Raw genomic sequence first — 57,063 nt, forward strand, 5'->3', positions numbered from 1 at the left:
GCGGCTGAAGATGTCCACCGCCAGCGAGCCCACGCCGCCGGTGGCGCCGGTGACCGCGATCGGGCCCAGCGCAGGCGTCTGCCGGTTGTCGTGCATGCGGTACAGCGCCAGCGCGGCGGTGAAGCCGGCGGTGCCCAGGATCATGGCCTCGCGCAGGGACAGGCCGCCGGGCAGCGGGATCGCCCACTGCGCCTCCAGCCGCGCGTATTCCGCGTAGCCGCCGTCGCGGGTCTCGCTGAGGCCGCAGCCGGTGACCAGCACCGCATCGCCCTCGCGGAACCTGTCGTCGCTGGAGGCGACCACGTGGCCGGCCACGTCGATGCCGCCCACCAGCGGAAAGCGGCGCAGGATCTTGCCTTCTCCGGTGCCGGCCAGCGCGTCCTTGAAGTTGATCGACGAGTACGCGGTCTTGATCACGATCTCGCCCGGCGACAGGTCGTCCACGCCGATGCGCTCGACCCCGCTGCGGTAGCCGTCGGCGTCGTTGTGGATGCGGAAGGCGTTGAAGTCGCGGGGCAGGGTCATGGGGGTGCTTCCGACGATTTGGGGCGCACGGATCAGGGAAATCGTGCTTCAGCGCCGATGATAGCGGAGTACAGATCGCGCCATTGCGGATTGTGGGTTTCGATCAGTTCCAGCTTCCACGCGCGCCTCCAGGATTTGATGCGCTTTTCGCGCAGGATGGCCGCATCCATTGTGTCGTGGGTTTCGTGCCAGACCAGTAAATGGGTGAGGTAACGGCATGAGAAGCCCGGGACTTGGCCGTGCTTGTGTTGCCAGACGCGCTGGATGAGGTCGGAGGTCACGCCCAGGTAAAGCGTGCCGCGCATGGAGCTGGCCAGCAGGTAGACGCAGGGGAGGCGGCTGCGCATTGAGAGCGGTTCCGGATTGTGGAGTCCGAAGGTAGCCGCGAATTCGCTTGACTCGACGGCGACTACACACGGTCGCGGCCTTTTCCTACAAACCCCCAACGCCGTCATTCCGGCGGAAGCCGGCACCCATTCTGCGGTTACTTTGGTTCTTGCTGCTTGAGGTAGGAGCAAGATCAAAATGGGTTCCGGCGTTCGCCGGAATGACGGGTGGTGGAGTGTTGCGGAACCCCGGCGGAGCGCTTCTCCATTCGATCCGGTTCGTCATTCCGGCGCAAGCCGGAACCCATTTTGCGGTTGCTTTGGTTCTTGCTGCTTGAGGTAGGAGCAAGATCAAAATGGGTTCCGGCGTTCGCCGGAATGACGGTGATGGAGTGTTGCGGAACCCCGGTGGAGCGCATCTCCATTCGATCCGGATCGTCATTCCGGCGGAAGCCGGAACCCATTTTGCGGTTGCTTTGGTTCTTGCTGCTTGAGGTACGAGCAAGATCAAAATGGGTTTCGGCTTTCGCCGGAATGACGGGTGGTGTAGTGGCGCGGAGCCTCGGTGGGATGCTTGCTCTATCCGGTCCAAATCGTCGTTGACTGGCCGGAGGGTGAAGCGGTGCTGGGATGCGACGCGCTGGTCTCAGCGCATAGCCTTGCGCCGCTTCTCGTCCATCCACTTGCTGGCCTCGGCCGGCTTATAGGCGCGCATCCAGTTCAACAGCGCGTCCAGGTCGTCGCCGTGCCACAGGTCGCGGCGCTGGTCGGGGTGCAGGAAGCGCTCTTCGACCATGCGGTCGAGCATGCCCATCAGCGGGGTGTAGAAGCCGTCCACGTCGAAGAAGGCGCAGGGTTTGTCGCCGATGCCGAGCTGGCGCCAGGTCAGCATCTCGAACATCTCGTCCAGGGTGCCGAAGCCCCCGGGCAGGGCGACGAAGCCGTCGGACAGGTCGAACATGCGCTGCTTGCGTTCGTGCATGGAGCCGACGATCTGCAGTTCGGTCAGGCCGCGGTGGGCGACTTCCCAGTTGACCAGCTGTTCGGGGATCACGCCGATCACCTTGCCGCCGGCCTCGAGCACCGCGTCGGCGACCACGCCCATCAGGCCGACGTTGCCGCCGCCGTAGGCCAGGGCGATGCCGTCCTGGGCCAGGCGGTGGCCCAGCGCCATCGCGCGGTCGGTGTAGATCGGCTTGGAGCCGGAGTTGGAACCGCAGTACACGCAGATCGTCTTCATGTTCATTGCCTTGGTTTTTGTTGTTGTTGTGGGTGTTGCGGGTATTGCCATTGCCGAAACGAAGAACGGCGCACCAGGTGCGCCGTTCTCGTGATTGCCTGGCCGATCAGTTGGCCTTGTGGATGGCGCGCTTGTCGACCGCCATCGCCGCGTCGTGGATCGCCTCCGACAGGGTCGGGTGGGCGTGGCAGATGCGGGCCAGGTCGTCGGCCGAGCCGTTGAACTCCATGGTCAGCACGCCTTCGTGGACCAGCTCGGAGACGCCGACGCCGACCAGGTGCAGGCCCAGCACGCGGTCGCTCTCGGCATGGGCGATGACCTTGACGAAGCCGGCCGGCTCGCCCATGGCCACCGCGCGGCCGATCGCCGCGAACGGGAAGCTGCCGGTCTTGTACGGCACGCCTTCGGCCTTGAGCTGCTGTTCGGTCTTGCCGACCCAGGCGATCTCCGGCTCGGTGTAGATCACCCACGGAATGGTGTCGAAGTTGACGTGGCCCGGCAGGCCGGCGATGAGCTCGGCCACGGCGATGCCTTCCTCGAAACCCTTGTGCGCGAGCATGGGGCCGCGCACGCAGTCGCCGATCGCCCAGACGCCGTCGACGCCGGTGTGGCAGTGGTCGTCGACCTCGATCTGGCCGCGTTCGTTGAGCTTGACGCCGGTGCCCTCGGCCAGCAGGCCCTTGGACGCGGCGCGGCGGCCCACGGCGACGAGCAGCTTGTCGACCACCAGTGCCTGGTCGGCCTTGCCGTCGTTGTAGGTCAGGTGCACGCCGTCCTTCTTGATCTCGGCCTTGCTGACCTTGGCGCCGAGCTTGATGTCCAGGCCTTGCTTCTTGAATTCCTTGGCCGCGGTCTTGGCGACCTCGGCGTCGGCGGCGGCCAGGAAGTCCGGCAGCGCCTCCAGGATGGTGACTTCCGAGCCCAGGCGCTTCCACACGCTGCCCAGCTCCAGGCCGATCACGCCGGCGCCGATCACGCCCAAACGCTTGGGCACTTCGGTGAAGTCCAGCGCGCCGACGTTGTCGACGATCTTGTCGCCGTCGAACTTGGCGAACGGCAGTTCGATCGAATCCGAACCGGCGGCGATGATGACGTTGGTGCCCTTGAGTTCGACTTCGCTGCCGTCGTGCTGCTTGACCTTGACGATGTTGCCCGGGTGCAGGGTGCCGAAGCCGTAGTACGGCGTGACCTTGTTCGCCTTGAACAGCATCGCGATGCCGCCGGTGAACTGCTTCACGATCTTGTCCTTGCGGCCGACCATGGTGGCGACGTCGATCTTGGCGTTGTCGGCGCTGATGCCGTGCTCGCCGAACAGGTGCTGCAGGTTCCAGAACTGGCGCGAGCTGTCGAGCAGGGCCTTGGACGGGATGCAGCCCACGCGCAGGCAGGTGCCGCCCAGGGCCGGCTTGCCGTCCTTGCCCAGCGCCGCGTCGATGCAGGCGGTCTTGAGGCCGAGCTGGGCCGCGCGGATCGCGGCGTGGTAGCCGGCCGGGCCGGCGCCGATGACGACTACGTCGAATTGCTCAGACATTGCGGAGTTCCTTTGCCTTTCCCTTCTCCCGCTGGCGGGAGAAGGTGCCCGGAGGGCGGATGAGGGGAGGCTTGAGGCAGGGGCTGGCGTGATCGCGGCGGCCCTCACCCCAACCCCTCTCCCGCGAGCGGGAGAGGGGCTCAGAGCGCATCACATGCCGAGCAGCATGCGGTGCGGATTCTCGAGCTGGTTCTTGATGTCGACCAGGAACAGCACCGCGTCCTTGCCGTCGATGATGCGGTGGTCGTAGGACAGGGCGATGTACATCATCGGCGCGGCCACGACCTGGCCGTTCTCGACGATGGCGCGCTCCTTGATCGCGTGCATGCCCAGGATCGCCGACTGCGGCGGGTTCACGATCGGGGTCGACATCAGCGAGCCGAAGGTGCCGCCGTTGGTGATGGTGAAGGTGCCGCCCTGCAGGTCTTCCAGCGCCAGCTTGCCGTCGCGGGCCTTCTTGGCGTAGTCGCCGATGGCCTTTTCGATGTCGGCGAAGCCCATGCGCTCGACGCTGCGCAGCACCGGGGTCACCAGACCCTTGTCGGTGGACACGGCGATCGAGATGTCGGCGTAGCCGTGGTAGATCACGTCGTTGCCGTCGACCGAGGCGTTGACGATCGGGTGGCGCTGCAGCGCGTTGGCGGCGGCCTTGGCGAAGAAGCTCATGAAGCCCAGCTTGACGCCGTTGGCCTTCTCGAAGGTCTCGCCCAGCTCCTTGCGCATGGCCATGACCTTGCCCAGGTTGACTTCGTTGAACGAGGTCAGCATGGCGATGGAGTTCTTCGACTGCATCAGGCGCTCGGCGATGCGGGCGCGCATGCGGGTCATCGGCACGCGCTCTTCCGGGCGAGCGCCCGCGGCGTTGCCGACGCCGCCGGACTTGGCGTAGTTGAGGATGTCTTCCTTGGTGACCGCGCCGCGGCGGCCGGTGCCTTCGACCTGGGAGGCGTCGATGCCTTCCTTGTTCGCGGTGAAGCGCGCGCCCGGGGGCAGCTGGTCGTTGCCGGCCGGCGCCTTGGCGGCCTCGGCCTTGGGCGTGATCGGCTGCGCGCCGGCGGCCGGCAGTTCGGCGGCCTTGGCGGCGGCCGGTGCGGCAGCGGCGGCGGGCTTGGCCTCGGCGGCGGCAGCGGCGCCGGCTTCGACGATCGCGATCAGCTGCTGGCTGGTCACGGTGGCGCCTTCCTCGAACTTGATCTCCTTGAGCACGCCGTCGACGGGCGAGGGGACCTCGAGCACGACCTTGTCGGTTTCGAGGTCGACCAGGTTCTCGTCGCGCTTGACCGCGTCGCCCGGCTTCTTGTGCCACGTGGCGATGGTGGCGTCGGAGACGGACTCGGGCAGGACGGGGACTTTGATCTCGGTGCTCATGGGGTGGGCATCCTGGCTTGCTTGATTGTTATGTGGCGGACTAGCGGAAAGGGGGGGCGGGACCGGCGCCGGTTACTCGGCGCTGGCCTCGCCGTGCAGCGAATTGACCAGCGCGTCGGCGACCAGACGGGTCTGCTCGGCGACGTGGTCGGCCAGGTGGCCGGCGGCCGGCGAGGGCGAACGCGCGCGACCGGTGTAGTGCAGGGCCTGCTTCGGCGCCAGGCAGGCGGTCAGGTGGTGGCGGATCTGGTACCAGGCGCCCTGGTTCTGCGGCTCTTCCTGGCACCACACCACGTCCTTGGCCGCGCCGTAGCGCTTGAGCTCGTCGGCCAGGGCCTGGCGCGGGAACGGATACAGCTGTTCCACGCGCAGCAGGGCCACGTCTTCCAGGCCCTGCTTCTGCGCTTCTTCGAGCAGGTCGTAATAGACCTTGCCCGAGCAGACCACCACGCGCTTGACCTTCTTGGGGTTGGCCGCGGCGTCGGGGATCAGGTGCTGGAAGCTGCCGCCGGCCAGCTCGTCCAGGCTGGACACGGCCAGCTTGTGGCGCAGCAGCGACTTGGGCGTCATCACCACCAGCGGCTTGCGCGTGCTCATGTGCATCTGCCGGCGGATCATGTGGTAGGCCTGCGCCGGGGTGGTCGGCGCGCACACCAGCATGTTCTCCAGCGCGCACAGCTGCAGGAAGCGCTCCAGGCGCGCGGAGCTGTGCTCCGGGCCCTGGCCTTCGTAGCCGTGCGGCAGGAACAGGGCCAGGCCGCACAGGCGGCCCCACTTGGCCTCGCCCGAGGACAGGAACTGGTCGATCACCACCTGGGCGCCGTTGGCGAAGTCGCCGAACTGCGCTTCCCAGATGTCCAGGGTCATGGGATCGGCGGTGGAGTAGCCGTACTCGAACGCCATCACCGCTTCCTCGCTGAGCAGCGAGTCGATGATGGTCACGTCCGACGGCGTCTTCACCAGCTCGCGCAGCGGCAGCACGTAGTCGTCGGTAGTCTGCTCGTGCAGGATCGCGTGGCGGTGGAAGAAGGTGCCGCGGCCGCAGTCCTGGCCGACCAGGCGCAGCTTGTAGCCCTCGCTGAGCAGGGTGGCGTAGGCCAGGTTCTCGGCGAAGCCCCAGTCGCCGGCCTGCTCGCCGGCGGCCATCTTGCGGCGGTCCTCGTAGATCTTGGCCACGCGCGGGTGCAGCTTGACGCTGTCGGCCACGGTGTTGATCTGCGCGGCCAGGCCGTCGAGCTTGGCGCGGTCGAAGGTGGTGTCGACCGGGTCGGACAGCTTGCCCGAGAGGTACTTGGACCAGTCGATGGTGAACTCGTCGGGCTTGACCTCGACCAGCTCGGTGGTGACCGCACCGGCGTCGAGCTTTTCGCGGTAGCCGTCGACCAGGGCCTGGGCCTCGTCGGCCGAGACCGCGCCTTCGCCGATCAGCTGCTGCGCGTACAGCTCGCGCGGGGTCTTGTGCTTGCGGATCACCTGGTACATCAGCGGCTGGGTCGCCGCCGGCTCGTCGGCCTCGTTATGGCCGTGGCGGCGGTAGCAGACCAGGTCGATGACCACGTCCTTGCCGAAGCGGTTGCGGAAGTCCAGCGCCAGTTCGGCGCAGAAGGTCACGGCCTCCGGGTTGTCGCCGTTCACGTGCAGGATCGGCGCGCCGACCATCTTGGCCACGTCGGTGCAGTACAGGGTCGAGCGCGCGTCTTCGCGGGCGCTGGTGGTGAAGCCGACCTGGTTGTTGATGACGATGTGCAGGGTGCCGCCGACGGCGAAACCGCGCGCCTGCGACATCTGGAACAGTTCCATGCCCACGCCCTGGCCGGCGAACGCGGCGTCGCCGTGCAGCAGGATCGGCAGCACCTGGGCGCGGCCCTGGTCGCCGCGGCGGGTCTGGCGCGAACGCACGCTGCCGGCCACCACCGGGTTGACGATTTCCAGGTGCGAGGGGTTGAACGCCAGCGCCAGGTGGACCGGGCCGCCGGGGGTGGCGACATCGGCGCTGAAGCCCATGTGGTACTTCACGTCGCCGCTGTGGGCGTGCTCGTCGTGGTCGAACTTGCCTTCGAACTCGTCGAACAGCTTGCGCGGCGGCTTGCCCAGGGTGTTGACCAGCACGTTGAGGCGGCCGCGGTGGGCCATGCCGATCACCACGTCCTGCGCGCCGTGCTCGCCGGCGCGGCGGATGGTGGTGTCCATGAGCGGGATCAGGGCGTCGCCGCCTTCCAGCGAGAAGCGCTTCTGGCCGACGTACTTGGTGCCCAGGTAGCGCTCCAGGCCGTCGGACGCGGTCAGGCGCTCGAGGATGCGCTTCTTGTCGGCGGCGCTGCGGCCGTAGTTGCCGGCGGCCGATTCCAGGCGCTCGTACATCCAGCGGCGCTGTTCGGCGTCGGCGATGTGCATGAACTCCGCGCCGATCGGGCCGGTGTAGGTGGCCTTGAGCAGGGCGACCAGGTCGCCGAGCTTCATGCGCTCCTTGCCGGCCACGCCGCCGGTGCTGAACTCACCGGACAGGTCGCTCTCGGACAGGCGGTGGAAGCCCAGCATCAGGTCCGGCGCGTCGGGCTTTTCCAGCAGGCCCAGCGGATCGATGTCGGCGGCCAGGTGGCCGCGCGAACGGTAGGCGGTGATGAGCTTGCCCACGCCGCGCTCGCGCTCGTCGCTGGCGCCGGCCGCGGGGGCGGCGCCGTTGAGCTGGCCGCGGGCGGCGGCCCGGCTGGCGCGGGCGATGCTGTCGATGGCGGCCGAATGCGGCAGGTCGCCGGCCTGGCGGCCCTGGAAGCCGTCGAAATAGGCTTTCCATTTGGCCCCGACGCTGTCGGGATCGACCAGGTACTGCTCGTACAGGTCTTCGATGAAGGCGGCGTTGGCGCCGAGTTGCGAGGACTGCGAAAACTGCTTGAGGAGACTGTCCACGATGGCGATCGGGAAACTCTTGGGGGCGGGATTGGGGGTCGGCGTACGCCGGCGCACGCGTTTGGCGCAGGCAAGGCTCGGAATTATAGCGGACCTGTTAAGCCAAGCGGCATAACTACTTACGTCTATGTGACCGATTCGGATGGATTTCCTGCCGCGGCCCGATCCGGCCCCCCCGCCGGGCGGCGAACCGACCGATCCGGCAAGCCTCCCGAAGTCTTGGGTTGGCCGCGGGCCTTTCAAGCCGAAGCCGGGCGCGCAGGCTATGGGTCGGCCCCGGCGGGGCCGGCGGGGCCGGCGGGGCCGCGCCGGTTGTGCCCGCGTTCGCGGCGGTCGGCGGCGTGCCAGCCGCTGCTCAGATGCCCAGCGCGCGGTACTCGCTGCAGGGCCGCGCGCGTTCCCAGACCGGGTCGAACAGGGCGCGCAGCTGGCGCGCGCGGGCCGGCGCGTCCAGGCGGGTTTCGCCCTCGAAACGATGGCCCAGGGCGCGGAAGTACCAGCCGCCGAGGTCGTTGACGATGTAGGCCGAGGGGTAGCCGCGGTCCACCGGCTCCTCGATCGCGCGGAACTCGAAGGCCGTGGTCAGCCGTTGTCCCAGGTTCAGCAGCGGGGCGATGGCACGCTGCGGCGCGGCCGGGTCCTGCAGCAGCACGCGCACCTGGCCGCCGCCGGTGGCGAAGCGGCGCAGCGCGGCGACCGCTTCGGGCCGGTCGAGCAGGCCCGGGTCCAGTTCGCGGCTGTAGAGGGCCAGCTGCCGGCGCGCGCCGGCGACCACGCCCTGCAGCGCGGCCACGGCCGCTTCGCGGCTTTCCACCGGATTGACCGCGTCCAGCAGCCGGCGCATGGGCTGGTGGTCGATGCCGGCGACGACGAAGCCGTCGCCGAACGGCAGGAAGCCTTCGCGGGCGTAGAAACCCGTGGTCTGGGTCTGGGCATTGAGCGTCAGCTCGCGCCAGCCCAGTTCGGCGGCCAGGGTCACCAAGGCGCGCAGCAGGGCCTCGCCTACGCCACGGCCGCGCCACTCGGCGTGCACCGCCAACCGGCCCAGGCTGCGCTCGGGCGTGAGCCGGCCGGTGCCGATCACGCGGCCTTGTTCGTCGCGGGCCAGGGCGTGGCGGCACAGCGGGTCCTGGGCGTCGAGTTCGAGCTCCGCCGGCACCTGCTGCTCGCGCACGAACACCGCCTCGCGCACCGCGCGCAGTTCGGGCAGGGCGGCGGCGTAGCCGTCGGCGGGAGCGATCTCGATGCGGAAGCCCGTGGCCATGTTCATTCCTCCTCGCCGTCGTCCAGCAACAGGCGGTAATGACCGCCCTGGTAAAGCTCGATCACCGCGTCGCGGCCGGCCTCGGACAGGGCGCCGTAGGCGGCGCCGTCGAATACGGCGGCGTTGGCGATGGCCTGGGCGTCGCGCGCGGGCAGGCTGCGTTCCTGGCCGCTCACGTACAGGCGCGCGCCGCGGCCGGCGCGGCGCCAGGCCATGCGCGACCAGGGGTGGCGCAGCAGCTGCGCGCCGCCCTGCAGGTCCCATTCGACCTCGATGCGCGAACGGGCGTCGTCGCCGGGCAACACTTCGCCGGCGGCGCGGTAGACGGTGATGAAACGGCCGAACCAGTCGCCCAGGCGGTCGGGATCGTTGAAGCGCAGGGTGTTCAGCGCTTCGACCACGCGCGCCATGGCGGCGGCGTCGATCTCGGCCGCGTCGGCCGGCGGCGCCAGGTCGGGATCGCGGTAACGCAGCGATTCGTCGGCGTCGGCGGCCAGGGTGTCGATGTAGTCGCCCATGAGCTCGGCCGCGGACGGCGCGCGCATGCCCACCGAGAAGGTCAGGCAGGCGTCCTCGGCCACGCCGTGGTGCGGCACGCCGGGCGGCAGGTAGAGCATGTCGCCGGGGCCCAGCACCCAGTCGTGGCTGGGGTCGAAACTTTGCAGCAGCTTGAGTTCGGCGTCGTCGCGGAACGCTTGCGGCGCTTCGGGGCGGGCGTCGATCTGCCAGCGGCGGTGGCCCTGGGCCTGCAGCAGGAACACGTCGTACTGATCGACATGGGCGCCGACCGAACCGCCGGGCGCGGCGAAGGACACCATCACGTCGTCGATGCGCCAGCGCGGCAGGAAGTCGAACGCGTCCAGCACCGCGGCCACGTCGGCGTCCCACTTGTCCACGTCCTGCACCAGCAGGGTCCAGTCCTGCTGCGGCAGGTCGGGGAATTCGGCTTCCTCGAACGGGCCGTGGCGCAGGCTGTAGCGGTCGCTGGCACGGTCGTGGCGGATCAGCCGCGACAGCGCGGCCTCCTCGCAGGCCAGGCCGGCCAGGTCTTCGGGCTGGATCGGCGAGACGTAGCCGGGGAAGGCGTTGCGGATCAGCAGCGGGCGCTTCTGCCAGTACCGCTGCAGGAACTGCGCCGCGGGCATGCCCAGCGGCGGGTGGGCGGCGGCATCGACCTCGATGGGCAGGTCGGCGGAAGGCTTGCGCGGGCGCGATGGGGCCATGGGGGCGCGACGTCGGGATTCGGTGGGCAGGCATTGTCGCCGATTGGGGCGTGCTCGTTCCGTTTGCTGTTCCCCCCTTTGAAAAAGGGGGGCTAGGGGGGATTTGCTTTTGCTCGCGAGTGCAAGCAAATCCCCCGGCGCAGCCGGATCGTCGGCAGTTGCATATCGTCGGCGCCAGCCCCCTTTTTCAAAGTGGGCATCGCTTTCACGCGCGCTCGCCTAGTCCGCGATCTCGTCGTAACCGCGCCCCAGGAACTGCAGCAGGCACCAGCCGTGGCCGAACGGGTCGGCGAGTTGGACGATGCGGCCCCAGTTGGCCTCGCGGATCGGGCCTTCCTGGGCTGCGCCCGCCGCCAGCGCCTGCACCAGGGCGGCGTCCAGATCGTCCACCACCACGTCCACGTGCAGCGGCGACCAATGCCGGGTGTAGTCGCGCACGCTGCCGTCCGCGCCGATGCTGCCGGCGGATTTGCCCAGCAAATAAATCGGCACCGAGGCGCCTATCAGTTCCAGCACCTGGGGTCCCAGGCGCCGCGCCGGGCGCAGGCCGAAGGCGGCGGTGTAGAAGGCCTGGGCCGCGGCCAGGTCGGGTACGTCGATGTTGAGCAGCAGCTGCATCGTGGCCTCCGCTGGGGGCGGTTCAGAGCCCGATCGCCTCGGCGAAGGAACGGTAGAACTCGCCGTTGGGATCGCTCTCGTGGTCGATCTCGATGGGGTAGGGGTGCGCTTCCTGCGGCATCGCGTTGAGCACGCCGACGAAAGCGTTCACGTCGCGGCTGAGGAACACGTACTCGCGGTGGTCGGGCTCGGTGAACACGATCGCCAGCACGCTGTGGCCGGCGGCCTCGATGCGCTCGCACACGCGGTCCTCGAAGCGCTGCATGGCCTGCAGTTCGTCCGGCGAGGCGGTGCCCACGCTGCGGTCGTCCTGGTAGGCCCAGATCAGGTTCAGGCGTTCGGGGTAGGCGCGGAAATCGAAATCGCGCTCCAGCCGCTTGATCCGCATCAGCGACAAACCGTCCTCGGCGCGGTGTTCGGCCAGGGTCCAGCCGCGGGTGTCTTCCATGGCGTGCGCTCCCGGGCCCGGTTCAGATCTCGCGCGCCAGGCGCTCGGCCAGGCCGGTGTAGCTGCCGGGCGTCATCGCCAGCAGGCGCTGCTTGTCGGCGTCGGGCAGGTCCAGGCCGGCGATGAATTCGCGCATCGAGGCCTGGGTGATGCCCTGGCCGCGGGTCAGCGCCTTGAGCTGCTCGTAGGGGCTGGGCAGGCCGTAGCGGCGCATCACCGTCTGCACGGCCTCGGCCAGCACTTCCCAGGACGCGTCCAGGTCGGCGGCCAGGCGCTCGGGGTTGGCGCTGAGCTTGCCCAGACCGCGCATCAGCGCGTCGATGCCGATCAGGGCGTGGCCGAAGGCGGTGCCCAGCGCGCGCAGCACGGTGGAGTCGGTGAGGTCGCGCTGCCAGCGGCTGATCGGCAGCTTGGCGGCGAAATGCTCGAACAGCGCGTTGGCGATGCCGAAGTTACCCTCGGCGTTCTCGAAGTCGATCGGGTTGACCTTGTGCGGCATGGTCGAGCTGCCGACTTCGCCGGCCTTGACCGCCTGCTTGAAGTAGCCCAGCGAGATGTAGCCCCAGACGTCGCGGCACAGGTCGATGCAGACGGTGTCGATGCGGCGCTGGGCGTCGCAGATCTCGGCCACGCCGTCGTGCGGCTCGATTTGGGTGGTGTAGGGCTGCCAGTCCAGGCCCAGCGAGGCGACGAAGCGCTGGGCGAACGCCGGCCAGTCGACGTCCGGGTAGGCGGCGACGTGGGCGTTGTAGTTGCCGACCGCGCCGTTGATCTTGCCCGGCATCTGCGCGCCGGCCAGGGTTTCGCCCTGGCGCAGCAGGCGCGCGGCCACGTTGGCGATTTCCTTGCCCACCGTGGTCGGCGAGGCGGTCTGGCCGTGGGTGCGCGAGAGCATGGGCAGGGCGGCGTAGTCGTGCGCCATCGCGCGCAGCTTCTGGATCAGCTCGTCCAGCTTGGGCAGCAGCACCTCCTGGCGCGCCTGGCTCAGCATCAGCGCGTAGCTGAGGTTGTTGATGTCCTCGCTGGTGCAGGCGAAATGCACGAACTCCAGGGCCGGACCGAGCTCGGCATCGTCCTTCAGGCGTTCCTTGATCAGGTACTCCACCGCCTTGACGTCGTGGTTGGTGGTGCGCTCGATCTCCTTGACCCGCGCCGCGTCCTCCACGCTCAGTTCGTCGGCCAGCGCGCGCAGGCGCGCGGCGGCGGCGTCGGAGAACGGCGCCAGTTCGGCGATGCCGGGCTCGGCGGCCAGCGCCAGCAGCCATTCCACTTCTACCTTGACCCGCGCCTTGATCAGGCCGAACTCGGAGAAGATCGGGCGCAGCGCGTCGACCTTGCCGGCATAGCGGCCATCGAGCGGGGACAGGGCGAGCAACTGGGCGGAGACGTCGGCGGGCATGGCGGGCGGAGGCGGGAAACAGTCGAACATTCTAACAGTGCCCCAACCGGGCCCGTCCGGACTCCCGGGTACGGCCCTCGACGGCGGCACGCGCCGCGGCGATCATGGCCGGCGCCAGCACCCTGCCAGCCCGCCGTGCCGCCCTTGCGATCCGCCGCGGCAGGCCCGATCCGATCGATGTGGCCGGCCGCATCCGCGCCCGCCACGGTCCGCACCCCCCCATACGCAATGGAGTAGGCAATGGCGACCCGACGCAAGACCGCAGCCTCGGCAGACCGCAAGACCCCGGCCTTCCGCCTGGAACACGACAGCATGGGCGAGCTGCAGGTGCCCGCGGCGGCGCTGTGGGGCGCGCAGACCCAGCGCGCGGTGCAGAACTTTCCGATTTCCGGTGTGCCCATGCCGCGCGAGTTCGTGCGCGCGCTGGCCTACGTCAAGGCCGCCGCGGCGCAGGTCAACGGCGAACTGGGCCTGCTCGACGCGGGCCGGGCCCAGGCCATCCAAGCCGCCGCGCTGGAGGTGGCCGATGGCCGCCACGACGCCCAGTTCCCGATCGACGTCTACCAGACCGGTTCGGGCACTTCGAGCAACATGAACGCCAACGAGGTGATCGCGACCCTGGCCAGCCGCACCGGCCGCGATGCTGTCCACCCCAACGACCACGTCAACCTGGGCCAGAGCTCCAACGACACCATCCCCACCGCGATCCGGGTCTCGGCCCTGTTGGCCACGCACGAATCCCTGCTGCCCGCGCTCAAGCACCTGCGCAAGACCATCGAGCGCCAGGCCAAGGCGCTGGATAAGGTGATCAAGACCGGCCGCACTCATCTGATGGATGCGATGCCGCTGAGTTTCGGCCAGGAATTCTGCGCCTGGGCCGCGCAGTTGGCCTCGGCGCAGGCGCGCATCGAGGACAGCCTCAAGCGCCTGCGCCGGCTGCCCATCGGCGGCACCGCTATCGGCACCGGCATCAACGCCCACCCGCGTTTCGGCAAGGGGATGGCGCGCGCGCTGTCGGCGCTGGGCGGGCACAAGTTCGAATCGGCCGCGGACAAGTTCGAAGGCCTGGCGGCGCAGGACGACGCGGTGGAACTGTCGGGCCAGCTGTCGGCGCTGGCGGTGGCGCTGACCAAGATCGCCAACGACCTGCGCTGGATGAATTCCGGCCCGCTGGCCGGCCTGGGCGAGATCGAACTGCCGGCGCTGCAGCCCGGCAGCTCGATCATGCCGGGCAAGGTCAACCCGGTGATCCCCGAGGCCACGGCCATGGTCTGCGCCCAGGTCATGGGCCACCACACCGCGATCACGGTGGCCGGGCAGAGCGGCAACTTCCAGCTCAACGTGATGCTGCCGCTGATCGCCTACGACCTGCTGGATTCGATCCGTTTGTTGGCCAACGCCATGCGCCTGCTCGCCGACAGCGCCATCGCCGGGCTCAAGGTGCGCCAGGAGCGCGTGCGCGAGGCCTTGGACCGCAATCCGATCCTGGTCACGGCGCTCAATCCGATCATCGGCTACGAGAAGGCCGCGGCGATCGCCAAGCAGGCCTACAAGGAAGGGCGGCCGGTGCAGGAGGTGGCACGCGAAGCCACCGGCCTGCCGGAGAAACAACTGCGCAAGCTGCTGGATCCGGCGGCGCTGACGCGCGGCGGCATCCAGGCCGGCGGTGGTGGGGGCGGCTGAGCGGCGTCCACGCCCTCATACGTCTCCGTCATTCCGGCGCAAGCCGGAACCCATTTTGCTGTTGCCGTTCGGCGAGGGCGTCGAGGTGAGCGGCCAAGATCAACATGGGTTCCGGCTTGCGCCGGAATGACGGGCGTAGGGTTCGCGAACTCAGGGCCGCGACATCGGAGCGCAGGGCGGATGCGGTTGCCGGCGCGCTTCGGGCTGGCGCCATTCGGGGTGGTCGTAAGGCACGTAGCCGCCCCAGAACCAGGGCAGGCAGGTCGGGCCCAGCGTCGCGTCGGCCAGGTACTTGAACAACCCCTCGCCGTTGGAGCTGTTGCTCAGGATCACCAGGCAGCGGCGGCCGTCGGCCACGCACAGGGTGAGGTTGTTGGTGCCGTCGTCGTGGCCGCCCTTGCTCCAGGCCAGGCCCTGCGGCTCGCGGTAGGTGAGCCAGCCTAGCGCGTAGGACAGTTCGATGCCGCGGTTGTCCGCGGTGGCCTCCTGCGACAGGGTCGGGAACTGCTGGATCGAATCGATCGCCACCTGCGGGCGCAACAGTTCGGCCTTGCCCGCCGCGCTCAGGCCTTCGCCGCGCGACAGCGCCGCCAGGAACGCGGCCTGGTCGGCGATGGTGGTGTCCATGGAGCCGGCCGCGCGCACCGCGCCGCGCTGCTTGTGGCCCAGGGGCTTGTTGTCCGGGTCGTAGCCGATGGCCAGGTCGGCGGCGAAGTCCTCGCGCCAGACCAGGGCCGTGCGGCGCATGCCGTAGCGGTCGAACACCCGCTGTTGCATCAGTTCGCCCACGTCCACGCCCAGGCCGGCCTCGATCACGAACTGCAGCAGGTTGATGCCTCCGCCGGAGTAGGCGTAGCGCTGGCCCGGATCGAAATGGAACTTGAGCTTGCCGTTCGGGTCGTAGCCGCCTTGCGGGGGGAAGAAGCGGAAGTTGGCGAAGCCGGGCGAGTGGGTGAGCAGGATGCGCGCGGTGAGCTTGCGCCAGCGCTCGTCGCCGGCCAGGTCGGCGTACTTGGTGTATTCGGGCAGGGGCTTGGGTAGGTACTCGGCGATGGAGCGGTCCAGGTCCAACCGGCCGTCCTCGACCAGCGTCATCACCGCATAGGCGAACTCGGCCTTGGTGATCGAGGCGCCGTACATCACCGTGTCGGTGGTCAGCGGCAGCTGGCGTTCGACGTCGCGCAAACCGTAGGCCTTCAGGTGCACGACGCGGCCGTCCTCGATCACCGCCAGGGCCAGGCCGGGCACGCGCGCGGCCTGCATCAGGCGTTGGACTTCCTCATCCAGCGCCTGGCCGCGCAGCGGCGCCGGTTCGCGCACGCCGTGGCCGGCGCAGCCGGACAGCAGGATCAAGGCGAAACCCAACGACAGCAGCGATCGCACGGACATGGCTGGACCTCCGACGGATTCGGAACGCGGCCCGCGGCGCGGGACAGGTCAGGGGCTGTGAAGCGGATGAGATAGTCGAGCGGGTGCCCGCCGCGGCACCGGGTTGCGGCGGGCACCGGCGCCCGACTAAGCCTTGCAGTCTTCTTCGGCGTCTTGCTTGAACTGGGCGAAGGGCTGGAACGCGGGCAGGGTGGCGACCAGGCTGTCCTGGGCGCGGCGCATTTCGGTCAGGCGGTTGCACATCTTCTGCGCCTGCTCCTCCAGCTTCGCGGTCTCGGCTTCGACCTTCTTCTCGATGTCGTTGCCGTCGTGATCGCCGCTGAGCACGCCCTGGACCGCGGCGCCCACCGCCTTGCCGGCGATCGCGGCGCCGGCCTTGCCCATGGCCAGGCCGTCGTCGCGGATGCCGATGGCGTTGGCGTACAGCAGTTGGGTTTGCACGCGCTGCTGCGGGGTAAGCGCCACCGCCTTGCCGTCGATGCTGAGCTCGCCCTTGGCGTCGATCACGGCCTTGCTCTTGCCGTTGTGCAGGGTGATGCGGCCGTCGCCGAGCTGCAGGTGGCCCAGCGAGTTGATCTGCACGGTGTTGTCGTCGCTGTCGGTCTGGATGATGCAGGCGCTCAGACTCACGCAAAGCGCGGCGGCGGTGGCGAAGGCGGTGAAGGCTTTCATGGCGGGGTCCTGCGGCGCACGGCCGCGCTGGGGTTTAGTCGGCGTTGCGCGGCACCGACACGGTACCGGACACGCTGCGATGGTTGACCGAGCCGCTGCCGACCTCGCGCACGCGCAGGTTGCCGCGCACGCCGTCGGCCTCGAAGCTGCCGGAGTTGATGTCGTCGACTTCTACATTGCCGGTGACTCGGCGCAGGTCGAAGTCGCCCGAGCCGATCTGGCCGACCTTTACATGGCCGCCGACGCCGTCGATCTCGATGTCGCCCGAACCCAGGTCGTCGACGCTGGCATCGCGGGCCACGCGGCGCACCTTGAGGTCGCCCGAGCCCACCGACACCACGTGCAGGGAGCCGATGTCGTCCAGATCGATGTCGCCCGAGCCCAGGTCCACGGTGACCTGGCCGCGCACGCTGCGCGCTTCCACGTCGCCGGAGCCCACGTCGGCGCTGAGCGCGGCCACGCCGGTGGCGACGGCGTCGCCGGAGCCGACGTTGAGCTGCACCATCAGGTCGGCCGGCACGGTGGCCTGCAGGCGCAGGTAGGCGTAGTGATTGCCGAAGTGGAACAGGTCGCGGGCGTTGCGCCGCGCCACCACCACCAGCTTGTCGCCGACACGGTGCTGGCTGAGGCTGAGTTCGGACAGGTACTTGGCGTCGGAGGCGCAGGCGCGGCCGGTGACCGCGGCCGGGCCGGTGCCGGCGTTGACTTCCAATTCGTGCTGGCCGAGGTCGAACACCACCGCCTTGGCGCCGGCCAGATCCAGCTTCAGGTCGCGGGCCTGCGAGTGCTGGCAGTGGCGGTCCTGGGCGAAGCCGGCCAGCGGCAGCAGGGCGAGGGCGGCGATAAGGGACTTGCGCATTACGGAACTCCTGTTCTTCTCGGGCCCGCCGGCGGCGGGCGTCGCCTACGCAGATGCAGCGGGGGCGGGCAGGGTTGCGGCCCGCCCCGCGATTTCACCTGCGGTGTCAGCCGTCGTCGCGCCAGCGGCGCAGGCGCACCGCGCCGTAGATCATGGCCGCGCCGGCCAGGGCGCCGATCCACAGCTTGGCGCTGCCCAGCACCGAGTACATCGTGGCCAGGTTCAGCACTTCGTGCAGCGCGGCCGGTCCGTCGCCGTGCACGGTGCCGACCTGGATGGTCTGGATCCAACCCGGGGCGCCGCTGAACAAGGCGCGGGCGCTGATGTTCTGCAGGACCCACACGAAGCTGTCGGTGTCGACGATGCCCATCAGGGTGATCCAGCCCAGCAGCAGGGTCGCGATCACCGGGATCAGCAGCGCCCAGAGGAAGGGCATGCTGCGGGCCCAGGCCGAGCACAGCATCAGCCAGCCTACGGTGGGCAGCATCCACAGCGCCTGGATCGGCACGGTCGCGATCAGGTGGAACGCCACGGTCAGCGGGCTGCCCGGACCCCACAGCACCTCGATCGGGTTGCCGCCGTGCAGCAGCACGAAGCCGCTCATCACCAGCAGGTAGCCGAACATGGTGACGATGGCGGCGGCCGTGGCCAGCAGCGGCGCGACCAGGGTGGCGCTGACGGCCTTGGACAGCACGGTCTGGCCGTCCGACACCGGCAGCGACTTCCAGAACAGCACGCTGCGGTCCTTGCGCTCGTCGTACAGGCTGCCCAGACAGTAGAAGAACACCACGAAGGCCACCACCACGTAGGGCCACAGCGCCGCGCCGTACAGCGACAGGTCGATCGCGCCGCCCATCTGGCGCAGGTCCTCGGCGCTCATCTTGCCGATCAGCGCGCTCAGGTTCACGCCGTTGACCATGAAGTGGTCGCCGCCCATTTCCATCGCGTGCTGGCCCAGCTTGGGCAGCACCACGGTTTCGAAGAACACGATGGCCAGGAACAGCAGCAGCAGCGAGATCGCGCCGGCGATGGCCGGGGCCCACAGGAAGCCGCCGCGGTGTTCCCAGAATTCGCGGCGCAGCAGCAGGCGGAAGGTGTGGGTGGGGTGCACGGCGGCCACGGCGCGCGGGGCGGGGCGGTCGTCGTTCAGTTCGGCATTGAGGTTGGTCGCATTCATGCGTAGGTCCCCTTCATGGTGGCGACGAACAGGTCGGCCAGGCCCGGCGTGCGGGTTTCGCCCAGGCCGGCGATGCGTTCGGGCGGCACGCCGTCGAACAGCATCACGGTCTTGCCGAACGGCAGCGCGCGTTCGTCCAGCGGTTGCAGCGCGCGCGCCTCCTCGGCGCGGTCGGCGTTGACCAGCACTTCGACGAAGCGCTCGCCCAGCGTTTCCATGTCGCTGTTGAGCACGACCTTGCCGTCGCGGATGAACATCACGTCGGTGAGGATGTGTTCGATCTCCTCGACCTGGTGGGTGGTGACGATGATGGTCTTCTCCTCGTCGAAGTAGTCCTCCAGCAGGCGCTGGTAGAACTGCTTGCGGTAGAGGATGTCCAGGCCCAGGGTGGGCTCGTCCAGCACCAGCAGGCGGGCGTCGATGGCCATCACCAGGGCCAGGTGCAGCTGCACGATCATGCCCTTGGACAGTTCGCGCACGCGCAGATTGGGCTTGAGCTGGGTGTTGGCCAGGAAGCGCTCGCACTTGGCGCGGTCGAAGCGCGGGTGCACGCCGGCCACGAACTCGATCGCCTCGCCGACCCGGATCCAGCGCGGCAGCACCGCCACGTCGGCGATGAAGCACACGTCGCGCATCAGGTCGTTGCGCTGGGTGCGCGGGTCGCGGCCCAGCACCTTGAGGTCGCCCTCGAACGGGATCAGGCCGAGGATGGCCTTGAGCGCGGTGGTCTTGCCGGCGCCGTTGGGGCCGATCAGGCCGACGATGCGGCCGGTGGGGATGTCGAAGGCGGTGTTGTCCAGCGCCAGCTTGTTCTTGTAGGCCTTGCGCAGGCCGCGGGCGGTGACGACGTTGGCGGCGGCGTTCATTGCGCGCCTGCCTTGTCGCCGGAGGCCGACAGCAGTTCTTCCGTGCTCAGGCCCAGGCGCAGGATGCGCTCCAGCACCAGCGGCCACTCTTCGCGCAGGAACCGCTCGCGTTCGTTCAGCAGCAGCTTCTTGGCAGCCTCTTCGGTGACGTACATGCCCAGTCCTCGGCGTTTTTCGACTAGTGCCTCGTCCGCCAGTTCCTGATAGGCGCGCGAGACGGTGATGGGGTTGAGCTGATACTCGGCCGCCACCTGCCGCACGGAGGGCAGGGCGTCGCCGGGCTTGAGCACGCCGTCGAGCATCATCGCCACGACGCGCTCCTTCAGCTGGCGGTAGATCGGAGCGCCGTCGCTCCATTGGATAGCGGTCATGGTTCAGCCCCGCGGTGCGAATGAGAAATAAGGCATGACTAAGGCCTGGCGAGAGCGTTGCTTGGCCTTCCGGACCTTGCGCTGCGGTACTGCGTTGTCGGCCGACTCCGCGGCGGCAGGGGTGCCCAACGCGTCGGCCAAGGCAGCGGCGGTGACGAGTTCGGCGGTGAGGGCGGCGGCTTCGGCCAGGCTGTCGGCCTGTTCGACCCGGGCCTCCAGGCGCTGCGCCTGCAGGCGGGCGCTGCGGACCAGGGCGTCGGCTTCGACCGGCATGGGCGCGGCGGCGACCTGTGCGGCCAGGGTGGGGACCGCCGAGGCCTCCGGCAGGGCCGGATTGGCGGCGACCAGGGCCAGCACCAGGGTGCCGCCTGTGGCCAAGAGGGCCGAGATCGAGTTATGGAGCTTGCGGTTCATGGCGAACGTCCTGCTCGTTGGTAGACCGGTGTTGTATGCAACTATAACACCAAAACACGCCCGGTCAAGCGGGCCGGACCCAACTGAAGTCATACATACTGGTGTCCACCGGCCGCCCGGCCCCCGCGAGCCCGCCCCCATGCGCCTTAGCTCTCCCCAAGTCCGTCGTAGCGCCGCCGTAGCGGCCCTGTCCCTGCTGCTGGTCGCCGGCCTGGCCTCGGCCGCCGGCGCCTTGCTGGACCGCAGTTTCCGCCCGCTGGCCGGCAAGGCGCCGGTCAACCTGCAGCGCCAGTACGGCGGCGACGTGCTGCTGGTGGTCAACACCGCCAGCAAATGCGGTTTCACCCCGCAGTTCGAAGCCCTGGAAGGCCTGCAGGCCAAGTACAAGGCGCAGGGCTTCGCCGTGCTCGGCTTCCCCTCGGGCGATTTCAAGGCCCAGGAATTCGACGACGAGAAGCAGATCCAGGAGTTCTGCACGCTCACCTACGGGGTGAAATTCCCGATGTTCGAGAAGGTGCACGTGATCGGCGATCAGGCCACGCCGCTGTACCGCGACCTGGCCCAGGCCGCCGGCGAGGCGCCGAAGTGGAACTTCCACAAGTACCTGATCGGCCGCGACGGCCGCCTGATCGCCAGTTACGGCAGCAAGACCAAGCCCGACGATCCGGCCGTGGTCGCGGCGATCGAGGCGGCGCTGAAAACGCCGCGCGGCAAGCGAGGCTGAGACGGCGGCCACGGAATGCATGCGTGGCGGCGCGATTGCCGAATGCCGGCCGCGCCCGCGACAATGGCAGGCTTGCGCCCGTACCCCGGGCGTCATAACAGAACCACAGGAGTAGGGACCCGATGAAGGCTTTCGTGCGCGGCGCCGCCGTGCTCCTCACCACCGCGACCGCGCTGATCGGCAGCACGGCGCTCGCTCAGGACAAGACCGTGCTCAATGGCGAACGCGAGAAACTCAGCTATGCCATCGGCATGGACGTCGGCAATTCGATCAAGCCGGTGGGCCCCGATCTGGACATGGCCGCCTTCGAGAAGGCCGTGCGCAACGCCTTCGACGGCGGCAAGCCGCTGCTGAGCGAAGACGAAGCGCGCGCCACCGACCAGGCCCTGCGCGCGCGCGTGATGGCGCGCGACGGCAAGGCCGTGCCGGGCGCCGCGCCGGGCGCGGCCCCGCCGGCGGTGGCCAAGGACAAGGTGGGCCAGCTGGTCGGCGCCTACATGGTCGGCCCTTCGCTGACCCCGATTAAGGCCGAGATCGAAACCCCGGTGCTGATCCAGGCCGTGCGCACCGTGATCGACGGCGGCAAGCCGCTGCTGACCGAGAACGAGCAGAAGACCGTGCTGGAGTCCTTCAGCCAGCGCATGCGCGGCAAGATGGAAGCCGACGCCAAGGCCGCCGGCGACAAGAACCTGGCCGAAGGCGCCGCCTTCCTGGCCAAGAACAAGGCGGTCAAGGGTGTGTTCTCCACCGCTTCGGGCCTGCAGTACATGGTGCTGCGCCAGGGCTCGGGCGCGCGTCCGAAGCCGGGCGACCGCGTGCGCGTGCACTACAAGGGCACCCTGCTCGACGGCACCGTGTTCGACAGCTCCTACGACCGCGGCCAGCCGGCCGATTTCGGCCTCAACCAGGTCATCCAGGGCTGGTCCGAGGGCGTGGCGATGATGCCGGTGGGCGGCAAGTTCCGCTTCTGGATCCCGGCCGAGCTGGCCTATGGCGCCAAGGGCGCGCCGCCGAGCATCGGCCCGAACGCGACCCTGACCTTCGACGTGGAACTGGTCGAGATCCTCTGAGGTCCTAGCGTATCCGGCGCGTTCGCGCCGGATACGCCGTGCCTGCGTTACCCGAAACGTTCAGCTGGCCGCTGGCACCTTGGCGGCTCCCCCGATTCCAGCCTGGCCGCCCAGCGCGCCCGGCCTCCCAGGAGTTCCGTTCCGATGAAGCCTTACCTGCGTCATTCCGCCCTCGCGCTCGCCCTGGGCTCCGTGGTCCTGTTCGCCGCCGGCTGCGACAAGAAGCCCGGCGAGGGCGACGCGGCCAAGCCCGCCGCCGAAGCCGGCAAGGAAGCAGGCAAGGCCGACGTCAAGGCCATCCCGGGCCTGGCCACCGAGAAGGAGCAGGTCAGCTACATGATCGGCATGGACATCGCCAAGTCGCTGGAGATGGCCAAGGACGAGATCGACCTGGAGACCATCAACAAGGCGATGAAGACCGTCCTGGCCGGCGAGAAGCCGCTGATGGACGAGAAGCAGGCCGGCGAAGTGCGCGATGCGTTCGCGCAGAAGATCCAGGCCAAGCAGATCGCCAAGATGATGGCCGAGGCCAAGAAGAACCTGACCGACGGCGAGGCCTTCCTGGCCGCCAACGGCAAGAAGGCGGGCGTGGTCACCACCGCCTCGGGCCTGCAGTACCAGGTCCTCACCGAAGGCAAGGGCCCCAAGCCCAAGCCCACCGACATGGTCCGCGTGCACTACAAGGGCACCCTGATCGACGGCAAGCAATTCGACAGCTCCTACGAGCGCAACCAGCCGGTGGAATTCCCGCTGCCGCAGGTGGTGCCGGGCTGGCAGGAAGGCATCGCGCTGATGCCGGTGGGCAGCAAGTTCAAGCTGTGGATTCCCAGCAAGCTGGGTTACGGCGAAAAGCCGACCGGCCCGATCCCGCCGAACTCGGTGCTGGTGTTCGACGTGGAGCTGCTGGATATCGTCGGCGGCAAGAAGTAAGCGCGAAGGCCATGCGGGCGTCCGGCGGGGCCGGGCGCCTGCGTAGCGTAGAGCGAGCAACACCCCGGCAAGACAGAGAGAGCTGAGCATGCGCGTCACCATCTTCGGCACCGGCTACGTCGGTCTGGTCACCGGCACCTGCCTGGCCGATGTCGGCCACGACGTGGTCTGCGTCGACATCGACGCGGCCAAGGTCGAGGGCCTGGCCCGCGGCGTGATTCCGATCTACGAGCCCGGCCTGGAACCGATGGTCAAGGCCAACCACGCCGCCGGCCGCCTGCATTTCACCACCGATGCGCCCGCGGGCATCGCCCATGGCGACCTGATCTTCATCGCCGTGGGCACGCCGCCGGACGAGGACGGCAGCGCCGACCTGCAGTACGTGCTGGCGGTGGCGCGCACCATCGGCCGCCACATCGAGCGGCCGGTGATCGTGGTCAACAAGTCCACCGTGCCGGTGGGCACCGCCGACAAGGTCCACGCCGCGATCGCCGCGGAACTGGCCCAGCGCGGCGTCGAGGTCGCGTTCGACGTGGCCTCCAATCCCGAATTCCTCAAGGAAGGCGATGCGGTCAACGACTGCATGCGTCCGGACCGCATCGTGGTCGGCTCGTCCAACCCGGTGGCGGTGGAAAAGCTCAAGCGTCTGTACGCGCCGTTCAACCGCAACCACGAGCGCATCGTGGTCATGGACGTGCGCTCGGCCGAGCTGACCAAGTACGCGGCCAACGCGATGCTGGCGACCAAGATTTCGTTCATGAACGAAATCGCCAACATCGCCGAGCAGGTCGGCGCCGACATCGAGATGGTGCGCCAGGGCATCGGTTCGGACCCGCGCATCGGCTGGCACTTCATCTATCCCGGCGCCGGCTACGGCGGCTCCTGCTTTCCCAAGGACGTGCAGGCGCTGGCGCGCACCGCGCAGCACAGCGGCTACCGCGCGCGCTTGCTGGAAGCGGTGGAGTCGGTCAACGACAGCCAGAAGGGCCATCTGTTCGAACTGATCCAGCGCCACTACGGCGACGACGTGCGCGGCAAGACCTTCGCGGTCTGGGGCCTGGCGTTCAAGCCCAACACCGACGACATGCGCGAGGCCTCGAGCCGGCGCCTGCTGGCGCAGCTGTGGGAGGCCGGTGCCAAGGTCCGCGCCTACGATCCGGAAGCGGCCGAAGAGGCGCACCGCATCTTCGGCGAGCGCGACGACCTGGTGCTGTGCGATTCCGCGCGCGCGGCCCTGGCCGACGCCGACGCCCTGGTCGTGGTCACCGAGTGGAAGCAGTTCCGCAGCCCGGATTTCGCCCGCGTGCGCCAGGCCTTGGCCGACGGGGTGATCTTCGACGGCCGCAACCTCTACCACCCCGACGAGGTCGAGTCGGCGGGGCTGGCGTATTACGGCATCGGCCGCGGCCGTTCGCTGCGCAGCGACGCGCCATGAGTACCGGCGCGACCGACAGCGGCCTGGAGCAGCGCGTGGTCGAGCTGGAAAACCGGCTCGCGTTCCAGGAGCACGCGCTGAGCGAGCTCAGCGACGCGCTCGCCGCGGCTCGCAGCGAAGAGGCGCGCAACGCGCTGCTCATGCACCGCGCACTGGAGGAACTGCGCCAGCTGCGCCTGGCCGTGTCCTCCGGCGGGCCGGGCCTGGGCGACGCCACCAGCGAACCGCCGCCGCCGCATTACTGAGCCCTCACGTTTTTCCTCTTTCACCGTTGCATGCAACGACAGCCGCACAGAACGCACCGATGAGCGACAGCCTCCGCGACCAGTTGTTGGGACTGGGCTTCAAGCCCGCGCCCAAGCCCGAACGCCCCGAGCGCAACGAAGCGCGCGGCGGCGGCCGCCGCGACGGCAAGCCCGGCCCGGGCGGCAAGCCCGCGCACGGCGCCCGCCCCGCGCAGGGCAAGCCCGCCGGCGGCAAGCCCGGCGCGCCGCGCCAGGACGAGCGCCGCGGCGCCCGCCCGGGGCAGGGCCGGCCCGGCGGCAAGCCCGGTGCCGGGCAGCCGCGCACGCGCGAGGACATCGACCTGGCCAAGGCCTACGCCATCCGCGCCCAGCGCGAGAAGGACGAGCGCATCGCCGCCGAGCAGGCCAAGCAGGAAGAAGCGCGCCAGCGCCGCGAGGCGCGCGCCAAGCTCGCCGAACTGGTCAAGGGCCAGGGCCTGAATCAGGCCGACGCCGAGATCGCGCGCCACTTCCCCTACGGCGGCAAGATCAAGCGCGTCTACGTGACCCCGGACCAACTCAAGGCGCTCAATGCCGGCGAACTGGGCGTGCTGCAGATGGACGGCCGCTACGTGCTGGTGACCGCGGCGCTGTTGGCCGAAGCCGAGGCGCTGTTCGCACCGGCGGTGGCGCTGAAGGTCGACCCCAATGCGCCGGTCGAGGACGACCCCTACGCCGATCCGCAGTACCAGGTGCCGGACGACCTGGTCTGGTGAACCACGATGCGGCGGCCCTGCGGCCGCCGTGAGTTTCCCCGCGCCCCAGGCGCCATGCGGCCCGGCCGCGACGGATTGCGATGCGCGACGAGACTGCAGGCCAGGCCGGCTACCTTCCTTACGTCGACGGCCTGCGCGCCGTGGCCGTGCTGGCGGTGGTGTTCTACCACCTCGACGCCGCCTGGCTGCCGGGCGGCTTCACCGGAGTCGACATCTTCTTCGTGATCTCCGGTTTCGTGGTCAGCGCCTCGGTGGCGCGGCTGCCGCGGGTCGGGTTTTTCGAATCGCTGCTGCGCTTCTACGCGCGCCGCCTGCGCCGGATCGCGCCGGCGCTGGTGGTCTGCCTGCTGCTGACCGGCTTGGCCGCGACTTTGTTCATCCCCGAAGCCTGGCTCAGCGAGACCAGCCGCAATACCGGGCGCTGGGCCTTCTTCGGCCTGAGCAACTTCGTCCTGGCCGCCACCGGCAACGACTATTTCTCGCCCAAGGTCGAATTCAATCCCTACACCCACACCTGGTCGCTGGGCGTGGAGGAGCAGTTCTATCTGGTGTTCCCGCTGCTGTTCCTGGCCTGGAGCTTTGGTGCGCGCAAGCGCTGGCTGTCGGTGGCATTGTTCGCCGCCGGCGTGCTGGCCTCGCTTTGGTACGCGCGCATGCTCGATGCGGCGGGCAACCGCACGGTCGAGGCCTTCTATCTGAGCACCAGCCGCTTCTGGCAGCTGGGCGCGGGCGTGCTGCTGTATCAGGGCCTGACCCTGGCTGGCTACACCGGTGCGACGGGCAACACAGACGCGTCCGCGGCCAAGGGGTGGCGCTCGGCCGGCCTGGCGCTGTCGGTGCTGGCCATCGCCGCCGGCTTCGCCTACGCGCGTCCAGGCCATTCGCCTTGGCCCGACGGCCTGTGGCCGGTGGTCGGCAGCCTGGGCCTGCTCGGTTTGCTGTATGCCGGCGGCGCAGGCGGCTGGCTGGGGCGTCTGCTCTCGACCACGCCCGCGGTGGCGGTGGGCAAGGTCTCGTATTCGCTGTACCTGTGGCATTGGCCGGTGTTCGTGCTGTTCCGCTGGACCGTGGGCCTGGAATCGGCGGGCACGCGCGCGCTGGCGTTCGTGCTGGCCTGCGCGCTGGCGGCGGCCTCGTACCGCTGGGTGGAGCGGCCGCTGCGCCATGCCGGTCCGCTGGTGCGCATGCGCAACTGGCGCTTCGTGACCGCCGCGGTGCTGGTGGTGTTCGCCTCCAGCGCGGTCTACCGCCACGTCGCCCGCCACCACGACGATTACTCGCTCAGCGTGGTCGCGCGCGACGCCCGCGACTGGTACCCCTACGGCGACGAGACCGATCCGGCGCGGCCGGGTTGCAAGCTGGCCTCGCGCACCGACAACATCGAAGGCGGGGCCGCCTGGGTCTACGAGCGCGGCGGCTGCGGCGATGCGCCGGCCGATGCGCGCCGGGTGTTCGTGGCCGGCGACTCGCACGCCAGCGGCTATTCGGAACTGCTGCAGCGCTCGACCCTGCTCAGCGGGCGCAGCACCACGCTGTACTTCGCCGGCGGCTGCCCGCTGGTGGGCCTGCTCAACCGGCGCGAGTTCGACGACCCGGCCTGCCGCGCCTACGCCGACGCGGCGCTGGCCGACGTGGCGCGCAAGGCCCGCGCGGGCGACGTGCTGTTCCTGCCCACGCTGCGTTTGCCGCGGCTGTCGGAGCAATGGGAATTGTTCGACGAAGCCCAGGCCGAGCAGGCCATGTTCGGGCCGCAAGCGCAGGCCGCGCGCAGCCAGGGCGAGGCCGCCGCGGTGCAGCGCCTGCTGCCGCTGGCGCAGCGCGGCGTACGCATCGTGTTCGAGGCGCCCAAGCCTTTGTTCCGCGCTCCGCCGTACCGCTGCTCGGACTGGTTCAACCGCGGCAATCCGATCTGCGCGCGCGGCCTGAGCGTGGACCGCGCTTTCCTGCAGCGTTACCGCGCGCCGGCCGTGGCCGGCTTGCGGCGCGTGGCCGCGCAACTGCCCGGCGCCAGCGTCTGGGACCCGTTCCCGGTGCTTTGCCCGGGCGCGACCTGCGCCGCGGTGCCCGGCGGCAAACCGCTGTTCTTCGACGGCGACCACCTCAGCGGTCATGGCAACCGTTTGCTGGAGCCCAGCTTCGACGCGCACCTGCAGACGCTGGGCACGCCGGCGACGGCCGCCGCTGCGCCCTGAGCCGGACTAGGCGGCCTGCATGGCCGCGTCGGCCACGGCCGGCAGCGGCGCGCGCATGCGTTCGATCAGCTCGGCGATCGCCTGCGCGGTCTGCAGCGGCCGTTCCATCGGGAACAGATGGCTGCCGTCGACCCAGGTCCAGCGCGTACCGACCAGGCGCTGCGTGGCGGCGTGGCCGGCGTGGCGCAGTTCGCGCGAGCGGCGGCCGGCGACGAAGCTCACCGGCACGCGCAGCTGCGGCGCCAGGTCGCTGAGCGCGGTGGTGGGCAGGCTGCGGTAGATGTGGAATTCGGTCTCGCGTTCGAACGCGAGTTCGCGCGAGCCGTCGTCGCGCGCGCGGGTGCCGTGTTCGACGTAGTCCTCCAGCACCCGCCGGTCCCAGCGCGCGAACGCGGGCTTGGCCAGGAAGTGCTCGCGCACCGCTTGCGTATCGGGCCAGTGCTTGCGCCGTTGCAGGGTGGCGCGCATCGGCATCAGCAGATTGTCCAGGCCCGTACGGCGGCCCAGGCTCACCAACTGCGCGCGCCAGCCGGCGATCAGCGGCGAGTCCAGCATGACCACGCCGGCCACGCGCGCGCCCAGCGCATCGTCGCGCAGCGCGTGCGCGGCCAGCAGGCTGAGATAGCCGCCCAGCGAATGCCCGACCAGCCAGATCCGCGGCGCGTCGCCGGCGGCGGCGCGGATGCGCGCGACCAGTTCATCGACCAGGTGCGGCCAGTCGGCGCTGACCGGATAGCGCGGATCGTGGCCGATGCGCTCGGGACCGACGACGCGGTGCTGCCCCGCCAACGCGTCCAGCAGCACGCGGTACACCGGCGCCGGAAAACCGTTGGCGTGGGAGAACAGCAGTAGCTCGTGCATGGCGGCGGGCAGGGGAGGCAGAAGCCAACCATACCATTACGTATGGTTCGGCGGTAGCCGGGTTCGGAACGGCGCAGCGAGGCCACGTTTCGGCGCAGTGCGTCGCGTCCGTCGCCGGTTTTGAGATGCGCCTTGCCTAGGATGGATTCGGGCCGATGAGCGGCCCCGCACCGACCGGTGCGACATCGTTTCGAGAGGGAATTCATGCGCTTCGTTCCGACCCTGGGCCTGGCTCTGTCCGGCCTGCTCTGCGCCCACGCCGCCCTGGCCTGCGACACCGTGCTGGCCGCCACCGACTCCGTCATCGACGTGCCGGGCAAGTACTGCCTCAACGCCAACCGCGACCATGCGGTGGTGATCCGTTCGTCCAACGTCGAACTGGATTGCAAGACCCGGACCATCTCGCGCACCGATTCCTACGACGGCCATATCGGCATCGAGGTGGAAGAGGCCAGCAACGTCGTCGTGCGCAACTGCCGTATCGACGGCTACCCGGTGGGCATCCAGATGCAGGTTCAGCTCGATGGCCAGCTGATCAACAACACCGTGATCAACGCCGGCCGGCCGATCACCGTCAACGGCAACCGCGACCCGCAGAACCTGGGCACGCGCCTGACCGGCAATCGCATCGTTGGCTACCTACAGAACGACCACGACATGCCGGCCTGGACGCCGGCGATCGAGGTCGCGAACCTGCCCAAGGTGCAGCTGATCAACAACGTGGTGGTGGGCTACCGCGGCACCCGCGGCGCGCTGCTGGAGAACTCGCCCGAAGCCCAGCTCACCGGCAACCAGTTCCTGGATTTCCTGGCCGAGGGCGACGACGTGATCTACCTGCGCGACTCGCCGCGTGGCCGTCTGGTGCACAACACCGTGGCCATGGACTACGTGCGCGCGCGTGCGGCGATCGGCAGCAACACCGCGGACCACACCTGCGTGGAGAACATCGTCATCAACGCGATGGGCGGCGGTTTCGAGGCCTGCTCGGTGGCGCGCTACAACGTGGTCCAGCCGTGGCTGGAGCGGCCCTGAGCTCGCAACCCTCGCTCCCCAGCTTCCGCCTCTGCTTGTCTTCCCCCTTTGGAAAAGGGGGGGTGAGGGGGATTTGCTCTTAGAAGCAACAGCAACAGCTTCCGCCCGCAAGCGGCCGGGTCACTTTCTCTTGCTCGCCCAAGAGAAAGTAACCAAAGAGAAGGGCAGACTTATTTCGACGCCGTACGGCGCGAGGTCGGAGCAGGCGCGGTGATTTTTCGATAGGCCATCCCTGGCCTAGCGAAAAACGGCGCACATCCTGTGCGCCGCCCGTCGGGTCCGACGATTGGGACCGCGAGGGCGGTAACGGCGTTTGAAGTCAACGGCATTCGCGCGTTGCGCTCACCCCCTCACCCTAGCCCTCTCCCGCAAGCGGGAGAGGGGACGCATTCGACGCCGCTTTGCTTTAGCCACTCTCCCGCTTGCGGGGTGAGGGGCAGCGCTTGCGAGCCATTGGCTCGCGCTGCACCGAACGCCCGACCGCTACGCGGTCGGGCCGGGGTGCGGGTTGGGGTGAGGGCACGCGGGGTGGCAGATCGCGGCGCGAGTTCGCGATGAGCTTCAATCGAGAGCGGCAGATTTCAGCCGCTCAGCCAAACCGCTCGCTCCACTCATGCCCCAGTTCCCGCACCGTCGACACCCCCAGATCGCGCAGGATCCGGTGCGTGCGGTGCGGCAGGGCCGACTCGTCGATATCGTGCGGCGCGATGTTCTTGCCCTGCACCCCGGGCAAGAACTCGATGCCGGCCGCCGCGTAGCAATGCTGCACCAGCGCCGAGCAATACAGCGCGCCCTCCTTGGCCAGCAGGTTGCTGCGGCGGCGCAGGCGGCGGCTGTGCATGGCCATCAGGGTGCCGACCAGTTCGCTGATCGAGTAGCTGGACAGGCCGGCCAGCAGGTCCAGCCCGGCCACCTGCACCTGCCGGAGCTGGCTCTCGTCCAGGCCGAAGTCGAGGATGGCGATGTTGGGGAAGGCGTCGGCGTCGTAATAGCGATCGACGCGGTTTTCCTGCACGCCCAGGCGGATCTGCCGGTAGCGCAGGTCCAGGTCGGACTCGATCACCCACCAGTGGCCGTCGACGCGGCGCTCGCTGAACAGGAATGCGTGCGACCACAGGCTGCGGTGGCCGTCGGCGGTCAGCGGCGCCTGCGCCTTGCGGATCAGTTTGTTGATGAAGTCGCGGCCGCCGCACAGGCCGATGCGGCCGGGTCCGGCGTATTTCTCGATGAACGCGGCATTGCCCAAGGCGCCGGCGCTGTCATCTTCGTCGGGCAGCAGCAGGGGCTCGCTCATCGCAGGAACTCGGTCGGGTGGGGCACGGGCGGGTATCGCCTGGATCGTACTCCAGCCGGCCGGGACGGCGCAGCGGTGCGGTTCGCCTGCGGCTCACCGCGCCCTGCAACGGTCTTATTCGGGGTCGTAGTCCAGGTTCGAGGCCAGCCAGCGCTCGGCCTGGGCCAGGCTCGCGCCCTTGCGCCGGGCGTAGTCCTCGACCTGTTCCTTGGACACCCGGCCGACCACGAAGTACTGGCTGCCCGGATGGCTGAAGTAGTAGCCCGACACCGCCGCCGCCGGATACATGGCGAAACTCTCGGTCAGCTGCAGACCCGCGTTGGTCTCGGCATCGAGCAGGCGGAAGATGGTCGCCTTCTCGCTGTGCTCGGGGCAGGCGGGGTAGCCCGGCGCCGGGCGGATGCCGCGGTAGCCTTCGTCGATCAGGGCGTCGTTGCTCAGGGTCTCGTCGCCCGCGTAGCCCCAGTACTCCTTGCGCACGCGCTCGTGCAGGCGCTCGGCCAGGGCCTCGGCGAAGCGGTCGGCGAGTGCCTTGAGCAGGATCGCGTTGTAGTCGTCGTGATCGGCCTCGAAGCGCGCCACGTGCGGCTCGATGCCCAGGCCGGCGGTGCAGGCGAAGGCACCGATCCAGTCCTGGCGGCCGCTGTCCTGCGGGGCGATGAAGTCGGCCAGGCAGAAGTCGGGGCGGTCGGCGGGCTTGTCGGCCTGCTGGCGCAGGAAATGCAGCACCGTGCCCGCGGCTTCGCCGCCCAGCACCACGTCGTCGCCGGTGCTGTTGGCCGGCCACAGGCCGAACACGGCCTTGGCCGAGATCCACTTCTCTTCGACGATCTTGGCCAGCATGGCGCGCGCATCGCGGTAGAGCTCGCTGGCCTGGGCGCCGACGACCTCGTCGGTGAGGATCGCCGGGTAGCGGCCGGCCAGTTCCCAGGTGTTGAAGAACGGCGTCCAGTCGATGTAGTCGACCAGCTCGGCCAGCGGGTAGTCGTCGAACACGTGCAGGCCCGGGCGCAGCGGCGCCGGCGGCGCGTAGTCGCTCCAGCCGCCGTCGTAGCGCTGGCCGCGCGCCTTGTCCAGCGACACCAGGCGCTTGCCGTCGCCGCGGTTGCGGTGGCGCTCGCGGATTTCGGCGTAGTCGGAGGCGTTGGCGGCGACGAAGGGCTCGCGCAGCTCGATCGAGATCAGCGACTGGGCCACGCCGACCGCGCGCGAGGCGTCCTTCACCCACACCGTGGGCGACTTGTAGTGCGGGTCGATCTTCAGCGCGGTGTGCGCGCGCGAGGTGGTGGCGCCGCCGATCAGCAGCGGCATGGTGAAGCCCTGGCGCTGCATCTCGCGCGCCACGTGGCTCATTTCCTCCAGCGAGGGCGTGATCAGGCCCGACAGGCCGATCAGGTCGGCGTTCTCGGCGCGGGCCCGGTCCAGGATGGTCTGTGCCGGCACCATCACGCCCAGGTCGACGACTTCGAAGTTGTTGCAGGCCAGGACCACGCCGACGATGTTCTTGCCGATGTCGTGCACGTCGCCTTTGACCGTGGCCATGACGATCTTGCCGTTGGACTTGCCGGCATCGCCGGTGCGCAGCTTTTCGGCCTCGATGTAGGGCAGCAGGTAGGCCACCGCCTTCTTCATCACGCGTGCCGACTTCACCACCTGCGGCAGGAACATCTTGCCGGCGCCGAACAGGTCGCCGACCACGTTCATGCCGGCCATCAGCGGGCCTTCGATCACGTCCAGCGGGCGCGTGGATTCGATCCGGGCCGCTTCGGTGTCTTCCTCGATCCATTGATCGATGCCGTGCACCAGCGAATGGCTGAGGCGGTCGCGCACCGGGCGCTCGCGCCAGGCCAGGTCCTCGACCTTCTTTTCGCCCTTCTTGCCCTTGTAACGGTCGGCGATCTCCAGCAGGCGTTCGGTACCGTCCGGACGGCGGTTGAGCACCACGTCCTCGACCCGCTCGCGCAGTTCGGCGTCTAGGTCGTCGTACAGCGGCAGCGCGCCGGCGTTGACGATGCCCATGTCCATGCCGGCGCGGATGGCGTGGTACAGGAACACTACGTGGATGGCCTGGCGCACCACCTCGTTGCCGCGGAACGAGAACGAGACGTTGGAGACGCCGCCGGAGATGTGGCTGTAGGGGAAGCGGCGCTTGAGCTCGCGGGTGGCTTCGATGAAGTCGACCGCGTAGTTGTTGTGCTCCTCGATGCCGGTGGCGATCGCGAACACGTTGGGATCGAAGATGATGTCCTCGGGCGGGAAGCCGATGCGCTGGGTCAGCAGCTCGTAGGCGCGCGAGCAGATCTCGACCTTGCGCTCGATCGAATCGGCCTGGCCGACCTCGTCGAAGGCCATCACCACCACCGCCGCGCCGTAGCGGCGCACCAGCTGCGCCTGGCGCAGGAACTCGGTCTCGCCTTCCTTCATCGAGATCGAATTGACGATGCCCTTGCCCTGCAGGCACTTCAGGCCGGCCTCGATCACGCTCCACTTGGAGCTGTCCACCATCACCGGCACGCGCGCGATATCCGGCTCGGCCGCGATCAGGTTGAGGTAATCGACCATCGCCCGCTCGGAGTCCAGCAGGCCTTCGTCCATGTTGACGTCGATGACCTGGGCGCCGTTCTCGACCTGTTGGCGCGCGACCGCCACCGCCTCGTCCAGGCGGCCTTCCAGGATCAGCTTCTTGAACTGCGCGCTGCCGGTGACGTTGGTGCGTTCGCCGACGTTGACGAAGTTGCTTTCGGGCGTGATCTGCAGCGGCTCCAGGCCGCTGAGGCGGGTTTGGCGGGGGAGGGCGTGAGTCATTGGGGGCTTGGATTCGGTATCGGTTTTTGCTCGTCATTCCCGCGAAGGCGGGAATCCAGAGACTTCAGAGTCATGTCGCGATAAAGCCCTGGATGTTCGGCTCCGCCGAAGTAAAGCGGAGCCCGCGTTCGCGGGAATGACGTCCGCAGGGCATGCAAGTCACGCCGCCGCTTCCAGGCGCGGCAGCGCGCGCGGCGGCAGGCCCTGCACGGTCTGTGCGATCGCGGCGATGTGCGCCGGCGTGGTGCCGCAGCAGCCGCCGACCAGGTTGAGCAGGCCGGCGTCGGCGAACTCGCGCAGCACCGCGGCCATGTCCTCGGGGGTCTCGTCGTAACCGCCGAAGGCGTTGGGCAGGCCGGCGTTGGGATGGGCGCTGACGTAGGCGTCGGCGACCTGCGACAGCACGTCCACGTGCACGCGCAGGTCCTTGGCGCCGAGCGCGCAGTTCAGGCCGATGGCCAGCGGCTGGACGTGGCGCAGCGAGTACCAGAAGGCCTCGGCGGTCTGCCCCGACAGGGTGCGACCGGAGGCGTCGGTGATGGTGCCGGAGATCATCAGCGGCAGACGCACGCCGCGCGCTTCGAAGGCCTCTTCGATCGCGAACACCGCGGCCTTGGCGTTGAGGGTGTCGAAGATCGTCTCGACCATGATCACGTCGGCGCCGCCGTCGATCAGCCCGTCGGTGGCCTCGCGGTAGGCGATGCGCAACTCGTCGAAGGTGACCGCGCGGTAACCGGGGCGGTTCACGTCCGGGCTCAGCGAGGCGGTGCGGCTGGTCGGGCCGAGCACGCCGATGACGAAACGCGGCTTGGACGGGTCGCGCGCCTCGGCTTCGTCGCAGGCCTGGCGGGCCAGGCGCGCGCCGGCGGCGTTGAGCTCGTAGGCCAGGTGCTCCAGGCCGTAGTCGGCCAGCGAGATCGTGGTCGAGTTGAAGGTGTTGGTCTCGATCAGGTCGGCCCCGGCGGCCAGATACTCGGCGTGGATGCCGTAGATCACCTCGGGCCGGGTCAGGCTGAGCAGGTCGTTGTTGCCGCGCTGGTCGCGCGAGCAGCCGCAGGCCTCGCCGTGGGCGTGGCCGTCGGGTACGTGCTGGGCGTCGTAGCCGGCGGCGAAGCGTTCGCCGCGGTAGGCACTCTCGTCCAGCTCGTGGCGCTGGATCATGGTGCCCATGGCGCCGTCCATGACCAGGATGCGCGCGGCTATCGCGTCTTGCAGCGCTTGCGCGCGGGCGGGGTTGAGCCAGGGCAGGGTCTTCATGGTCAGGCCTTCTTGGAGGGCTTGCGCGCGTCGCTATCGCTGTCCACCGGCTTGCGCGCGGTCATATCCTTTTCGATCGGCTTGCGCGCGATCAGGGCGATCACTTCGAAGTGCGGCGGCCGGCGCTCGCGGGTCACGGTTTCGCAGCTGACCAGCTCCATGCCGGCCTTGGCCACGAACTTCTGCAGTTCCTTCTCGCTGAAACCCAGGTTGACGTGGCCGTAGGCGGCGACCGCGCCGCGGTGCTCATGCCGGGCCAGGCTGGTCAGCAGCAGGCGGCCGCCGGGGCGCAGCACGCGGCCGGCCTCGACCACGGCCTGGGCCGGGTGCTCGGCGTAGGTCAGCGCATGCATCAGCACCACCAGGTCGAAGCTGCGGTCGGCGAAGGGCAGGGCGTGCATGTCGCCCTCGCGCACTTCCACGTTGTCCAGCCGGCGCAGGCGCTCGGAGGCGGCGGCCACGACCTTGGTGCTGGCGTCCAGGCACAGGTAGCGGCGGCTGTGCGGGGCCAGCAGCTCGGCCAGCACGCCGTCGCCGGAGGCGATGTCGAGCACGTCGCCGGGCTGCAGCAGCGGCACCGCCGAGCGCGCCAGCGCTTCCCAGGTGCGGCCGGGGGAGTAGTGGCGTTCCATGTCGCCGGCCACCGAGTCGGCCCAGTTCTGGTCGGCGGCGCGCATCGACAGCACCCCGGCCACGCGCTCGGCGTCCTGGCGCAGCAGCGGGTCGTCGCTGCCGGTGCTCAGGGTCTGCCACAGCGCGCGTTGGGCCTGGTCCAGCGCGCCCTCGTCGAAACGGTAGTACGCCGACACGCCGGCGCGGCGGTCGCGCACCAGCCCGGCTTCCTTGAGCTTGGACAGATGGGTGGACACGCGCGGCTGGGCCAGCCGGGTGATCGCCGACAGCTCGGCCACGGTCAGCTCCTCGCGCTCCAGCAGGGCGAGCAGGCGCACGCGGGTGGCGTCGGCGAATACCTTGAGTCGGGACGACCAGCCTTCCAGGTCCATAGCGGTTCTTGCGTCGTAAGTTGGGGCGGGGCGCGAGCGGCGCGGGTGGCGAACCGGGATGCGGTGCGCAAACCAGCTTTCATCAACCTATCGCGATATAGCGATAAGTGTCCTCCCTGCGCCCCGCAGGGTCAAGTCTCGCGCCGCCTGCGGTATCGGTACCGCGGCCGCCGGAGGTGGGGTTATTCGGCCCGCGCGGCTACAATTCGCGGCGCGGCCGTACGGAAGGGCCGCGGCCGGTTCCGCACGCCGCCCCATCGGGCGCGGCGGACAGCGCGAAAACCGTTCCGAACCCGAACCAGCAGAGGTGGCGACGTGGATTTTGGCTTTACCGAAGAGCAGTTGATGATCCAGGACGTGGCGCGCCGTATCGCCCAGGAAAAGATTGCTCCCAGCGCCGAGCACCACGACCAGACCGGCGAGTTCCCGCTCGAGAACATCCGTACCCTGGGCGAGAACGGCCTGATGGGCATCGAGGTGCCGGCCGAATACGGCGGCGCCGGCATGGACCCGGTGTCCTACGTGCTGGCCATGGTCGAGATCGCCGCCGGCGACGCCGCCCATTCCACCATCGTCTCGGTCAACAACTCGCTGTTCTGCAACGGCATCCTCAAGTTCGGCACCGAGGAGCAGAAGCAGCTCTACGTGCGCGCCATCGCCGAGGGCCGTGAGATCGGCGCCTTCGCCCTGACCGAGCCGCAGTCGGGCTCCGACGCCACGGCCATGCGCTGCAAGGCGGTCAAGCAGGCCGACGGCAGCTTCGTCATCAACGGCAAGAAGAGCTGGATCACCTCCGGCCCGGTGGCCAAGTACATCGTGCTGTTCGCGATGACCGACCCGGACAAGGGCGCGCGCGGCATCACCGCCTTCATGATCGACACCGCCCGCCCGGGCTTCCACCGCGGCAAGACCGAGCCCAAGCTCGGCATCCGCGCCTCGGCCACCTGCGAGATCGAGTTCGCCGACTACGTCGCCCGCCCCGAGGACGTGCTGGGCGAGGAAGGCCACGGCTTCAAGATCGCCATGGGCGTGCTCGACGCCGGCCGCATCGGCATCGCCAGCCAGGCCATCGGCATCGCCCGCGCCGCCTACGAGAAGACCCTGGAATACGTGCGCGAGCGCAAGGCCTTCGGCCAGCCCATCGGCGCGTTCCAGATGACCCAGGCCAAGATCGCCGACATGAAGTGCAAGCTCGACGCGGCCCTGCTGCTGACCTTGCGCGCGGCCTGGCAGAAGGGTCAGGCCGACAAGAACGGCGGCCGTTTCAGCAACGAGGCCGCGATCGCCAAGCTCACCGCCTCGGAAGCGGCGATGTGGATCGCCCACCAGGCCGTGCAGATCCATGGCGGCATGGGCTATTCCAAGGAAATGCCGCTGGAGCGCTATTTCCGCGACGCCAAGATCACCGAAATCTACGAAGGCACCAGCGAGATCCAGCGCCTGGTGATCGCGCGCAACGAAACCGGCCTGCGCTGACCGCCACGACATGAAGCGCACGGGCTCGTACCGAGTCACCGCCTCACCTGGGGACCGCGGCCGCGGTCTCCGGGTTGCAAAGACCGCAAAACGCGACGTGGGCCGCAGCGCCCGCGGGCGCCACGCCTCGCTCCACGTCGCCGCACCGAACTGAATCTTCACGGCCCGCGCGCAAGCGTGGGCCTCATTCCATCGGACCTACGAAAGTTCCCATGAGCAGCAAACCCAAAGCCGCGAAACCGACCGTCCAGGCCACCCAGAAACCGGCTGCCAAGCCGGCGTCCGCGAAGTCCGCCGGCAAGCGTGCCGCCAAGACCGACGCGGTGTCCCTGGACCCGATCATCGAAGCGATGCGCAAGCGCCTGCCCAAGACGCGCCATGCCGAGGCCGAGGCTTTCGCCCAGGCCTTCTACCGCCGCATGAGCGGCGACGAGCTGCCCCAGCACAGCGCCGACGGCTGGGCCGCGCTGGCCAGCGACTTCCTCGAGTTCGCGCGTTCGCGCAAGACCGGCAAGGCGCTGGTGCGCCTGTTCAACCCCACCATCAAGACCCACGGTTGGGAATCGGCGCACACCGTGCTGCAGATCGCCAACGACGACATGCCGTTCCTGGTCGATTCGGTGACCATGACCCTGGCCGAGCACGGCGTGGGCGTGCACGTGCTGGGCCACCCGGTGGTGACCTTCCGCCGCGACAAGGCCGGCAAGATCGTGGCCGTGGGCGAGGGCGTGGCCGAGTCGCTGATGCACCTGGAAATCGACCGCCAGCCGGCCGAAGCCATGCCCAAGATCCAGCGCGCCCTGGAGGCGGTGCTGGAGAACGTGCGTGCGATCGTGCGCGACTGGGCGCAGATGCGCGACAAGATGGGCGACGTGGCCGATGCGCTGGGCGCGCGCAAGCTGCCGGTCGGCGACGAAGGCCGGCGCGAGGCGCAGGAATTCCTGCGCTGGGCCGCCGACAACCATTTCACCTTCCTGGGCTACCGCGAGTACGAAGTGGTCAAGCAGGGCGGCCAGGAAGTGCTGCGCGCCGTGGCCGGCACCGGCCTGGGCCTGCTGCGCGGCCAGGACACCGGCAAGCCGCGTCCGCTGACCTCGCTGGCGGCGCACTACATGCCGCAGTCGGGTTCGGTCGACGCGCTGATCCTGACCAAGACCAACGCCCGCTCCACCGTGCACCGCCCGGGCTACATGGACTACATCGGCGTGCTCAGCTTCGACGCCGAGGGCAAGCCGGTGCGCGAGGAGCGCTTCATCGGCCTGTACACCTCCAGCGCCTACAACCGCCGCCCCTGGGACATCCCGCTGGTGCGCCAGCGCCACGCCTACGTGATGGACAAGTCCGGCCTGAGCCCGGACAGCCACAGCGGCAAGGCGCTGCGCCACATCCTGGAAACCCTGCCGCGCGACGAGCTGTTCCAGTCCGGCGAGGACGAACTGCTGCGCACCGCCTCGGGCATCCTCGGCCTGCAGGAGCGCGTGCGCAGCAAGCTGTTCCTGCGCCGCGACCGCTACGGCCGCTTCTTTTCCGGCCTGGTCTACATTCCGCGCGACCGCTTCAACACCGACGTGCGCCTGCGCATCGAGGCCATGCTCAAGCGCATGCTGCACGGCGAGCAGGTCGACACCACCGTGGTCATCGGCGAGTCGCCGCTGGCGCAGCTGCACCTGATCGTGCGGCCCAAGTCGGGCGAGGCGATCCAGGTCGACAACGCCGCGATCGAGGCCGAGCTGGCGCAGATCGTGCGCGACCGCCGCGACGAGTTGCGCGAGGCCCTGGTGGCGCGCCATGGCGAGCAGCAGGGCCTGGCCCTGGTCAACCGCTTCGGCCGTGCGCTGCCGGCCGGCTATGTCGAAGAGGTGTCGGCCGCGGTCGCCGCCAACGACGTCGAGCACCTGGCCGCGCTGACCGGTCCGGACGACCTGCGCCTGAACCTGCGCCGCATCGGCAGCGGCGAGGGTGGCCTGCGCTTCAAGTTCTACCGCATGCACGACGACATTCCGCTGTCGGACGCGCTGCCGATGATGGAGAACATGGGCCTGCGGGTGATCTCCGAACACCCCTACCGCCTGACCGCCGGCGACACGCCGATGTACATCCAGGACTTCGAGGTCGAGACCGTCGGCGCCGAAGTCGACGTCAGCCGCCTGGACGAGACCTTCGAGGACGCGTTCGCGCAGATCTGGCGCGGCAACGCCGAGAACGACGGCTTCAATCGCCTGATCCTGGCCGCCAACCTGTCCTGGCGCCAGGTCGCGATGCTGCGCGCCTACTGCAAGTACCTGCTGCAGGTCGGCGTGCCGTTCTCGCAGAGCTACGTGGAAGAAACCTTCTTCCGCTATCCGCTGCTGGCGCGTCTGCTGGTGGAGCTGTTCGAAGCCCGCTTCGACCCCTGCACCGGCAAGGAGAGCAAGGCCGAGATCAAGTCCGGCATCGAGCGCTTCACCCAGCAACTGCAGGCGCTGGCCGGCGGCGACGAGGCCGTGCTCGCCGCGCTGCAGCCGGTGATCGACGCCCGCAACGGCAAGCGCGAGCAGCAGATCGACACCACCCGCAGCACCCTCAAGGGCCTGCTGGACCGCGTCTCCAGCCTGGACGAGGACCGCATCCTGCGCAGCTTCATCGGCGCGATCGACGCCACCCTGCGCACCAGCTATTACCAGCGTTCCGCCGAAGGCAGCGAGCGCGGCTACGTCAGCTACAAGTTCGACTCGGCCCTGGTGCCGGACCTGCCCAAGCCCAAGCCCTACCGCGAGATCTTCGTCTACGGCCCGCGCGTGGAAGGCGTGCACCTGCGCTTCGGCCCGGTCGCGCGCGGCGGCCTGCGCTGGTCGGACCGCCGCGAGGACTTCCGCACCGAGGTGCTGGGCCTGGTCAAGGCGCAGATGGTGAAGAACACGGTGATCGTGCCGGTCGGCTCCAAGGGCGGCTTCTTCGCCAAGCGTCCGCCGGCGGGCGGCGACCGAGATGCCGTGCTGGCCGAGGGCATCGCCTGCTACAAGATGTTCATCAACGGCCTGCTCGACATCACCGACAACATCGTCGACGGCAAGATCGTGCCGCCGCTGGACGTGGTGCGCCACGACGGCGACGACCCCTACCTGGTGGTGGCCGCCGACAAGGGCACCGCGACCTTCTCCGACATCGCCAACGGCATCGCCGCCGAGCACAAGTTCTGGCTCGACGACGCCTTCGCCTCCGGCGGCTCGGTCGGTTACGACCACAAGGGCATGGGCATCACCGCCAAGGGCGCCTGGGAGTCGGTCAAGCGCCACTTCCGCGCGCTGGGCCGCGACAGCCAGACCCAGGACTTCACCGCGGTCGGCATCGGCGACATGTCCGGCGACGTGTTCGGCAACGGCATGCTGCTGAGCAGGCACATCCGCCTGATCGCGGCGTTCGACCACCGCCACATCTTCCTGGACCCGAACCCGGACGCGGCCAAGACGTTCAAGGAACGCGAGCGCATGTTCAAGCTGCCGCGCTCGAGCTGGGACGATTACGACCGCAAGCTGATCAGCAAGGGCGGCGGCATCTACCCGCGTTCGGCCAAGTCGATCCCGCTGTCGCCGGAGATCAAGGCCGCGCTGGGCATCGACGGCGCGGCCACGGCGATGAGCCCGGCCGAGCTGATGAGCGCGATCCTGAAGTCGCCCGTGGACCTGCTGTGGAACGGCGGCATCGGCACCTACGTCAAGGCCAGCAGCGAGTCCAACAGCGACGTCGGCGACCGCGCCAACAACGCCCTGCGCGTGAACGGCAGCGAGCTGCGCTGCAAGATGGTGGGCGAGGGCGGCAACCTGGGCCTGACCCAGCTGGGCCGCATCGAGGCCGCGCTGCACGGCGTGCTGCTCAACACCGACTTCATCGACAACTCCGCCGGCGTGGACACCTCCGACCACGAGGTGAACATCAAGATCCTGCTCAACGGCCAGGTCCAGACCAGGAAGCTGACCCTGCCCGAGCGCAACAAGCTGCTGGCCTCGATGACCGACGAGGTCGCGGCGCTGGTGCTCAACGACAACTACCGCCAGAACCAGGCGATCAGCCTGATGGAGCGGATGAGCCGCTCGCGCCTGGGTTCCAAGCAGCACTTCATCCGCACCCTGGAATCGCAGGGCCTGCTCGACCGCCAGATCGAGTTCCTGCCGTCGGATGCCGAGATCGCCGAGCGCAAGGCGCGCGGCCTGGGCCTGACCCGTCCGGAACTGTCGGTGCTGCTGTCCTACTCCAAGCTGGTCGCGTTCCAGCAGCTGCTGGAATCGGACGTGCCCGAAGACCCGTACCTGTCCAAGGAACTGGTGCGCTACTTCCCCGAGCCGCTGCAGAAGAAGTACGCCAAGGCGATGGAGAACCACCGCCTGAAGCGCGAGATCATCGCCACCGCGGTCACCAACTCCACCATCAACCGGATGGGCGCGACCTTCCTGCTGCGCATGCAGGAAGACAGCGGCCGCACTCCGGGCGAGGTCGCCAAGGCCTTCACCATCACCCGCGAAACGCTGGATGCGCGCGAGCTGTGGGCGCAGATCGACGCGCTAGACGGCAAGGTCGCCGAGGCGGTGCAGATCGACGCCCTGCAGGTGATCTGGAACCTGCAGCGCTCCTTCACCCGCTGGCTGCTGTCGCGCCCCGGCGCGATCCCCGACATCGCCACCGCGGTGGCGCGCTACCACGACGGCTTCAAGGACATCCGCGCCGGCAAGGGCATCCTCGGCGACGGCGAGCGGCCGGCCTACGAGGCCAGCCTCAAGGATTGGCTGGCCAAGGGCGTGCCGGCGGCGCTGGCCGACCAGCTGGCGGCGCTGCCGTACCTGGAGCCCAGTTGCGACGTGATCGAGGTCGCGCGCGAGCGCAAGCTCAAGCCGGCCGACGTGGCCAAGGTCCACTTCCGCCTGGGCGAGGCGCTGCGCCTGCCTTGGCTGCAGGAGCAGATCGACGCCCTGGTGGTGGACGGCCGCTGGCACGCGGTCGCGCGCGGCGTGCTGCGCGAGGAACTGGCGACCCAGCAGCGCGTGCTGGTGGGCCAGGTCCTGTCGATGCCGGGCGCCAACGCCGAAGCCAAGGTCAAGCACTGGCTGGAGCGCGACGATCAGTCGCTGCGTTTCACCCTGGCCATGCTCAACGAACTGGCCGCGCAGAAGAGCCTGGACTACCCGACCGCCTCGGTCGCGGTGCAGCGTCTGTCGCAGCTGGCGTCGCGCGGCTGATCGCCCGCGCCCCTTCCCGTACGCGGGAAGGGGCGCATTGCTTTACCTGCCTTGGGGTAGGAGCGGCATGAGCCGCGACCGCGTAGCCGCCGAAGCGACGCGGGTCGCGGCTCACGCCGCTCCTACCCCAAAGCGTTTGCGTCTGCGCAAGCGCCCGTCATCCGCAACGCACTGGCCTCGGGTTATGCTGGTCTCGCCATCCGCCAGGACTCGCCGATGACAGCCACGCCCCGCATCGCCTTCCTCGCCAGCCCCGTCGACGACGCGCAGCGCGCGCTCGCCGAGTTGACCGCGCGCCACGGCCAGCACTCGCCCGAGGACGCGGACGTGGTGGTGGCACTGGGCGGCGACGGTTTCATGCTGCAGACCCTGCACCGCCACGGCAGCCTGGGTAAACCGGTGTACGGCATGAAGCTGGGCACGGTGGGCTTCCTGATGAACCAGCACGGCGACGGCCTGCTCGAACGCCTGGCCGCGGCCGAACCGGCAGTGCTGCGGCCGCTGGAAATGGTCGCCCAGACCGAGTCCGGCGCCACCGTGGGCTCGCTGGCCTACAACGAGGTCTCGTTGCTGCGCCAGACCCGTCAGGCCGCGCACCTGCGCATCGATCTCAACGGCCAGACCCGGCTGGACGAGCTGATCTGCGACGGCGTGCTGGTCGCCACGCCGGCCGGCAGCACCGCCTACAACTTCTCCGCCCACGGCCCGATCCTGCCGCTGGGCTCGTCGGTGATCGCGCTGACCCCGATCGCCGCGTTCCGCCCGCGGCGCTGGCGCGGCGCGCTGCTCAAGGCCGACACCGAAGTGCGCTTCCGCGTGCTCGACCCGTACAAGCGCCCGGTCAGCGCCACCGCCGATTCGCACGAGGTGCGCGACGTGGTCGAGGTGACCATCCGCGAATCGCGCGACCGCACCGTGACCCTGCTGTTCGACCCGGAGCACAACCTGGAAGAACGCATGCTGATCGAGCAGTTCACCAGCGGCTGATCGCGCTTTGCTTTGGGGTAGGAGCGGCGTGAGCCGCGACCGCCATCCCTCAATCGAGGCCCATGCGTCGTCAACGGCTCGGCCAGCCGGGCACTTCCGCGCGTCGCAAGCGCTGAGACCCGGCCCGAGGCACAATAGCCCCATGCCCGACCGCGATGCCGACCCCCTGATCGTAGCGATCTCCTCGCGAACCCTGTTCGACATGGAGGAGAGCCACGCGCTGTTCGAGCGCGAGGGGCTGGATGCCTACGCCAACTTCCAGCGCGACCACGAGGACGACCTGCTCGCGCCCGGCATCGCCTTCCCGCTGGTGCGCAAGCTGCTGGCGCTGAACGAGGGCGCGCCGCCGGAGGCGCCGCGGGTGGAGGTGATCCTGATTTCGCGCAACTCCGCCGACAGCGGCCTGCGCATCTTCAATTCCATCGCCCACCACGGCCTGTCGATCAAGCGCGCGGCCTTCAGCAACGGCGCGCCGCCGTTCCCCTACATCAAGCCCTTCGGCGCCGACCTGTTCCTGTCGGCCAATGCCGAGGACGTGCGCAACGCGCTGGCCGCCGGCGTGGCCGCGGCGACGCTGTGGCCGTCCAAGGCGCCGCAGCAGCGCCACGACCAGCTGCGCATCGCCTTCGACGGCGACGCGGTGATCTTCGACGACGAAGGCGAGCGGGTCTCGCGCGAGGGCGGCCTGGCCGCCTTCGCCAAGCACGAGCGCGACCACGCCGGCGAGCCGCTGTCGGGTGGCCCGTTCCGCGGCTTCCTGGACGCGCTGCACCGCTTGCAGGCCGCGTTCCCCACCGGCCAGACCGCCCCGATCCGCACCGCGCTGGTGACCGCGCGTTCGGTGCCCGCGCACGAGCGCGTGATCCGCACCTTGCGCGAGTGGGGCATCCGCCTGGACGAGGCGCTATTCCTGGGCGGCCGCGCCAAGGGCCCGTTCCTGGAGGCCTTCGGCGCCGACATCTTCTTCGACGACTCCGAGCACAATATCGTCTCGGCGCGCGACCATGTCGCTGCTGGCCACGTGCCGCACGGCGTGGCGAATCGTTGAGCGGTTTTACTGAGCCTGGGGTTCCGCCTGGCCCAAGGGCAAGCGAATGTCGCTGAGCTTCCAGCTCAGGCCGTAGCGGCTGAGCACGAACACCACCGGGTCGCCGTCGGCGTTGCGCACGGTGGCGGTGAAGCGCGAGGGCGATTCGAAGCCGTACTTGGCGTCCTTGAGCGGATCGGCCGGCACGTTCGGCGCATACACGTCCTGGCCGCGCCCACCGCCGCCCAGGCGGTTGTAGAAGTTGCGGCCTTCCAGCACCGCGCCTATGCCCACCGGCGTGGCCAGCGCATCGACCGCGCCGCCGGCCAGGCCGCCAGCCAGGCGCAAGGCGAGGGCGCCGAAAGGATTGGCCTGCATCTCCACGCCGGCCTCGCGCACCAGATAGTCCTGCACCTGCGCCTTCAGGCTCAGGCGCAGCGCGGGGAAGTCGACATGCTTGTTCAACGCCGTGGTGTCCTGCTCCTGCACGGCTTTGCGGATCGCGTTGACGGTGAGGTAGGGCCCTGCCGCGACGTAGCCGAGCAGCACAGCCAGCACCAGGACGAGCAGGGCGATCCACTTCTTCATGCCGGGACTTCCGCGCGGTGGGGCTTCAGCTTAACGCCGAGGCCGATGGCTTGCTTGAACCGCCTGCGCCGCCGCTTTGGCTTTGGGGTAGGAGCGGCGTGAGCCGCGACCGCGCCCCCCCAACCACGTCGCAAGCCCGCAATCCCCCTGTAGGAGCTGCGCAAGCTGCGACCGCACCCTTTCGCGATGTGGCGGAAATCGCGGCTCACGCCGCTCCTACCCCAAGGCGGGAAGCGAGGTCAGAACTCCAGGTCCAGCGCCGCGCACAGATAGTCAGTGAACGGCGCCAGGCCGGTCAGGTCTGTTTCCAGGGTCTTGAGCAAACGCGTCCCGGTCATGGTCTCGTCCTCGATCGCACGCAGGGCGACGAAGTTCTTGCGCTTGAGGTCCTGGGCGAATTCGAAATCGTCGGGGAAGCCGCGCGGCATCCGGGTCAGCATCTCGTCCTCGTCCAGATCGAAGCGGCGGCGGAACTTGGGCTCGTGCGCGGCCGCCTTCCAACTGCCGGGATTGTCGAGGATGAAATGGCGGATGCGTCGCAGCGTGTCCGGCTGCGGATGCCACAGCCCCGACGCGATGAAGCAGTTGCCCGGCTGCAGGTGCAGGTAGAACGAGGGCGCCTCGACCTGGCGCGAGCGTTCGTGGAACAGCCGCGCGCCCTGCCAGCTCTTGTACGGAGTCTTGTCGTTGGCGAAGCGCGTGTCGCGCTGGATCCGGAACAAGGAGCCGCCCACGGTCTTGGGCTCGGCGCGGTAGTGCGCGCTGACGCCGGCCAGCACCGGCTGCAGGTCGGTCAGCAAGCGCTGGAACGGTGCGCGCACCTGCTCGTCGTACTCGGCCTTGTGCGCCAGGAACCAGGGGCGTTCGTTGTGCCGCGCCAGGCCGCGCAGGAATTTGAAGCTGGCGTCGGAGAAATAGCGGGCCATGGGGCTGGGAGTCAGCGAATAGGAGGCAGTGGATAGAGGCTAGCAGTTCGTTGCGGGGCGGTTCTTCACCTATTGTTGCAGGTCGGCGTCGATGTCGCGGCCCCAGGCTTCCAGGCGATCGAGCAGGGCCAAGCGCGTGCCGTCGCCGGCGTGGGTGGCGCGTTGCTGCGCGAGTTCGGCGTGAAAGCGCTCGAAGTTGTATTCGGCCAGGCCGTTGTCCTGATACAGCCGGCGGCGGCGGTAGTCGTCCCAGCGTGCGCGCTCTTCGGCGCTGAGGCTGTCGGGCCAGTTGCGGGCGCGGTAGCGGAACAGCAGTTCCGGCAGGCGCGCGTCGCGGAAGCCGAATTCGGTGCTGCCCAGCGCCGGCGGCGGCGTGGTGCGCACCTGGGCGAACAGTCGCTTGTCGCCGTCGCCGATGAAGCTGTCGTAGAGCGAGGCGTCGGCATCGCTGGCGCCGCGTTCGTCCTGGGCGTCGAACACCCGGCGCACCTTGTCGGCCAAGGCCGGGCCCACCGCGCGCAGCACCGCGGCACGCCGCTCGATCGCTTCCGGGGCTATGTTCAGGCGTTGGAAGTCGGCCTCGCGCAGATGGTTCCAGGCGATCAGCGCCGGGCAGCGATTGGTTTGCACTTCCTTCAGCGCCACCCGGGTTTCGCCCTCGGGCAGGTCGGCGCTGGGCGTGTACAGGCGGTCGGCGATGGCCTCGGGGCTCAGCTGCAGCAGCGCGTCGGGTTCCTGGTCCAGGTCGAACACGATGATCCGGCTGTCGATGCGCGGATGGCGCGCGATCGGCAGCACCGCGGCCGCGCACAGGCGCTGCGCCGGATAGCGTTGCGACACATGCAGCACCGGGGTCATGTGGGCGATGTCGAGCAGGCCCGCGGCGTAGCGCTTGTCGCGCAGGCGCAGCGCGTATTCCCACAGGCGCGGCTGCGCGGCCTTGAACTTGCGCGCCAGCCCGATCAGGGCGCGCACGTCCGACAGCGCCTCGTGGGCGTCGCCTTCGCGCACGCCGTTGGCCAGGGCCAGGTGTTCGAGCCGGAACGAGGTCGCGCCGTCCTCGCGCTGCGGCCAGACCAGGCCTTCGGGGCGCAGCGCGTGCGCCAGACGCAGCACGTCGAGCAGGTCCCAGCGCGAATTGCCGTTGCGCCACTCGCGTTCGTAAGGATCGTAGAAGTTGCGGAACAGCCCGTAGCGCACGAACTCGTCGTCGAAACGCAGCGAGTTGTAGCCCAGGCTGCAGGTCTGCGGTCGCGCCATCTCGTCATAGATCAGGGCGAAGGCCTCGGCCTCGGTCATGCCGTCGCGCAGGGCGTCCTGTGGCGCGATGCCGGTGACCAGGGTGGCGCCGGGCGACGGCAGCAGATCGTCGGCGGGTTTGACGAAGACGCTGATCGGCTCTTCGATCTGGTTGAGCTCGGCGTCGGTGCGGATCGCCGCGAACTGGGCGATACGGGTCGTGCGCGGATCGGCGCCGTAGGTTTCCAGGTCGTAGAACAGGTAACTGGCGGCCATGCGCGCTCAGTCGTCCGCGGGCAGGGGCGACAGCCGCGCGCGCACTTCGGCGTCGACCGCGTTCCAGTCCAGGCTGTCCAGGCGGTCGTGGCCGCGGGTGAGATCGACCAGCAGCCGGCGCTGGGCCTGGCCGCGCTCGAAGGCCGTGGCGTAGGGCATGCGGTGGAAGGTGACCATGGCGTAGCGCGGCATGAAACGGTCGGGGTGGCGCTCGGCCAGCTCGCGCTCCAGGGCGCGCTGCAGCAGATAGTCGTCGTCGTCGACGCGGTCGCGCATTTCCAGGTAGTTCTCCAGCGCCATGGCCTGGATCGCCCGCGCATTGGGCAGGCGCTGGGCCTGGAAGGCGGCGAAGGCGGCGGCGCGGTCGTCGCCGCGCTCCAGGTGCTGGGCCAGGGCCACGCAATCCTCGAAGGCGCAGTTCATGCCCTGACCATGAAACGGCACCATCGCATGGGCGGCGTCGCCCAGCAGCACGGCGCGCTCGTCCAGGTACCAGCGGTCCAGGTACAGGGTGGCGAGCAGGCCGGCAGGATTGCGCTCGAAGTCCTGCTCCAGGTTCGGGATCAGCGGCAGCGCGTCGGCGAAATCGCGCTCGAACAAGGCCCGCGCCTGCGCGCCGTCGCGCACGCTGGCGAAGCTGGGCTCGCCTTCGTTGGGTAGGAACAAGGTGACGGTGAAGGTGCGCTCGTCGTTGGGCAGGGCGATGCACATGTAGCGGCCGCGCGGCCAGATATGCAGGGCATTGGGCTCGATGCTGAAACCGCCGTCGGGCGTGGGCGGAATCTCGAGTTCCTTGTAGGAATGGCCCAGGAACTCGGTGCGCTCGCCCAGGTCGGCGTGCCGGCTCATGGCTGCGCGCAGCGCCGAGCCGGCGCCGTCGGCGCCGACCAGGCTGTCGAAGGCGGCCTCATGCAGGCTGCCGTCGCGGTCGTCGGCGAAACGGGCGATGCGTGCATCGAAATCCACTTCGGCCAGGCCGCGGTGGAAGTGCAGGTTCGCACCGGCTTCCTGCGCGATCTGCAGCAGGATCAGGTTGAGCTCGCCGCGGTGCACCGACCAGATCACTTCGCTGTCGTCGCGGCCGTAGCGCTGCAGGTCGCAGCGGCCGTCGAGGAAGTGGACCATGCGCCCGCGCATCATCACCGCCTGCGCCATCACCGCCTCGTCCGCGCCGGCCAGGCGCAGCGCGTGGCGGCCGCGCTCGGCCAAGGCCAGGTTGATCGAGCGCCCGCCCTGGTAGCCCTTCAGCCGCGGATCGCCGCGCTTCTCGTACACGTCCACGACCCAGCCGCGGCGGGCGAGCAGGGTGGCCAGCAAGGCGCCGGCCAGGCCGGCGCCGATGAGGGTGATGCGCTTGGAGGTGGATGCGTTCAAGGTCCTATTCCTGCGGTGCGCTGACTGCGATCCGGTTCCGCGCCGTGCCTCCGATACCGTCATTCCCGCGAAGGCGGGAATCCAGTAGCTTCAGCCGGTACCTACGAGGTCCTGCCACAAGTCCCGCCAATCCGGGTTGGCTTCCTCGATCAGCCGGATCTTCCATTCCCGGTTCCATTTTTGAGTCGCTTCTCACGGGTAATGGCGCTGTCCATGGTTTCGTGCAACTCATACCAAACCAGCCGAGTTACCTCATGACGTTCAGTGAATCCTTCGACGGCGTGTTCCCGATGTTGCCATATGCGTTGGATCAGGTCTGAGGTAACGCCGATGTACAAGGTGCCTCGCTTCGCGCTGGCCAATAGGTAGACAGCGGGAGATTTCGGCATGTCGGCCTCGTTCTGGATTCCCGCCTTCGCGGGAATGACGGCGTTTAAGGCTCAATTTCCGCGCCACTGCTCCACCGCATGCACGAAGCGCAGCACGTCGGCGTGGGTGTTGTAGAGCGGCGCGGGGGAGATGCGGATCACGTCGGGTTCGCGCCAGTCGCCGAGCACGCCCTGGCGGGCCAGGTCGTCGAACAGGGCGCGGCCGGCGGCGCGGCCGCTGAGGCCGCGGCCGCCGATCACCCGCAGCGACAGCTGGCAGCCGCGCTGGGTCGGGTCGGCCGGGGTCAGGATCTGCAAGGTGTCGGCCAGGCGCGCGCGGATCAGCGTTTCCAGGTAGCCGGTCAGGCGCTGCGACTTGGCCCGCAAGGCGTTCATGCCGACGCGGTCGAACAGGTCCAGCGAGGCGCGCAGCGGCGCCAGGCCCAGGATCGGCGGGTTGCTGAGCTGCCAGCCCTCGGCGCCCGGCGTGGGCTCGAACTGCGGGCCCATGCGGAAGCGCGTGCTTTGGTCGTGGCCCCACCAGCCGGCGAAGCGCGGACGCTCGCTGCGCGCGTGGCGCTCGTGGACGAAGCAGCCGGCGACCGCGCCGGGACCGGCGTTGAGGTATTTGTAGTGGCACCACACCGCGAAGTCGGCGCCGCTGTCGTGCAACTGCAACTCCAGATTGCCGACGCCGTGGGCCAGGTCGAAGCCGCAGACCGCGCCCTGCGCATGCGCGAGCCGGGCGATCTCGGCCAGGTCGAAGGCCTGGCCGGTGCGGTACTGCACGCCCGGCCACAGCACCAGCGCCAGACGCGAGCCGTGCTGCGCGATCGCGCGTTCGATCGAGGCCATCGAGAACAGGCCGTCCGGCCCGTCGGGCTGCAGCTCGATCAGGTCCACGTCCGCATCGTAGCCGTGGAAGGCGACCTGCGAGGCCACCGCGTAACGATCGGACGGGAACGCGCCGGATTCGATCAGCACTGCCGGGCGCTCGCGCGTGGGCCGGTAGAAGCTGACCATCATCAGGTGCAGGTTGGCGGTCAGCGAGTTCATCGCCACCACTTCCGACGGCAGCGCGCCGACCACGTGGGCCAGCGGCTCGCGCACCAGCTCGTGGTAGGGCATCCACTGCGCCTGGCCGGTGAAATGGCCTTCCACCGCTTCGTGCGCCCACTTGTCCAGCACTTCCTCGACATGCGCGCGCGCGCCGCGCGGCTGCAGGCCCAGCGAATTGCCGACGAAATAGGCCTGCTCGCCGTCGCCGTGACGCGGCAGCAGGAACTCGCCGCGCAGGGTCGGCAGCGGATCGGCGGCGTCCAGGGCCAGGGCGTGTTGCGGGGAGTGCGGATCGGTCATGGGATGTCTGGGAGTCGGCGCAAGCGCGAGCGCGCGAGGGTCGTGGAAGGAGGATGCGGCACGCGGCTCAGGCGAAGCGCGACAGCGGCAGGCCCAGCCATTCCAGCGCGGTGCCGTGGTAGAGCCGCGCCTGTTCGGCTTCGCCCAGGGTGAGCGAGGCGATGCCGGCGCCGGGTACCTGTTCGCCCAGCGGGAACGGGTAGTCGGTGCCCAGCATTACTCGCGACACGCCGCAGGTGTCGATCAGGTATTGCAGCGCGCGCGGATCGGCGACCCAGGAATCGAAATACATCCGGCCCAGGTAGTCGCGCGGATTGCGCGGGTTGTCGGTGGCGACCAGGTCCGGACGCATGTTGAAGCCGTGCTCGATGCGGCCGATGGTGTAGGGGAAGCTGCCGCCGCCGTGGGCCATGCAGATCTTCAGCTTGGGCAGGCGTTCGAGCACGCCGCCGAACACCAGGCAGCAGGCCGCGCGCGACTGCTCGGCGGGCATGCCCACCAGCCAGGGCAGCCAGTACTTGGGCATGCTGGTCGCGCCCATCATGTCCCAGGGATGGACCAGGATCGCCGCGCCCAGGTCGCTGGCGGCCTGGAAGAACTCGAACAGTTCCGGCGCGTCCAGGTTCCAGTCGTTGATGTGGCTGCCGATTTGCACGCCCTGCAGGCCGAGCTGGTCCATGCAGCGCTCCAGTTCCTGCACCGCCAGCCGCGGCGACTGCAGCGGCACGGTGCCGATGCCGGCGTAGTGGCGCGGATAGGCGCGGCAGGCCTCGGCCATGTGCTCGTTGAGCGCCTGGTGCAGTTCCAGCGCGTGGTGCGGCTTGGCCCAGTAGCTGAACATCACCGGCACGGTGCTGATCACCTGCACCTGCACGCCGAACCGTGCGTAGTCGTCGATGCGTTCCTGCGGGTCCCAGGTCTTGGACCATATCTCGCGGAAGAACTTGCCGTCCTTGTAGATGCGGTGGCGGCCGTCGTCGGTGTGGTGGATGACCGGGAAGCGGTCGTCGCCGTACTTGCGCGCCAGGTCGGGCCAGTCGCGGGGCAGGTAATGGGCGTGGGTGTCGATCTTCAGCATGGGCCGAGTTTAGCCGAGGGGCCGGGGGCGGGCACGGTGCGGCGCGGCAACGGTAAAGCAAAAGCAAATCCCCCCTAGCCCCCCTTTTTCAAAGGGGGCTGCCGGCGACGCTCGTGCTGGTACTCCCCCTTTGAAAAAGGAGACTGAGAGGGATTTGCTTCCCGCCTCAGGTATCCGGCATCGCGTACTTGGCCGGCGCCGGATTGAGGTGCCCGCACTGGCCGCAGGTGCGGTGCTCGCGCGAGGCGTAGAAGCGCTCGAACACCGGCGGGAAGTCGGTCTCGATGTTGTGCAGGTGGAAATACTCTTCGTACAGCTTGTGGTTGCAGCGCTCGCAGAACCACATCAGGCCGTCGTCCTCCTCCGGCCGGCGGCGGCGTTCGATGACCAGGCCGATGGAGTCGGGCATGCGCTGCGGCGAATGCGGCACCCGCGGCGGGAGCAGGAAGGTCTCGCCGGCCTTGATCGGGATGTCGCGCACCGCGCCATCTTCCTGGATGCGCAGCACCATCTCGCCCTCGAGCTGGTAGAACCACTCCGCGCCCTCGTCCCAGTGGTAGTCGGTGCGCTGGTTGGGGCCGCCGACCACCATGACGATGAAATCGCCGACGAAGACCACCTTGTTGCCCACCGGCGGCTTGAGCAGGTGGCGGTGTTCCTCGATCCAGGCCTGCAGGTTGATCGGTCCGGGCAGCATGGCTTACTCCCCGCCGCGCGCCAGGCGCGCGACGCATTTGAGTTCGATCGCGATCGGCGTCGGCAGCGCGGTGATGCCCAGGGTGGTGCGGCAGGGCGCGCGGTCGATGTCGGGGAAAAACTCGGCCCAGACCGCGTTGTAGGCGGTGAAGTCGCGGGCCATGTCGGTCAGGTAGACGGTCACGTCGACCAGGTCGTCCCAGGACGCGCCGCTGGCCTCGAGCACTGTGCGCACATTGGCGAACACGGCGCGGCATTGCAGGCCGATGTCGTAGGCCAGCAGGCTGCCGTCGGCGTCGTGGACGTTGCCGGGAATGCCGTTGCTGGCGGGGTCGCGCGGGCCGATGCCGGACAGGAACAGCAGCTCGCCCACGCGCCGCGCATGCGGGTACAGGCCCACCGGGCGCGGCGCGGCGTCGGCGCGGATCGCTTCGCTCATCGCGGCGAGCCCCCGTGGGTGGCGTGCACGCGCTTGACCGCGGCGTCGTAGGCCGGCTGCAGGCGATCGAACGCGCCGATGTCCATGCCCAGGTCGTTGACCCGGCCGTTGCGCAGGCTGTAGACCCAGCCGTGCACGGTCAGCGGCTGGCCGCGCGACCAGGCGTCGCGGACGATGGTGGTCAGGCAGACGTTCTGCACCTGCTCGATCACGTTGAGCTCGCACAAGCGGTCGTGGCGCTCGTCCTGGTGGGCATGGGAAATGCAGGACACGTGCTTGTCGGCCACGTCGGTGACATGGCGCAGCCAGTTGTCGACCAGGCCGTAGCGGTGGCCGTGCAACGCCGCGTGCACGCCGCCGCAGCCGTAGTGGCCCACCACCAGGATGTGCTTGACCTTGAGCACGTCGACCGCGAACTGGATCACCGACAGGCAGTTGAGGTCGGTGTGCACCACCACGTTGGCGATGTTGCGGTGGACGAAGACCTCACCCGGGGCCAGGTCGATGATCTGGTTGGCCGGCACGCGCGAATCGGAACAGCCGATCCACAGGTATTCGGGCGCCTGCTGCCGCGATAGGCGGGCGAAGAATTCCGGGTCCTCGGCGTTGATCCGGTCGGACCAATCCCGGTTGCGGCTCAGCAGGTCGTCGAGTGCGTTCATGGGGCGGATCCGTTGACTAAGGGAAGGCGGGGCGGGCGCAGGCGGGGCCGCGCACGCCGGGCGCGCAGACCTTCAACAAACGGCGGCCGACGATCTGGCCGCTGCCGTCGCGCACTTTCAGGTCGTAGCGGCCGGGGCGCAGGTACAGCGGCAGGCGGCGTTCGGCAGCGGTCAGCACCACAGTCTGATCGGCGGGCACGGCATCGGCGCGGTCGCCGGCGTAGCGCGCTTCCAGCGCGCAGGGCAGGCGCGCCAGGCAGGCTTGCAGATAGGCCGACAGGTCCACGGGCACGCGGCGGCCGCCCAGGCGCATCCAGTCCGGGCGCACCACGGCGTCGGGCGTGTCGGCGAAGATCACGGTCGCGTCGTGGCGGTTCGGCCATAGCGCCCACGGACGCAACGTGCCCCGCGCGAGCAGCACGCTGGGCTGGGTCGGGCGGAACTCCGCGGCCAGGCGGTCGGCGACCGAGGCCGGTTCGCCCGGCGGGGCCGGCGACAGGATCGCCTGCTCCACGCTCAAGGGTTCGATGCCGGTCAGACGCTGGAACTCCATCGCCATCGGCCGGGTGGTCGGGCCGAAGCCGCCCAGGCCCTTGTCGATGTGCGCATAGCCGGCATGCACCAGCAGCTTGGCCTGCGGGTTGGCGCGCAGCACGCGTTCGACCAGATGCTCGGCCTGGCGCGTTTCGCGCTGCTGCTGGGTCTGGCCGGGAATGCCGGCGGAGTCGTAGGGCACCAGGGTGTAACCCAGGCGCAGCGCCTCGCGGATGAGTTCGGCGTAGATCGGATCGCCGCTGTAGTAGCCGCTGCGCGAATACAGCGGATAGCCGCGTTGCGCCAGTTCGGTGTCGGCCGCGTCCAGGGTTTCCAGCGCCAGATGGGTGTAGCCCAGCGCGCGCAGGCGCGGGAGCAGGGCCAGGGTCAGGCGGCGCGTGGTGTTGCGGTGGTGGGCCTCGTTGATCATGACCACCTGGCGGCTGGCGGCGCGCGCGGCGACCCAGTCCAGCGCCGGCAAGGCGACATGATTGCGGCGCGTGGGCAGCGCGTAGGCGTCCGGCAGTTCTTCCCAGAAAGGCATCTGCCGGTCGGCGTCGTTGGGCCGGCCGTAGAAGCCGTACTCGGTGGCCAGCATCTGGCCCACCTCGTAAGCCAGCGCTTCGTCGCCGCCGACCGGGTAGCCGTAGGCGAGCAGGAAGCGGCGGTACTCGTCGGGCTGGGCGTTGAACTGGCGGTAGAACTCGTCGATGGGATCGGGCGGCAGGTCCTGCGCGGGCGCGGTCAGCGCCGCGGCCAGCAGCCAGGGCCCGCACAGCGCGGCCAGGGCGTGGGCGCGGTAGCGCCGGATCGTGGTGCGCATTCCTTGCAGGGGCGTGGACGAGCTCATCCCAGGTGCAGTCCGACGTTCTTGGCTTCGGTGAAAAAGCGCATGGCCTCAACGCCGCCCTCGCGGCCCAGGCCGGAAGCGCCGACGCCGCCGAAAGGCGTGCGCAGGTCGCGCTGCAGCCAGGTGTTGATCCAGACCATGCCCACGCGCAACTGCGCGGCCAGGCGATGGGCGCGGCCCAGGTCGCGGGTCCAGACCGAAGCCGACAGACCGTAGTCGCCGGCATTGGCCAGGGCCAGGGCGTGGCTGTCGTCGTCGAAGGGCTGCAGGGTCACCACCGGCCCGAAGATTTCTTCGCGGTTGCTGGCGGTGTCCGGGCCCAGGCCTTCGATCACCGTCGGCGCCACGTACCAGCCGGGGCGATCCAGCGCTGCGCCGCCGCACAGCACCTGGCCGCCTTCCTCGCGCGCGCGCGCCAGGGCGCGCAGCACCTTGTCGTAATGCGCCTGCGACACCAGCGGGCCCAGGGTGGTGGTTTCCTCTTCGGGTTCACCGGCGCGCAGCGCCTGCGCACGCTCCACCAGTGCTGCACGCAGCTGCGGATAGATGCTGCGCTCGATCAGCATGCGCGAGCCGCACAGGCAGATCTGGCCGGAGTTCTGGAACGCCGAGCGCACCAGGGTGTCGAGCTGGTTGCGCCAGTCGCTGTCGGCGAACACCAGGGTCGGGTTCTTGCCGCCCAGTTCCAGCGAGACCTTCTTCAATTTGGGCGCGGTCAGCGCGGCGATGCGCGTGCCCACCGCGGTGCTGCCGGTGAAGGAGATCGCGCGCACCGCCTCGTGCAGCACCAGTGCTTCGCCTACGTCCGGGCCCAGGCCATGGACCAGGTTGAGCACGCCGGGCGGGAATCCGATCTCGGCGGCCAACTCGCACAGCAGGGTCGCGGTGGCGGGCGTGACCTCGGACGGCTTGGCCACCACGGTGTTGCCGGCGGCCAGCGCCGGCGCGATCTTCCAGGTGAACAGGTACAGCGGCAGGTTCCAGGGCGAGATCGTCGCCACCACGCCCAGCGGCGAGCGCAGGGTGTAGTTCAGGCCGGCCTGGCCGTGATGCGATTCGCTGGCGAACTGGGTGGCGGCGTGGGCGAAGAAGCGCAGGTTGGACACCGCGCGCGGAATCTCGGCCTCGCGCGCCAGCCGGATCGGCTTGCCGGCGTCGCGCGATTCGGCGCGGGCGAAGTCCTCCAGGCGCGCTTCCAGGGCGTCGGCCAGTTTTTCCAGCCAGCGCGCGCGTTCGCTGTGGGGCAGGGCGGACCAGGCCGGAAAAGCGCGTTGCGCCGCGGCGATGGCGGCGTCCACGTCGTCGGCGTTGCCGGCGGCGACCTGGGCATACGCCTGCGCATTGGCGGGATCGTAGACCTCCAGCCAACGGCCGCCGGCCGGGTCGCGGGACTGTCCGTCGATGCAGTGCCGGTACTGTCGCATGGGTCTAGCTTAACGCGCCGGCCGGTCAGCGCCCATGCCGTTGCGCTGCGCCGTGCGGACCTTGCGGCCAAGGCGTGCAAAGTCGTGGGGCACACAGGTCGCGCTTTCGTTGCGCGCCGACCATGACCTCTGTCTCCCGGCACTTGACGTGCCGTTATGGCGCTGCGCACATTCGGACCGATCCATTCCATTCATGTCCCGCGGCGCAACACGCAGCCGCCGCGCGGGCCCTAACGGCGGATGACGAACGTGCACAGACGCGATTTCCTGACCATGTCCGGCCTGGGTGTGGCCGGGCTGATGATTCCCTACGGCAATCTGATCGCCGCCGAGGCCCTGCTCGATGCGCCCATCGACGTGGCCAAGAAGAAAGCCCTGGCCGACGCGGCCCTGGCCGCGGCCACCGGCGCCGGCGCCAGCTATTGCGACGTGCGCATCGGCCGCTACCTGCGCCAGTTCGTGATCACCCGCGAAGACAAGGTGCAGAACGTGGTCAACACCGAGTCCACCGGCGTGGGCATCCGCGTGCTGGTGGACGGCGCCTGGGGCTTCGCCGCCAGCAACCGCCTGACCAGCGACGGCGTGGCCCAGGCCGCGCGCCAGGCCGCGGCCATCGCACGTGCCAACGCGAAAGTGCAGACCGACAAGGTGCAACTGGCCAAGGCG

Annotated in this window: 49 protein-coding genes and 1 pseudogene (2 of these 50 cut by a window edge); 14 read left to right on the plus strand and 36 right to left on the minus strand. The window is 69.2% G+C overall.

Annotation, left to right across the window (positions count from 1 at the left end):
• From DX914_RS04395 to purB, 12 genes are all read right to left on the minus strand, one after another.
• Positions 1-525: the 5' portion of a YhdH/YhfP family quinone oxidoreductase gene (locus DX914_RS04395; protein ID WP_115857825.1), read on the minus strand. It extends 468 nt beyond the left edge of the window; only the first 525 of its 993 coding nucleotides appear in the window; its start codon is at positions 523-525; its stop codon lies beyond the left edge, outside the window.
• Positions 526-557: 32 nt separating this feature from the next.
• Positions 558-872, minus strand: a complete 315-nt coding sequence (locus tag DX914_RS04400; protein WP_115857826.1) for a GIY-YIG nuclease family protein — start codon at positions 870-872, stop codon at positions 558-560.
• 173 nt (positions 873-1,045) lie between these two features.
• Complete coding sequence (locus DX914_RS19975) at positions 1,046-1,315, minus strand: hypothetical protein (RefSeq protein WP_147300600.1); 270 nt, start codon at positions 1,313-1,315, stop codon at positions 1,046-1,048.
• 182 nt (positions 1,316-1,497) lie between these two features.
• Positions 1,498-2,091: an LOG family protein gene (locus DX914_RS04405; RefSeq protein WP_115859127.1), complete on the minus strand. Its 594-nt coding sequence runs from the start codon at positions 2,089-2,091 to the stop codon at positions 1,498-1,500.
• 106 nt (positions 2,092-2,197) lie between these two features.
• Entirely contained in the window at positions 2,198-3,622 is a 1,425-nt protein-coding gene (lpdA, locus tag DX914_RS04410; protein ID WP_115857827.1) for a dihydrolipoyl dehydrogenase, read from the minus strand.
• Positions 3,623-3,772: 150 nt separating this feature from the next.
• Positions 3,773-4,990, minus strand: coding sequence for a dihydrolipoyllysine-residue succinyltransferase (gene sucB / locus DX914_RS04415; protein WP_115857828.1), 1,218 nt, complete (start codon positions 4,988-4,990; stop codon positions 3,773-3,775).
• Positions 4,991-5,062: 72 nt separating this feature from the next.
• The gene (locus tag DX914_RS04420; RefSeq protein ID WP_115857829.1) at positions 5,063-7,897 is read right to left on the minus strand and encodes a 2-oxoglutarate dehydrogenase E1 component; all 2,835 of its coding nucleotides are present in this window, start codon (positions 7,895-7,897) and stop codon (positions 5,063-5,065) included.
• A gap of 355 nt (positions 7,898-8,252) precedes the next feature.
• Positions 8,253-9,161 (minus strand): GNAT family N-acetyltransferase, encoded by a 909-nt coding sequence (locus DX914_RS04425; protein WP_115859128.1) that lies wholly within the window; start codon positions 9,159-9,161, stop codon positions 8,253-8,255.
• Positions 9,162-9,163: 2 nt separating this feature from the next.
• Positions 9,164-10,384 (minus strand): cupin domain-containing protein, encoded by a 1,221-nt coding sequence (locus DX914_RS04430; protein ID WP_115857830.1) that lies wholly within the window; start codon positions 10,382-10,384, stop codon positions 9,164-9,166.
• Positions 10,385-10,603: 219 nt separating this feature from the next.
• The gene (locus tag DX914_RS04435) at positions 10,604-11,002 is read right to left on the minus strand and encodes a VOC family protein (protein ID WP_115857831.1); all 399 of its coding nucleotides are present in this window, start codon (positions 11,000-11,002) and stop codon (positions 10,604-10,606) included.
• Positions 11,003-11,024: 22 nt separating this feature from the next.
• Entirely contained in the window at positions 11,025-11,450 is a 426-nt protein-coding gene (locus DX914_RS04440; protein ID WP_115857832.1) for a DUF695 domain-containing protein, read from the minus strand.
• A 22-nt stretch (positions 11,451-11,472) separates the two neighbouring features.
• A complete protein-coding gene (gene purB / locus DX914_RS04445) occupies positions 11,473-12,849 on the minus strand; it encodes an adenylosuccinate lyase (protein WP_115857833.1) in 1,377 nt (458 codons plus the stop codon).
• A 240-nt stretch (positions 12,850-13,089) separates the two neighbouring features.
• On the opposite strand from purB, the gene DX914_RS04450 reads away from it, so the two are divergent.
• Entirely contained in the window at positions 13,090-14,532 is a 1,443-nt protein-coding gene (locus DX914_RS04450; RefSeq protein ID WP_115857834.1) for a class II fumarate hydratase, read from the plus strand.
• Positions 14,533-14,682: 150 nt separating this feature from the next.
• Here DX914_RS04450 and DX914_RS04455 read toward each other — a convergent pair whose 3' ends face one another.
• The 7 genes from DX914_RS04455 to DX914_RS04485 all read right to left on the minus strand — a co-directional run bounded on the left by DX914_RS04455 (position 14,683) and on the right by DX914_RS04485 (position 20,280).
• Positions 14,683-15,921, minus strand: coding sequence for a serine hydrolase domain-containing protein (locus DX914_RS04455; RefSeq protein WP_115857835.1), 1,239 nt, complete (start codon positions 15,919-15,921; stop codon positions 14,683-14,685).
• A gap of 126 nt (positions 15,922-16,047) precedes the next feature.
• On the minus strand, positions 16,048-16,593 hold the full coding sequence (locus tag DX914_RS04460; protein ID WP_115857836.1) for a DUF2884 family protein: 546 nt from the start codon (positions 16,591-16,593) through the stop codon (positions 16,048-16,050).
• Positions 16,594-16,627: 34 nt separating this feature from the next.
• A complete protein-coding gene (locus DX914_RS04465) occupies positions 16,628-17,452 on the minus strand; it encodes a DUF4097 family beta strand repeat-containing protein (protein WP_115857837.1) in 825 nt (274 codons plus the stop codon).
• Positions 17,453-17,558: 106 nt separating this feature from the next.
• Entirely contained in the window at positions 17,559-18,629 is a 1,071-nt protein-coding gene (locus DX914_RS04470; protein WP_115857838.1) for a hypothetical protein, read from the minus strand.
• Complete coding sequence (locus tag DX914_RS04475) at positions 18,626-19,495, minus strand: ABC transporter ATP-binding protein (protein WP_115857839.1); 870 nt, start codon at positions 19,493-19,495, stop codon at positions 18,626-18,628. Before DX914_RS04475 ends, DX914_RS04470 begins: the two co-directional genes overlap by 4 nt.
• Entirely contained in the window at positions 19,492-19,866 is a 375-nt protein-coding gene (locus DX914_RS04480) for a GntR family transcriptional regulator (protein ID WP_115857840.1), read from the minus strand. The genes DX914_RS04475 and DX914_RS04480 overlap by 4 nt, the downstream gene beginning before the upstream one ends.
• A gap of 3 nt (positions 19,867-19,869) precedes the next feature.
• Positions 19,870-20,280: a hypothetical protein gene (locus DX914_RS04485; RefSeq protein ID WP_115857841.1), complete on the minus strand. Its 411-nt coding sequence runs from the start codon at positions 20,278-20,280 to the stop codon at positions 19,870-19,872.
• 139 nt (positions 20,281-20,419) lie between these two features.
• Here DX914_RS04485 and DX914_RS04490 point away from each other — a divergent pair, with 139 nt between their 5' ends.
• The 7 genes from DX914_RS04490 (at position 20,420) to DX914_RS04520 (ending at position 27,631) form a co-directional block, all read left to right on the plus strand.
• Positions 20,420-21,004 (plus strand): glutathione peroxidase, encoded by a 585-nt coding sequence (locus DX914_RS04490; RefSeq protein ID WP_115857842.1) that lies wholly within the window; start codon positions 20,420-20,422, stop codon positions 21,002-21,004.
• A 122-nt stretch (positions 21,005-21,126) separates the two neighbouring features.
• Entirely contained in the window at positions 21,127-22,074 is a 948-nt protein-coding gene (locus tag DX914_RS04495) for an FKBP-type peptidyl-prolyl cis-trans isomerase (protein ID WP_115857843.1), read from the plus strand.
• Between the two features lie 144 nt (positions 22,075-22,218).
• A complete protein-coding gene (bamJ, locus tag DX914_RS04500; protein ID WP_115857844.1) occupies positions 22,219-23,004 on the plus strand; it encodes a BamJ family beta-barrel-assembly machinery protein in 786 nt (261 codons plus the stop codon).
• Positions 23,005-23,092: 88 nt separating this feature from the next.
• Positions 23,093-24,439 (plus strand): UDP-glucose dehydrogenase family protein, encoded by a 1,347-nt coding sequence (locus DX914_RS04505; RefSeq protein WP_115857845.1) that lies wholly within the window; start codon positions 23,093-23,095, stop codon positions 24,437-24,439.
• Positions 24,436-24,684, plus strand: a complete 249-nt coding sequence (locus tag DX914_RS04510) for a SlyX family protein (RefSeq protein WP_115857846.1) — start codon at positions 24,436-24,438, stop codon at positions 24,682-24,684. The genes DX914_RS04505 and DX914_RS04510 overlap by 4 nt, the downstream gene beginning before the upstream one ends.
• Positions 24,685-24,743: 59 nt before the next feature.
• On the plus strand, positions 24,744-25,439 hold the full coding sequence (locus DX914_RS04515; RefSeq protein WP_115857847.1) for a DUF2058 domain-containing protein: 696 nt from the start codon (positions 24,744-24,746) through the stop codon (positions 25,437-25,439).
• 80 nt (positions 25,440-25,519) lie between these two features.
• Positions 25,520-27,631, plus strand: coding sequence for an acyltransferase family protein (locus tag DX914_RS04520; RefSeq protein ID WP_115857848.1), 2,112 nt, complete (start codon positions 25,520-25,522; stop codon positions 27,629-27,631).
• A 6-nt stretch (positions 27,632-27,637) separates the two neighbouring features.
• Here DX914_RS04520 and DX914_RS04525 read toward each other — a convergent pair whose 3' ends face one another.
• Positions 27,638-28,492: an alpha/beta fold hydrolase gene (locus tag DX914_RS04525; RefSeq protein WP_115857849.1), complete on the minus strand. Its 855-nt coding sequence runs from the start codon at positions 28,490-28,492 to the stop codon at positions 27,638-27,640.
• 204 nt (positions 28,493-28,696) lie between these two features.
• On the opposite strand from DX914_RS04525, the gene DX914_RS04530 reads away from it, so the two are divergent.
• The gene (locus tag DX914_RS04530) at positions 28,697-29,524 is read left to right on the plus strand and encodes a right-handed parallel beta-helix repeat-containing protein (protein WP_115857850.1); all 828 of its coding nucleotides are present in this window, start codon (positions 28,697-28,699) and stop codon (positions 29,522-29,524) included.
• 589 nt (positions 29,525-30,113) lie between these two features.
• Here DX914_RS04530 and DX914_RS04535 read toward each other — a convergent pair.
• The 4 genes and pseudogenes from DX914_RS04535 to DX914_RS04550 form a co-directional block, all read right to left on the minus strand.
• Complete coding sequence (locus DX914_RS04535; protein WP_115857851.1) at positions 30,114-30,818, minus strand: hypothetical protein; 705 nt, start codon at positions 30,816-30,818, stop codon at positions 30,114-30,116.
• Positions 30,819-30,932: 114 nt separating this feature from the next.
• A pseudogene (gene metH, locus DX914_RS04540) lies at positions 30,933-33,638 on the minus strand (methionine synthase); the annotation flags it as partial.
• A gap of 144 nt (positions 33,639-33,782) precedes the next feature.
• A complete protein-coding gene (locus DX914_RS04545) occupies positions 33,783-34,880 on the minus strand; it encodes a homocysteine S-methyltransferase family protein (protein ID WP_115857853.1) in 1,098 nt (365 codons plus the stop codon).
• Between the two features lie 2 nt (positions 34,881-34,882).
• Positions 34,883-35,884, minus strand: coding sequence for an ArsR/SmtB family transcription factor (locus DX914_RS04550; protein ID WP_115857854.1), 1,002 nt, complete (start codon positions 35,882-35,884; stop codon positions 34,883-34,885).
• A gap of 315 nt (positions 35,885-36,199) precedes the next feature.
• Here DX914_RS04550 and DX914_RS04555 point away from each other — a divergent pair, with 315 nt between their 5' ends.
• From DX914_RS04555 to DX914_RS04570, 4 genes are all read left to right on the plus strand, one after another.
• The gene (locus DX914_RS04555; RefSeq protein WP_115857855.1) at positions 36,200-37,360 is read left to right on the plus strand and encodes an acyl-CoA dehydrogenase family protein; all 1,161 of its coding nucleotides are present in this window, start codon (positions 36,200-36,202) and stop codon (positions 37,358-37,360) included.
• Between the two features lie 212 nt (positions 37,361-37,572).
• Positions 37,573-42,570 carry an NAD-glutamate dehydrogenase gene (locus tag DX914_RS04560; protein ID WP_115857856.1) on the plus strand — a complete coding sequence of 1,666 codons (4,998 nt, stop codon included), beginning with the start codon at positions 37,573-37,575 and terminating at the stop codon, positions 42,568-42,570.
• 216 nt (positions 42,571-42,786) lie between these two features.
• Entirely contained in the window at positions 42,787-43,557 is a 771-nt protein-coding gene (locus tag DX914_RS04565; RefSeq protein WP_115857857.1) for an NAD kinase, read from the plus strand.
• Positions 43,558-43,699: 142 nt separating this feature from the next.
• Entirely contained in the window at positions 43,700-44,605 is a 906-nt protein-coding gene (locus tag DX914_RS04570; RefSeq protein ID WP_115857858.1) for a 5'-nucleotidase, read from the plus strand.
• Between the two features lie 6 nt (positions 44,606-44,611).
• On the opposite strand, the gene DX914_RS04575 is transcribed toward DX914_RS04570, so the two are convergent.
• The 12 genes from DX914_RS04575 to DX914_RS04630 form a co-directional block, all read right to left on the minus strand.
• Positions 44,612-45,172 carry a DUF2939 domain-containing protein gene (locus DX914_RS04575; RefSeq protein ID WP_115857859.1) on the minus strand — a complete coding sequence of 187 codons (561 nt, stop codon included), beginning with the start codon at positions 45,170-45,172 and terminating at the stop codon, positions 44,612-44,614.
• A gap of 239 nt (positions 45,173-45,411) precedes the next feature.
• Complete coding sequence (locus tag DX914_RS04580) at positions 45,412-46,098, minus strand: DUF2461 domain-containing protein (RefSeq protein WP_115857860.1); 687 nt, start codon at positions 46,096-46,098, stop codon at positions 45,412-45,414.
• A gap of 69 nt (positions 46,099-46,167) precedes the next feature.
• A complete protein-coding gene (gene sbcB, locus DX914_RS04585) occupies positions 46,168-47,613 on the minus strand; it encodes an exodeoxyribonuclease I (RefSeq protein WP_115857861.1) in 1,446 nt (481 codons plus the stop codon).
• Between the two features lie 6 nt (positions 47,614-47,619).
• Entirely contained in the window at positions 47,620-48,987 is a 1,368-nt protein-coding gene (locus tag DX914_RS04590; RefSeq protein ID WP_115857862.1) for an FAD-dependent oxidoreductase, read from the minus strand.
• 149 nt (positions 48,988-49,136) lie between these two features.
• Complete coding sequence (locus tag DX914_RS04595; protein WP_331250636.1) at positions 49,137-49,376, minus strand: GIY-YIG nuclease family protein; 240 nt, start codon at positions 49,374-49,376, stop codon at positions 49,137-49,139.
• A 51-nt stretch (positions 49,377-49,427) separates the two neighbouring features.
• Positions 49,428-50,714 (minus strand): kynureninase, encoded by a 1,287-nt coding sequence (gene kynU, locus DX914_RS04600; protein WP_115857863.1) that lies wholly within the window; start codon positions 50,712-50,714, stop codon positions 49,428-49,430.
• Positions 50,715-50,781: 67 nt separating this feature from the next.
• Complete coding sequence (locus tag DX914_RS04605) at positions 50,782-51,792, minus strand: amidohydrolase family protein (protein ID WP_115857864.1); 1,011 nt, start codon at positions 51,790-51,792, stop codon at positions 50,782-50,784.
• 166 nt (positions 51,793-51,958) lie between these two features.
• Complete coding sequence (locus DX914_RS04610) at positions 51,959-52,489, minus strand: 3-hydroxyanthranilate 3,4-dioxygenase (protein WP_115857865.1); 531 nt, start codon at positions 52,487-52,489, stop codon at positions 51,959-51,961.
• Positions 52,490-52,492: 3 nt separating this feature from the next.
• Complete coding sequence (locus DX914_RS04615) at positions 52,493-52,927, minus strand: RidA family protein (RefSeq protein WP_115857866.1); 435 nt, start codon at positions 52,925-52,927, stop codon at positions 52,493-52,495.
• On the minus strand, positions 52,924-53,589 hold the full coding sequence (gene can / locus DX914_RS04620; protein ID WP_115857867.1) for a carbonate dehydratase: 666 nt from the start codon (positions 53,587-53,589) through the stop codon (positions 52,924-52,926). The genes DX914_RS04615 and can overlap by 4 nt, the downstream gene beginning before the upstream one ends.
• Before the next feature lie 16 nt (positions 53,590-53,605).
• On the minus strand, positions 53,606-54,946 hold the full coding sequence (locus tag DX914_RS04625) for a hypothetical protein (protein WP_115857868.1): 1,341 nt from the start codon (positions 54,944-54,946) through the stop codon (positions 53,606-53,608).
• 23 nt (positions 54,947-54,969) lie between these two features.
• Positions 54,970-56,397 (minus strand): aldehyde dehydrogenase, encoded by a 1,428-nt coding sequence (locus DX914_RS04630; protein WP_115857869.1) that lies wholly within the window; start codon positions 56,395-56,397, stop codon positions 54,970-54,972.
• A 249-nt stretch (positions 56,398-56,646) separates the two neighbouring features.
• Here DX914_RS04630 and DX914_RS04635 point away from each other — a divergent pair, with 249 nt between their 5' ends.
• Positions 56,647-57,063, plus strand: partial view of a TldD/PmbA family protein gene (locus DX914_RS04635; protein ID WP_196778817.1) — the 5' portion only. 1,215 nt of this gene lie beyond the right edge of the window; 417 of the gene's 1,632 nt are visible here — the first part of the coding sequence; its start codon is at positions 56,647-56,649; its stop codon lies beyond the right edge, outside the window.

This window comes from Lysobacter silvisoli (assembly GCF_003382365.1).
Taxonomy (GTDB): domain Bacteria; phylum Pseudomonadota; class Gammaproteobacteria; order Xanthomonadales; family Xanthomonadaceae; genus Lysobacter; species Lysobacter silvisoli.

Coding starts and splice junctions, on each gene's coding strand:
- sbcB (WP_115857861.1), bottom strand. CDS start 47,613: ATGGCCGCCAGTTACCTGTTCTACGACCTGGAAACCTACGGCGCCGAT.
- DX914_RS04460 (WP_115857836.1), bottom strand. CDS start 16,593: ATGAAAGCCTTCACCGCCTTCGCCACCGCCGCCGCGCTTTGCGTGAGT.
- DX914_RS19975 (WP_147300600.1), bottom strand. CDS start 1,315: ATGGGTTCCGGCTTCCGCCGGAATGACGATCCGGATCGAATGGAGATG.
- DX914_RS04505 (WP_115857845.1), top strand. CDS start 23,093: ATGCGCGTCACCATCTTCGGCACCGGCTACGTCGGTCTGGTCACCGGC.
- can (WP_115857867.1), bottom strand. CDS start 53,589: ATGAACGCACTCGACGACCTGCTGAGCCGCAACCGGGATTGGTCCGAC.
- DX914_RS04510 (WP_115857846.1), top strand. CDS start 24,436: ATGAGTACCGGCGCGACCGACAGCGGCCTGGAGCAGCGCGTGGTCGAG.
- DX914_RS04405 (WP_115859127.1), bottom strand. CDS start 2,091: ATGAAGACGATCTGCGTGTACTGCGGTTCCAACTCCGGCTCCAAGCCG.
- sucB (WP_115857828.1), bottom strand. CDS start 4,990: ATGAGCACCGAGATCAAAGTCCCCGTCCTGCCCGAGTCCGTCTCCGAC.
- DX914_RS04425 (WP_115859128.1), bottom strand. CDS start 9,161: ATGGCCACGGGCTTCCGCATCGAGATCGCTCCCGCCGACGGCTACGCC.
- DX914_RS04485 (WP_115857841.1), bottom strand. CDS start 20,280: ATGAACCGCAAGCTCCATAACTCGATCTCGGCCCTCTTGGCCACAGGC.
- DX914_RS04630 (WP_115857869.1), bottom strand. CDS start 56,397: ATGCGACAGTACCGGCACTGCATCGACGGACAGTCCCGCGACCCGGCC.
- DX914_RS04580 (WP_115857860.1), bottom strand. CDS start 46,098: ATGGCCCGCTATTTCTCCGACGCCAGCTTCAAATTCCTGCGCGGCCTG.
- lpdA (WP_115857827.1), bottom strand. CDS start 3,622: ATGTCTGAGCAATTCGACGTAGTCGTCATCGGCGCCGGCCCGGCCGGC.
- DX914_RS04575 (WP_115857859.1), bottom strand. CDS start 45,172: ATGAAGAAGTGGATCGCCCTGCTCGTCCTGGTGCTGGCTGTGCTGCTC.
- DX914_RS04560 (WP_115857856.1), top strand. CDS start 37,573: ATGAGCAGCAAACCCAAAGCCGCGAAACCGACCGTCCAGGCCACCCAG.
- kynU (WP_115857863.1), bottom strand. CDS start 50,714: ATGACCGATCCGCACTCCCCGCAACACGCCCTGGCCCTGGACGCCGCC.
- DX914_RS04470 (WP_115857838.1), bottom strand. CDS start 18,629: ATGAATGCGACCAACCTCAATGCCGAACTGAACGACGACCGCCCCGCC.
- DX914_RS04515 (WP_115857847.1), top strand. CDS start 24,744: ATGAGCGACAGCCTCCGCGACCAGTTGTTGGGACTGGGCTTCAAGCCC.
- DX914_RS04615 (WP_115857866.1), bottom strand. CDS start 52,927: ATGAGCGAAGCGATCCGCGCCGACGCCGCGCCGCGCCCGGTGGGCCTG.
- DX914_RS04535 (WP_115857851.1), bottom strand. CDS start 30,818: ATGAGCGAGCCCCTGCTGCTGCCCGACGAAGATGACAGCGCCGGCGCC.
- DX914_RS04520 (WP_115857848.1), top strand. CDS start 25,520: ATGCGCGACGAGACTGCAGGCCAGGCCGGCTACCTTCCTTACGTCGAC.
- DX914_RS04545 (WP_115857853.1), bottom strand. CDS start 34,880: ATGAAGACCCTGCCCTGGCTCAACCCCGCCCGCGCGCAAGCGCTGCAA.
- DX914_RS04455 (WP_115857835.1), bottom strand. CDS start 15,921: ATGTCCGTGCGATCGCTGCTGTCGTTGGGTTTCGCCTTGATCCTGCTG.
- DX914_RS04530 (WP_115857850.1), top strand. CDS start 28,697: ATGCGCTTCGTTCCGACCCTGGGCCTGGCTCTGTCCGGCCTGCTCTGC.
- purB (WP_115857833.1), bottom strand. CDS start 12,849: ATGCCCGCCGACGTCTCCGCCCAGTTGCTCGCCCTGTCCCCGCTCGAT.
- DX914_RS04490 (WP_115857842.1), top strand. CDS start 20,420: ATGCGCCTTAGCTCTCCCCAAGTCCGTCGTAGCGCCGCCGTAGCGGCC.
- DX914_RS04595 (WP_331250636.1), bottom strand. CDS start 49,376: ATGCCGAAATCTCCCGCTGTCTACCTATTGGCCAGCGCGAAGCGAGGC.
- DX914_RS04495 (WP_115857843.1), top strand. CDS start 21,127: ATGAAGGCTTTCGTGCGCGGCGCCGCCGTGCTCCTCACCACCGCGACC.
- DX914_RS04435 (WP_115857831.1), bottom strand. CDS start 11,002: ATGCAGCTGCTGCTCAACATCGACGTACCCGACCTGGCCGCGGCCCAG.
- DX914_RS04450 (WP_115857834.1), top strand. CDS start 13,090: ATGGCGACCCGACGCAAGACCGCAGCCTCGGCAGACCGCAAGACCCCG.
- DX914_RS04605 (WP_115857864.1), bottom strand. CDS start 51,792: ATGCTGAAGATCGACACCCACGCCCATTACCTGCCCCGCGACTGGCCC.
- DX914_RS04525 (WP_115857849.1), bottom strand. CDS start 28,492: ATGCACGAGCTACTGCTGTTCTCCCACGCCAACGGTTTTCCGGCGCCG.
- DX914_RS04550 (WP_115857854.1), bottom strand. CDS start 35,884: ATGGACCTGGAAGGCTGGTCGTCCCGACTCAAGGTATTCGCCGACGCC.
- DX914_RS04570 (WP_115857858.1), top strand. CDS start 43,700: ATGCCCGACCGCGATGCCGACCCCCTGATCGTAGCGATCTCCTCGCGA.
- DX914_RS04465 (WP_115857837.1), bottom strand. CDS start 17,452: ATGCGCAAGTCCCTTATCGCCGCCCTCGCCCTGCTGCCGCTGGCCGGC.
- DX914_RS04430 (WP_115857830.1), bottom strand. CDS start 10,384: ATGGCCCCATCGCGCCCGCGCAAGCCTTCCGCCGACCTGCCCATCGAG.
- DX914_RS04400 (WP_115857826.1), bottom strand. CDS start 872: ATGCGCAGCCGCCTCCCCTGCGTCTACCTGCTGGCCAGCTCCATGCGC.
- DX914_RS04565 (WP_115857857.1), top strand. CDS start 42,787: ATGACAGCCACGCCCCGCATCGCCTTCCTCGCCAGCCCCGTCGACGAC.
- DX914_RS04475 (WP_115857839.1), bottom strand. CDS start 19,495: ATGAACGCCGCCGCCAACGTCGTCACCGCCCGCGGCCTGCGCAAGGCC.
- DX914_RS04440 (WP_115857832.1), bottom strand. CDS start 11,450: ATGGAAGACACCCGCGGCTGGACCCTGGCCGAACACCGCGCCGAGGAC.
- DX914_RS04610 (WP_115857865.1), bottom strand. CDS start 52,489: ATGCTGCCCGGACCGATCAACCTGCAGGCCTGGATCGAGGAACACCGC.
- DX914_RS04480 (WP_115857840.1), bottom strand. CDS start 19,866: ATGACCGCTATCCAATGGAGCGACGGCGCTCCGATCTACCGCCAGCTG.
- DX914_RS04625 (WP_115857868.1), bottom strand. CDS start 54,946: ATGCGCACCACGATCCGGCGCTACCGCGCCCACGCCCTGGCCGCGCTG.
- bamJ (WP_115857844.1), top strand. CDS start 22,219: ATGAAGCCTTACCTGCGTCATTCCGCCCTCGCGCTCGCCCTGGGCTCC.